Here is a 57,671-nt window from a genome sequence, read left to right as displayed (position 1 = left end):
CTTCCTACACAGCAACTGCCCGCTCTCGTCATCGACGAAAGCGGGCAGTTTCGCTTTAGCTAAGATTAACTTTGCGACCCGTCTTGGCACTTTCCACGGCCCCGAACACCATCGCCATACTGCGTATATTATCCAGACTGTCGGTCTCCGCCGGACGCCCTGCCTCCAAGGCAGCGAACATTTCGTCCAGACACCCCTCATGCTCCAGTCGGCCATCCCAGTCAGGCGCCAGCGTATGTGATACCGTGTTCGCGGTAAAGCCTGGCTTCCCTGACGTATCCACCAGCTCCGCCACCGCATCCGTTCTTCCATCCCATCTCGCTGTGCCCTTACTCCCGATGACACGCCAGTCCGCATCCCAGGCCGTACCGAAGCCTTCGGCGCTCCAGGAACCGCGATAGGTGAACACCGATCCGTCGCTCATCTCGAAGATACATACCGCCGAAGCGTCGCCCTTGTACCACGAGCCCGGCATATTATGCTCATGGCAGTATACAGATACGGCATCTGCTCCCGTAATGAAACGGGCCTGATCAAAGGTATGAATCGCCATATCGATAATGAGCGGACTGGCCATCTCATCCCTGAAGCCCCCGAAATGCGCCCCGATGAAAAAGTCGGTATGTACCGCCCCCAGCTGCCCCAGCCCACCTTCCGCTACCAGCTTGTTCAGCGCACGGATGCGTGGATTATAACGCCGATTTTGCATGACGCTGTAGCGTTTGCCGGTCCGATTGGACACCTCCGTAATCTCCCGCGCATCGGCCAACGACTCGGCCATTGGCTTCTCACCGAACACGTTGCATCCAGCTTCCAGAGCCGTCGTGACAATCGCCTTATGACTAGCTGGAATTGTCACGTCAAACACCAGATCAGCCTTCGTTTCGTTCAAAGCAGCCGTGAGATCCGTGAAGACCGGTACATTCAGCTCTTTACGCTCTGCCAGCTTGAGAGCGGATGCTTCATACAAATCGACCAGGCCAACAATCTCGGCCCCTTCACGTGCTTTTGCGTAGTCCACCCACCGGTTGGCCATGCCACCGCAGCCAGCAACCACAATACGATGCTTTGTCATTCCTATCTCTCCTTCGTAAAGTAGGCCTCAGAGTTTTCTACAGGAAAACTGTCTTCGGAAGCCTAAGCTCAGTCTTTGGTTGGGTTCGGTATAAAGTTGCCGCCCCGGCAGTTTTTCAGATAGTTCAGGCCATGCACTTGACCCGTCATCTCCCACTCGTCACGGTACACGGGATCGTGGAAGCCTTCGATATCGATGGAGCCGTTGTAGCCACCCTGACGCAGGATGCTAATAATGTCGGTCCAGTTCGTATCGCCGAAGCCCGGCGTCCGATGCCAGACAAATTGTTTTGGGCCATGGATGCCATATTCCCGAACGATATCCCAAGCGATGGTTGCGTCCTTGCCATGCACGTTGAAGATCTTCGGCAGCCATTTGCGGAGCTGCGGGATCGGGTCAATCAGGCTGACCATCTGGTGACAAGGCTCCCACTGCAGACCGATGTTGTCCATGGGCACCGCATTGAACATCATCTCCCAGGCCGTCGGATTGTGCGCAATGTTCCACTCGCCGCTTTTCCAGGTGCCGTGCATGTCGCAGTTCTCAAAAGCCAGCTTGACCCCGCGCGACTCGGCACGCTTGGCTAGCTCCCCGAACACTTCCGTGTAACGGGTCATCGATTCGTCGATGGAACCCGGCATCCGGCCCGTGAAACCGGCTACAAGATTCGTCCCGAAGTCTTCCGCATGATCGATCAGGCGCTCCCAGCTGGCCAGCGTGTCCGCATTGTTGTCGGCACCCGTAAGCGGGTTACCGAAAATGCCGACATGCGAGATGATCACATCATTCGCCTCCGTAATCTCTCTCACCCGCTTGGCAAGCTCCGAGAGATCGGTCTTCCCTGTCGTCTGCCAGAAGGTCAAGCCAAACGATTCAAATCCATGCGGGATAATCTGCGGCAAAATCCGGGGTGCGTCCGCCCCGCCCACCAGTGTGCCGATCCTTATCTGTTCCATTTCTAGAACCTCCATCCGTTGTTTTGGTCCCCTTTATACTACTCCAACCCTGCTATCGCAGCTAGAAACAATTCTATTGAATATACATACGATTTTACGCATCCCTCTGGAATGCAACCGTTACCTTGCGATATAATAGGACCATTCATGCGAAAATTGTACGGGACTCGCCACTCTATCGAGGAAGGAGTCGATCTGCTTGACCGACCGCTCATTGCGGGAACAAACGATGTTCCCTGATAAGACGTTTCCGATGAATGTCTTCTTCACAACGCGCATCCCGCCGCACTGGCACGACCATATCGAATGGCTGTATGTCAAAAGCGGACGCATCCAGCTTCAGCTCGACGGTGCTCACTCCGAGCTGCATGAGGGGGAGCTGGCGATCGTCCATTCCCGGCAGCTGCACGCGGCCCAGGCGCTTGAGCCAGACACGCAGATGGTCTGTATCGTTTTTAACGAGGTGCTCGTACGGAGCGGCGGACTGGACAGTACAGAGATGGACTATTTTACCCCCTACTTCAACCATCGGATGGAGCTGCCTCAGCTGCTGAAGCAGGACAATCCGTTCACGGCTCCCGTCAGTCAGGCATTCGGGGCGCTCGTCACCGAGTTCAAATCCAAGCCTCCCGGCTTCGAACTGTTCGTCAAGGCAGAGCTCTACCGGATCTTCGGCTTGATGTTCCGATACTCCCGGCAGCAGGAAGCACCCGGCGCGCACCGGCCTCATGTGGACCACCCGTTCACCGAGCTGCTGCTCCATATTCGCCAGCACTATCATGAACCGATGACTGTCGCGGATGCCGCTTCTCGCGTCAGCCTTAGTCCCAACCATTTCTGCAAACGATTCAAACAGCTGACTGGCACCTCGCTCATTGATTACATGCACCTGCTGCGAATCAACGAAGCCCATCGGCTGCTGCTGGAGAGCGACGACCCGGTCGCCACAGTGGCAGAGCGTGTCGGTTACAGCAACCTCACGTATTTCGGCCGCATGTTCAAGCGTCTAAAGCGGTGTACACCAAGCGCCGTCCGCAAAGCCTGAGTCCGTTTCCTGCGGGAAGCGCGGCTCAGTTTTTTTGATATATACCTAAATGTGGGAAAGGAGTGAAACCTTAGCGGGTATAGGCACGTCTACAAGGACAGTGCTGCTCGCAGCCTATCTAGAAGGAGGTTGAGTGCCATGCGTAAGCTAGCTGTGTGTCTGTTGGCCGTCCCGCTCTTGCTGGGAGGCGCGTCTGAGGCTGGTCAGGTGAGTCTGCCGGAGCAGAGTGTGAGTGAATACCAATCATCATTTTATGGCGGAGTGGAAGTGTTCCCGTTCGAGGAAGGTGTAGCCTTGGCCGATCTAATCGTTGAGGTTGAGATCATCGAGAAGCAAGATGACGGACTCTCTCATCCCACGCCAAAAAGTATTTTCGAAGCACATATCGTAAGCACCCAAAAGCAGGATCACGGGTTGGAGTCGGACGTCATTCATGTGATGCAGCAAGGAAACGATCGCATGTTGTTTAATGATAATCCCTTGTTCGAGCAAGGGGATCGGTATATTTTGTTTCTGAAAAAAGCCGTCGGCCCATCATCCGAGCATTATCCCAACCTCTATTGGATTCAGGGGGAAGAGAGCAATATGTACAAGGACTTGGGCAACGAGACGGTTGAGAAAATGGGCTTCGTAGACGTCAGTATGTCCGAGCTCCAGCCCGCGCCAGGAGAAAGGGCTGCGACGACGCAAATCCTGGATAAGCAGAGGTTTATCGAACGGATTCAGCTAATATCCGGCGACGCCCCTGTGGATTTCGCCTCCGATTTGACTGGTGTAACGGAGCAAATGCCCATCAAATGCGGTGAACCCGTTCAAGATCCGCTTCCCGACCATTAATCTCGCGTTATCTGGCGGATTATCGTGGAGTCTCGGTAACCCTACGGATGAAGCAAAGCGAGCCAGCAATAAACACGAATTTTCGAGTATATTTCGCGAGAATCACAACTTTTGGACAAATATATATGAAATATCGTGTTTATTTACGAAAATCTGCCGATTTCCGCCAAATATATGCGATTTTTCGTGTTTGTCTCCATGCTCCCATATTCACTGAGCGTTAAGTTGTCACCAACTATCGATGCCCCGAGTGCGCCCCCTCTTCTGACCAAGTCACCGGCCCATCCTGCTGCTTTTTGGAAGTAATTGGGCGAAGGGGCTAGTCAGCTGCTGCATCCAACTGCCTTTTGGTAGTTATTTCGCCCCGTGGCTCGCCTTCGACTACATCCAACTGCCTTTTGGCTGTTATTACACACCGAGGTGGGCCTGACAAGCTCTTTCACCTGCCTTTCGGCAGTTATTCCTACGCATGTGGTGTGACTGTAAGAGTTGACTCTACTAGGGTGCAGGGGTTGGCTCTACCGGGTGCTTCGGGTGCTTGGGAGTGAGTCAGGTTACATGGTTCCGCCACATCGCACAGCAAAAGAAGCCTGCCGGGCCCCTTGCCCCGACAGGCTTCTCTCATGTCTCTATATGAGTTACTTCCGCTTGAAATGCCACATGTGGCCCTGGTAGTCTCCGGTCAGGCGCGGTACTTGCAGGCCAGCGTACATCAGATGGTCCCCGCCGTACACGGCTGCCTCCGCTTCCTCACCCGCCAGCGCGTAATCCGCCTCCGGCAGCAGCCCCTTGAGGCGCAGCCACGCAAACGGCGCATTCGGCTGGGCCAGCACGCGGAAGTAGAACACGGCCGCTTCTGATTTGTCCTCGGAGACGAACATCCAGGCTGCCTCGTTGCCCTCGAACGGGCTGCGCAGACGGTAGAAATCACCGAATTGCGCGAGCGGACGGAAAGCCTTGTACTGCTCTACCTGCTGCTTGACGAGCGTACGCTCTTCTTCCGTGAACTTCGTCAGATCCAGCTCGTAGCCGAAATTGCCGGACATCGCCACCAGGCCGCGCATTTCCAGCGAGGTCATCCGGTGTACCTGATGGTTCGGCACAGCCGAGACGTGCGCCCCCATCGAGCTGATCGGATATACGAGCGATGTACCATATTGAATGTGCAGACGGCTGATCGCGTCCGTGTTGTCGCTCGTCCAGGTTTGCGGCATGTAGTAGAGCATACCCGGGTCGAAGCGTCCGCCGCCGCCCGAGCAGCTCTCGAACAGGATGTGCGGGAACTCCGACGTCAGCTGCTCCAGCACACTGTACAGTCCCAGCATATAGCGATGCGCCGTCTCGCGTTGACGTTCTGCTGGCAGTGCTGCCGAGCCAATCTCCGTCATATTGCGGTTCATGTCCCACTTGACGTAAGTGATCGGCGCGCTGCGCAGAATATCCGCCACCATCGTGCGGATGGCCTCGCATACCTCTGGACGCGAGAAGTCCAGGATCAGCTGCTGGCGTCCCTCGGTTCTGCGACGGTCCGGCACATGCAGGCACCAGTCGGGATTTTTGCGGTACAGATCGCTATCCGGCGACACCATCTCCGGCTCGAACCAGAGGCCGAACTGCATGTCCAGGTTGCGCACCCGCTGCGCGAGATCATCCAGGCCGCCCGGCAGCTTGGCGCGGTCTACGACCCAGTCACCCAGCGAGCTGTTATCCTTGTCGCGCTTGCCAAACCAGCCGTCATCGAGCACGAACAACTCAATGCCCAGCTCACTGCCCGCCTTGGCGATCTGCTCGATCTTGTCGGCGTTGAAGTTGAAATACGTCGCTTCCCAGTTGTTGACCAGGATCGGACGGCTCTTGTCGCGGAACTCGCCCCGGCACAGCCGTGTCCGGTACAGCCGGTGATACGTGCGCGACATGCCGCCCAGTCCCTCGGCCGAATAGACCAGCACAGCCTCCGGCGTCTGGAAGGACTCGCCCGGCTCCAGCAGCCAGCTGAAGTCAAACGGATTAATCCCCATCGTCACCCGGGTTGTCCCGTATTGCTCCACCTCAACCTGTGCGGTGAAGTTGCCGCTGTACACCAAACTGAAGCCATACACATCGCCATGATCCTCATCGGCACCATTCTGCAGCAATGCCACAAACGGATTGTGGTTGTGACTGCTGGAGCCACGGCTGCTGCCGATGCTCTGCAAGCCTGGTGCGAGCTGCCGTCGTTGCATATGACGCTCGTTGGCCCAGGCACCTGCCAGATGCACCATTTCATAATCGGAGGTACGGAAGTCCACGCCAGCGCTGAGCGCTGTCAGCAGCTTCAGGTTGCCGCCGCCTTCATTGGCAAAACGAACCGAGCGGGCAATCACATCCAGCTGTTCGAAGATCGTATAGATCAGTGTAATGGACAAGCCCGCTTGCTCATCCACTAGATCCAGCTCCAACGTTGTGGCTTCGCCGTCCTGCTCGACATACGTAGCAGGGAGTTCTTCCAGCTGCGGTTTGCCAGCATAGATGCGATGCGTGCGATAGACAGCTTCGGTAATCGTCGAACCGTTTGGCAGCTGTACCTGATACGCTGGATGACGGAAATCGCCCGTGCCATAGACCGGATACTCTAGCGGCAAGGCATCAAACGAGACCGTGCGGTCCTCCGCGAATGGGTTCGGGGAGAAGGAGCTACGCTCTTGATAAGGAATCAGGGTTGCCAGTTGGCCATCCTTGACCTTGCGTCCCCAGTAAACGTGAGCAGGGACACCCGTTTTGACAAGCTGCAGCACATAGCTGATCCGTTCGTTGGACAGATGAAAGACTCGCGATTCTTTATCGAAATGGATAGGCATAAAAACCTCCTACGAAATGTGAATAGTATAATCGGTTCATACGTCTTCATTATAGCGATTCTGATGGGCGGGGGCACATGGCGAAAAGCGGCGGATATATGGACAAATGTAGTTTTTCTTATGCAAAAAACGAGCACTGCACACGAGACGACACTCCTGTGGTAAAGTATTATACAGGAACAAGAATTGAATTCAAAAAAGGAGCTGAAAGACAGCCATGACAGTCGAAGTAGTGAAATGGGGCATCTTCGGTCCAGGCAACATTTCCAAGAAATTTGCCACGGATCTGAAGTTCGCCGAAGGGGCAGAACTACTGGCGGTAGGCGGCAGAAGCGCAGACAAAGCTGAAGCCTTCGCCCAGGAATTTAACATCCCGCGCGCCTACGGAAGCCTTGAGGAGCTGGCCCAGGATTCGGACGTTCAGATCGTGTATGTCGGCACCTTGCATCCTGTACATAAAGATAATGCACTTATCCTGTTGCGTGCCGGCAAAGCGGTCATCTGCGAGAAGCCATTTACGATGAACGAAGCCGAAGCCGCCGAGCTGATCCAGGTCGCCAAAGAAAACAATGTCTTCCTGATGGAAGCCATGTGGACCCGCTTCCTGCCCCCAATCGTCAAGGTTAGAGAATGGCTGGCGAGTGAGAAGATTGGCGAGGTTCGGATGCTGAAGGCTGATTTCGGCTTCAACATTGGCTGGCAGCCCGAGAGCCGCTTGCTGGATCCCAATAAAGGCGGCGGTGCTTTGCTCGATGCTGGCATCTACCCGGTTTCCTTTGCATCGATGATTTTTGGCACACAGCCAAAATCGATTCAAAGCGTAGCTAACATTGGCAAGACAGGGGTTGATGAGCAGTTCTCCCTGCTCTTCGAGTATGAAGGCGGACGGTCCGCTGTCCTGAACAGCGCGGTGCAATTGGGGATGGTGAATGACGCCTATATTTACGGTACGAAAGGTTATATCCATATCCCGAACTTCCTGTTCGGCAAGTCAGCATCACTGCATGTGAGCGGACAAGATCCCGAGCACTTTAACGACGGTCGTGAGATGCAAGGCTATAATTTCGAGGCGGAGGCAGCCATGCAGGCCATTCGCGCTGGCAAGCTGGAGTCGGACATCATGCCGCTAGCGGAGACGCAAGCCATCATGGGAACGCTGGACGCCATTCGCGCCCAATGGGGACTACGTTACGAGGCCGATCAGGCTTAAGAACAGCATGAGGGCTGAAGGGGCCATCCCCTTCGCCCTCTTTTGCTGTGCCTATTCTACCCGATCAAAGCGAGGTGACTTTACATTGGATTACATCAAACGCGGCATTACCGGCTTCGCAGATCCAGGGCAACGGCTTACGCCGCTGCATGCCAATTCTTTCTTGAGCTTCGTACACGGCACAGATCCTGGACAGCTCGTGCTCACATGGGAGGATATCGATCTGACCGGCAAAAACTACTATTGGTTTCTGGTCCGTTATGGCGAGGAGGAATGGAGCTTTTTTCTGAATGCCTATTACCCGATCGCAGCCATTCGCCGGGAATCGCCAAAGAGCCATTTCGGTTACTTGACGCAAGCCGAGCTGGACTCGCTCTACCGGGACCCGAACGCCCTCGGTTATACATTGCTCAGTCATGAAATGCTGGAGGAGCACCTGACGCAGGAAGTTATGAGCCGGCTGGACGCTGCCGAGCTGAAGCAAGCGCGTTACTGGCAGCCGAGATCCGTAGAGGATCTGGTGTTCAATAATTGGGACTAACCGCGGCAGCTAGTCACTTCTTGGCACGGTTGGACGAATGGCGAGACCCGCCAGTCCGAAGAGGCCAAAGCTCAGAAAGGCGACCGCATAGGAAGTGGCCTCAATGAGTACACCAGCGGCCATGCTCCCCCCGAACTGGCCTACCCCAAGCATCAGAAAAGCTAGGCTAATACCGAAGGCGGCATGCCGGGGAAAGCATCTCGTCCCCCATACAATAAATATACCCGTCAAGAATATATAAGCAATCCCGAACAAAATAGCAGACAACATAAGAACCGGCAGCCCGGACAATGTGATTCCACAGATGGATAGCATCAGAATCCCTACACCCCAGCGATATGCTGCCCCTTGGCCGAAACGTTCCACCACCACACCCGCAAAGCCACCCAAAATGCCGGACACGCCCATTAGCAGCCACAGGAAAGCGGCGCTGTCGCCCGTAAGTCCGTGCCAGGCTTGCCACATGCTGCGGGCAAAGGTCCAGTAGACGGCCGAAGCCGCCCCCACCGCAAATGCGGCCCCCATTAATCTGCCGCCCGTGCGCCACAATCGGCTCGGCACCCCGGGAGCTGACCGGTTTTCTTGTGCCCGTGCTTGAGGAAGAAGTCTCCACTGCATGAGAATTGCTAAGGCTGCAAGCACCGCAAATCCCAAGTAGGCGAAGCGCCATTCTGCACTAAAGAAGTACGCAATGGGTCCCAGCACAACCAGTCCCCAACTAGTCCCGCTATTGATCCAGGCATTGCCCCGGCCGTGTTGTTCGGGCTGTAGGCCAGAATGGACCACCTCCCCATAAGCGGGAGAGGCCCAGCCTGAGCTCAAGCCTGTCAGTGCGAGCCCGACGGCCAGACTCAACCCATGACCTGCTGTGCCAATCAGCAGCAAACCCAGTAGTACACAAACACCCGCAAGCTGCAGCGTCCCCCGGCCGCCGCCCCACCGCACAAGAGATGAAGCCGTAAGGAGGGCTAGACAATAGCCCGCATAGGCCATTGAAGCTATCGATCCGCTACTCGCTTCGGAGAGCCTCAACGCGGCGCTAATCTCGGGCATAAACAATCCATAGCTGAACCTTCCCAGCGCATAGGTGATGGCAATAAAGACCGTGCCGGTCAGTACAATACGTTTCATAACAGCACTCCCATCTAGATAGAACGATCATTATACTACCAATTAAAAAAAAGCCGGGCCGCTGGGAGGAGCCCCGGTTGTCCGTTTGTTCAATTATGCAAACATTTGCTCAGCGATCATCTCCAACTGCTCGCTAGCTTGCCCGGCACCCGACGTCTCTGCCAAGGCAGTCGCTCCCTCCATCAACAGGGTAGCCTGCAATGCCTGATTAAACGTAATGTCTGCGTGCAAGTTATGAATCCACTCCTGCAGCGTATGCTTGTGCTTATCCACCAGTTGAACAATTGGATGCTCCGCGTCACCGTTATACTCTTCCTTTGCCCGCAGGAACAGGCACCCCCGCTGCTCGTGCCGTTGTAGCCACAGCCCATGCGCATGGCAGAGTTTCTTCAGCATACTTCCTGTTTCGCCGGCCCCTCCGAGGTGCCGATGCAAGTGATCCAGGTACCTGCTTTCCCGCTGCTGAAGAACTTCGATAATCAACTCCTCCTTGGAGGCGAAGTGATTGTACAACGTCATTGTGGCAATACCCGACTCCGTTACAATCCGCTTGATGCCAATTGCGTGGAAACCATTCTGGTAAAACAAATGCTCAGCGGTCCTGATTAAGTCGGCTCGTTTTTGACTCATTGGTCCTCCACCTTAGATAGAATGTTCGCTCTAGATAGCATATCAGAAGTGGAGCACCATTGCCACTCTCGTTGGGCAGATGGCTTAACGCATATGCATACCGCCGTTGACATCCAGGGTAGCGCCCGTAATATACCTTGCTCCTTCACTGGCAAGAAACAGGGCCGCTGCCGCGATATCCCGGGGATTGCCCAGACCAAGCGGAACGGAAGACGATAGCGCCTCTATTTTCTGATTCCCCAGGGTGCTACGCAGCAGCTCCGTCTCGATGATACCCGGCGCAATGGCATTCACTGTGATGCCGTAAGGAGCGGCTGTCCGGGCCAATGTTTTGGTGAAGGCGAGCTGTCCGGCCTTGCTGGAGGCGTAGTGGACGTGACCATACAGCGCGCCCTGCTGCGCCACGACCGAAGCAATCTGGATAATCCGGCCCGAGCGCTGCTCTTGCATCATTGGCATGGCGTGCTTGCAGCAGAGAAACGTGCCCGTCAGATTGACAGCCAGCACCTCCTCCCAGCTCTGCATCGTGATTTCGCTTAGGGCCTCCGCACGGCTGATGCCTGCGTTATTGATCAAGACATCTAGGCGACCAAACACAGATGCAGTGCGGGCGAACAGGTCCGCCACTTCCTCCTCCTTGCTCACGTCTGCCCTTATCCCCTCGCAAGCCGCCCCTTTTGCCCGCAGCTCAGAGACTAACGCCTCCAGCACCTCCGGCGGATCCACGCTGTTCACGATGAGCTTAGCACCTCGCTCGGCGAAGGCCTCCGCCATTGCCTTTCCTAGCCCTTGCGAAGCACCGGTAACCATCACTACCTTGCCGTGATACTCCTTCACCTGTAGTCCTCCTGTCACATATACGCTAAAAATAGGGTTTGCTCTGCGGTGGACGAATGGCGGTCAGTTCTCCATTGTAATGCCGTAAATCATGCGCAGCATAAGGAAATCTCAGCGCTGCGTCTTCATCCAGTTCAATGCCCAATCCCGGCGCATCAGGAATGTGCATCAGGCCCCCGGAGAACAACAGCCGCTCGTCGGTCAGCTCGCCGCGCCAAGGCACATCGGTAGCCATAATCTCAAGAATATGAAAGTTCGGTGTACATGCGGCGAGCTGCAGCGTCGCTGCATTGGCAACTGGCCCGCTAGGATTATGGGGTGCAAACGGCAGGTGATACGCTTCGGCCATCGCGGCGATCTTACGAGTCTCGCTGATGCCGCCCGCGTGGCTCACATCTGGCTGGACATAATCGACGGCCCGCTTCTCCAGCAGCTCGCGAAATCCGAAGCGCGTGTAGATGCGCTCCCCGCCGGCAATCGCTACCGGCGATTGCCGGCGCACCTCGGCCAGGGCATCGGCATTGTCCGGCGGAATCGGCTCCTCGAACCATGTTGGCTTGAAGCAGGCAATCTCCCGAGCTATGGTCAGCGCCGTCGGCACGTTGAAGCGGCCGTGACCTTCAATATACAGATCGATGCCATCGCCGACTGCGGTGCGAACCGCTTCGATACAGCGCAGCGCATGCTTCAGCTCAGCTCTGCCAATCGTCATATAGGCGCTCCCGAAAGGGTCCCATTTCAGTCCGGAGAACCCACGCTCTACCGCCTCCTGCGCTTTTTCAGCGAACACTTCGGGCTGATTGGCCCCGGCGAACCAACCGTTTGCGTACACCTCGACGCTCTCTCTCACCTTTCCACCCATCAGACGATAGACAGGCACGCCAAGCGCCTTGCCGCAGATGTCCCACATCGCCATTTCCACGCCGCTCAGTGCAGACATCAGAACCGCCCCTCCACGCCAGTATGCGTCTCTATAGATCGCGCTGTAGTGTGCCTCAATTTCCCGGGGATCCCTGCCCACCAGGTACCGGCGCAGGTCCTCCAGCGCGCCGACCACTGCCTGCTCCTTGTACTCCAGCGTCGCCTCCCCTACACCCTCGATGCCTTCATCCGTGTACAGCTTCACGAAGACGAAGTTGGTCCGGAAGCCGTCCACGACAAAGGTGCGCATATCCGTAATCTTCATTATTATCCCCTCCTATCTAGCTGACGCAAAATGTTGCTGGTGATTCAAGCTCCCGTGTATCCTCGTTGACGCATCTCCGCTGCGACCGCCGTGCCGCTTAGCTCCACCAACGGCAGTCCCTGTAACGCTGCCCAGGCTGAAGCAATGTCGGTTGCCTCCCCCATGGCGACGGAATTGCCGGTCACCCGGTACGAAGCATGCGCATAAAAATCGCCGCTAATGCAGCGTCCCGCCATGGCCAGATTGTCCACCGCTGTGGCAATCAGCGCCCGGTACGGGATCTGGTAGGGCTGGGCCACAAGGCCGTCACGACCGGCTCCTTCGCCTTCATGCGCAGTCACATCGTGGATATCGACGGGAAGCGTTACCGTGAATAGACCATCAGGAAACTGCGCGCCTTGCACTACATCATCGACCGTAAGCTGGTAATGCCCCTCCAGTCTTCTGCCCTCGCGCAGTCCAATGTGCGAGGCTGTCGCAACAATGCGGGCATTCTGCCATTCTTCGTGGGTACGCAACGCCGCCACCGCTTCGAACAGTTCTCGCCTCGCATGCACCGTGGCATCTGTGATCTGCCTTGCTGAATCGCATTGCACACCATACTCATGATTAATCATCAGGCATACCAGGTCGGGGTGCGGAAGCGCGAACAGACTGGGCAATCGGTAGCTGGGCTCCCGCCCCACACTACGCAGCAGATCATAGAATGCCTGCTTCTCCTCGCTTCGGAACCAACTGAGCGGCAGCTTCGGCCCGCCGCTGACCAAGGCATATAATGTCGCTGGCTGCGTCTTGCCTGTGACCGGATGGCCACGCTCGTGGCTGCAGCCCGCATAAGCGCCCACATCGCCATTGCCTGTACAGTCGATGAAGACCCGACCTGTTACCGCGCGGCGGCCGCCGGGTCCTTCAGTCAGCACCGCAGTCACATGTGAGCCTTCACGGAGGACGCCGCAGAGCTGCGTATGGAGTAGCAGCTCCACGCCAGCTTCCACACACATGGCCTCCAGCACCAGCTTCATAACCTCGGCATCATACGTGAAATCACGGCTGCCGTCATATTCGCTGTCCGAAGCAGGATGGGGCTGCAGCCGATAGCCGTCCAAGAACTGCAGCCGCTCCTGCAGCTCTGCGAGCAGGCCCCCTTTGCCGCCGTTGTCCATAATGAACGACAGTAAGCCCGAGGTCCATACACCGCCCAGCGCCCCCGCCTTTTCCACAAGCAGCACGCGCGCACCGAGTCTGCCCGCGGCCACCGCTGCAGCAAATCCCGCCGGACCGCCGCCGCAAACGACGACATCATAGTCGCCGTCCACGGTGGTGATGCGGCCGGGCTCTTGCAGGCTCAATTGTCCATACATCCTCTGGACCTGGTCCTTGGCCTTGGCCTTGGTCTTGCTCTTGGCCTCTGCCTGCTCCTGTTTCACTGGATTTCCCCCTCCCTTGCTGCGGCGCAGGCGTCGCTTATTCCGCCTCTTCTTCCGCACTGACAACCTCCGATTCCACCCGGGATATCTCGATCCGTGTTACCAGATCATGTGCCTCGGCCCGATCCATATACAACCGCAGCTGATTCACCTCTCGATACTCCCCGTGCTGATCGCGCTGTGAGCCAATCAGATCCGGTCCGCAGAAGTCCGACACGGGGGTATAATTTTCAGGAATGACCGCGATCTCGATATTACCCTCGCGAATGATCCAGCGGTCGCCGCGCCTGGAGACCAATCCATACGTGTTCAAGCGGAAGCTGGAGGCCGTCGGCCGGACATAGCGCACCGTATCCCGGATGCGGTAGACATACGACGAATCCGAATGAATCGAGCGTGTGCAACGCTCGAATACATTCGGCTCCCAGGCCGCAGTCGTATCGGTGCAGTACTCGAACATCCCATCTTGCAGTTTGGCTTGCAGCACTTTACCCCCGATAGAGTCTTCTGCTGGCTGGTCATATTGCATGCGCCCCTCTGCCTCCGGCTGGAGCAGGTTGTGCGAGCGGCTCTTGCGCATCTCCGACCCGTAGGCGTTGTTATAGGTAAGAATGCCCCGGTCAATGAGGATTGGTGTCCCTCCCACCTCCAGGATGAAGGCCCCCCGATCTCCATGGGAGTGGGCAAAATAGACGGGCCCGCTCGTCACATGCAGATGAATCCGCCCCAAATCAGGCGTCGTGCGCCACAGCGAGGTCTGTCCGGTATGCTCCAACGTCAGCAGGCCGTCGGGAACGACAGGGCCCGACTGGGCTTGTCGTTCAGGTGCCATCAGACAAAAAAACACGCGGTTCATGCCAAGTGATGCGACATCCAGTTGGGTATAAGCCCGCTGCCATGCCGGGTCCTCGCTCAGCCCGGCAAACATGCTCACAGGAAACGGATTGATGCCGAGCGCCCCGCTCCCGCTGTGTGGTGAATCATTGACCGGCAACATCCGCAGACCGGGACCTTGGTCGCTGAGCATCGTCAGCCCATAGGCGGCCAGCGAGCGAATCGTGGCTCCAGCATACTCCGTCAGCGTCTTGCCGCGGTAGCGGGCCAGCAGTTGCAGCGTCGGGAACAGGCACTGACAAATTGCCGTCCAGTAGACCGGTCCCTCCAGAATGCCGCCATCCGGCTGCACGCAGCTTGCAACCATCTCCTCCAGATCCCGCTCGGCCTGGACAATTGCCGACTCATAGCGCGGATAACGACGGACCAGCACGAGCAGCGCCGCTACCCGTCCCCAGTTAAACATGAAGCCCTGATTGTTATCGTAAATGTAGTCCATGGTACGGAAGTCCGCCTCCATGCGCGGCAGCCCCTTCATAATAATGGCGTCCATAATAATATTGCGCCCGTGCCAGGTCAGTAGGGACCCCGCCCAATCCAGAACAGTCGCACAAGCCCGACTCACCGTATACTCGGTGAACGAGCGGTGATGCCAGGTCACACCTGGCATCACACCCATAATACTCTCGCACCAATATGTGCTGTGAGCCGCGCTGAGAGCCATCCGGCAGGCCATCCGCAGCAGATCCTCTCGGCCGTCAATCAGACCAGCGAAGGCAACCGTCTCCATCTGCCTCGCAAGATCCGCGCGGGTATAATCCCGTTCACGCTGGAAGCGCCGATCGGGGAATGGAAAGTAGACCCCGATCTCGCGCTCCGGCTGGCTGAGCAGCAGTTGCTCCGCCTCGCTGCGAATCTCTGCCATTACACTGCAGAACGGCTCTTGCGCCAGCTTGTGCCGCAGTGCCTCCAGCTCGGCAGCATCCGTGTAGAGTCCCGCTTCGGGCGCCAAGTCGGACGACGCCCGGAAGCAGCCCTCCCAAGCGGCATTGTACGGACTCTCCATCGCTTCCAGCTCGGCTTGCCGATCCGCATTGGCCAGCCCAAACCAGTAGAGATGCGCGCTCAGCGGCGTCTCGCTATCCTTGCGGAAGCGCAGCCGAATCCGGCTTAACCGGGTACCGCTCAACGATCCGTCATATTCACCGGTTGCCCCGTTGCCCTGCGACTGCAGGATAAGCCGTTCCTCGCCGTCAATGACGCCGTGAATTTCCAGCTCGATCTCGCGGGGGACAGCGGCAAAGATGCGGAAAACATCGTAGCTGCCGATATTCACCTCGCAGTCGCGCTCCAGCTCGGCCGCATACGTGCCTTCAGACTGCTGCTCAATCTCCACCCGGACCCCGTTCCAGGTGTCATGCACCTTGGCAATCGCGCCCAGACCGTACGTGATGCGGTAAGGCGTGAGCCGTGAAAGCTTCTGATGACCGGGGTAGGAGTCTCCTGTATCCCAGAAGGGCTCCAGTATCGTCTCAGCTGCATTAATCGGTACGTTAATCATACGAATCCCCTTTCTGCCTAATCGATGTTCCGTATATTTCAGATTGCCTTCAAAAAGAAAGCCTACAGTCACGGATCGATCTTACGATCGCTGTTGTCCCCAGATTTCTTGATTGTTAACCGCTCTAGCGGTTGAAATCCGGGGACAAAGGCGAACGCTTCGCTTCTCCAGATTCGATTCCGTGCCTATCCGGCCTTTTTTTAAAGTCTGATATTTGTCGTTCGCGCTTCTATTCCGTAATCAACAGGCCGGACAATTCGGCCCGGTTCATATTGCCCTGGCTGCCGCTCTGGAGGCCAATGCCCGCCAGTACATCATCGCCCATAGGTACGGTAATCGTCGCGATTTCTATCCAGTCGCCAAGCCCGTTCTTGTAATAGCCGGTGTATTGATCACCATTCTTGGTCAGTCTTACCTGGACCGGCTGACCGGGCTCACCGCCGCTCACACGCGTTGAAGCGGGATACGCCTGGTTGCGATACGACATAATGACATCCCCATTAAGCCGGTACCGCACGAAGACGTTATGGCTGGAGGCCGCATCCTCCGCCCGGATCATTACTCCTGCCGCCGCATGGATGGCGATTTCTCCCGAGGCCTCGATAGCGGGCGGGTTCTGCAGCACGTGAACTGTTGCCTCTACTGTCAGCTCCTCCGCCTCCGTCAGTTCCCTGTGCAGGAAGGCCATGCTGTCCTCCGTGCCCCAGGCATCGAAGCCGCTGGTGGCCATATGGATGCGCCCTGCCGCTTCATAGGCATAGCCTGCGCTCGGATTCAATCCACTGCGGTTGTAGTTGCTCAAGGTATAGCCCGCCGGGATCTGTGCCCCCGCTGGCTGGACGGCCACGTCGACACGACCGGAGCGGACCTGACCCTCGAGATCGGCGGTGACGACGATGCTGCCTATGCCCTCACCAGTAGCCAGCACTTGCCCCTGACTTAGCTCCAGCACGTCCTCCCCATCGACGGTAAACGTGATATTCGCCTCGCTCGCATCCATTTCCTCACCTGCCGAATCCAGCAAGGTATAGGAGACCGCGACAGTCTCTCCTACTTCGTAAACAGCCTGGTCCAGCGTGACCTCCACCCCCGCAAGTACCTCGGACTGAACGATGAAGTCCACAGATACGCTGAGCGCGGGATGTCCGGGTGAAGCAGCCGTGAGCGTGTAGGTGCCCGGCGATGTCACGGTGACCGTCTGGCCGTCAATGACGACGCTGGAATCGCTCGCACTCAGCACGGCATCATCCAAGCGTACCAGATGGCCGAACTCGGATTCGGCCAGCACAAGAGGCACGAAGGACTCCTGCACCCGGTAAACCGGCCGCACCTCATGCAACTGCAAAGTCTCGAGCTCGTCATCAACAATAATTTCGTATCCTGCCGCTAGCGTGACGCCGCCGCGGCTGTAGGACACCGTAATCTCTGCCGTCCCCCGGGCCAGCGCGGTCACTTCACCAGCCGCATCCACCACGGCCACTTGGGGATTGCTGCTGATGTACGTGACTGAGGCGTCCTGCACATCCCACCGGTACCCGCTGGCGGTGCGCACAGTCACCTCCAACTGCCTGCTGTCGCCAATCGGCAGCGCAGCCCAGGCCCGCTTGCTGTCGTCGCCTGCGGCTGAGAGGTAGAGTCGCTCCACCGGTTCGGAGGCATCGGCGAAGGCATAATCCGTCTGCAGCCCGATCTCGCCTTGCGGAATATCCTGGAATCCCGTCGCATACACCGGCGAAGCGTATCGCAGACGGTAGTCGTCCCCGGACGCGTTGGCGAAGAGCGGCTCCCCGGTCAGCGAGTGCGCATCATAGTTACGGTTGTCGTACGTCTTCCACTCCTCCAGCGTCTGCGCCGGACCGTTGCCACGCAGCAGATAACGGCCGTCGCCGCTGTTCATGAAGTTGCGGTCTACGGAAGTGACCGTCTGGTCCGTCCATTTCGAGAAGGTATAGACGTACCCGTTGAACCCGCTCATCAGATTGCGCTCCGCCACCAGGCCTGTCGAGCGGCGGTCGGTTGTGTTCATGTCATTGACACTGACTACGGACTTGCTGTAATTGGCATCGAGGAAGACGTTGTTCGTGAGTATCGCATCCTTCGAAGCGTTATCATGGAATGCGGCAGCCTGCACGCCGTCCCCCGTGAGCTGGTTGCTGTAGGCGATATTACTGTCCAGGATCTGGTCATTGGAATTCTCGTCGAGGTACAACGGAAACCAGTACGAATGGCTGCGATTCAGCGTAATCTGCGGCAGGTTGACATGGTGCACACTGTTGCGACGAATCGTATTGCGCACGCCCGCACCCCACATGCCGATCGCGTTCGTATCCATGGAGTCCTGCACCACCTCGGAGACGTCGTTGTATTCCACCGTATTGTAGCGGGCCACCTTGAAATCGTTGACATTGTTCTCCGTGACCAGAATGCCGTCCAAGGTCCGTCCGATCAGCGACGGATCGGGTGCTCCCATAATATGAATCCCGTTGCGCGGCGAATGTCGGATTCGGTTGTGCGAAACCAGTGAATAGGAGGCATGGGCTACTCGAATGGCGGCGGCATTGCCGTTCATCTCTCCCACATGGTGTAAATATGAATTGGTGACGACATTGCCATACGTTTCGTTCTCGCTCGTATTCTGGCGGCCGGCAATGTATACGCCATAGAAGCCGGTCTGATAGATCAGATTGTTGTCCACTACGTTCTGTCTGGCATGCTCCTTGATATGAATGCCAATATTGCCGCTGTTGAACAGCTCGGACTTATGCACTGTAATATTGTGGGCATTGGCAATGGACACCAGATCCCGCCCCAGGTCAGTGCCGTGCAGGACCAGTCCCTCCAGTACAATGTTGCGAGCGGGTGCCTCGGGCGTGCCATCAATGACGATCAGGTCGTGATCCGCCGGTATTAGTACCTCGTTTTCGTCCAGATCTCCGTAGGGCATGTAGAAGAGCTCATCGGTCGCCCGATTGACATAATACTCGCCCGGCGCATTCAGGAATTCCGGGGCGTTGTACATATAATAACGCGAGCCTGTGCCCAGCTCATACGTCGCGGAGCGGACCAGCGCAACCAGACGCTCGGTATAGTCGACTGAGACAACTGCAGAGCGGAAGGTGGAATAGTTGATATAGCCACCTGGCCCGCCCGGCCAGGCCAACACCTGCAGCTCCTCGGGCTTCGCCACCTGCGGGATGTCACCCGGCTCGAAGATGAATGCGCTGCGCGGGCTGGCTTCGGACTTGACCATGCGGAGATATCCGGTGTCGGGATGTCTGGCGATGGACGCGCGCGTACCGCTCTCATAGAGGGTCTGCGGATGGCTGCCTGCCGGCAGCGGCGCCTTGTAGATGCCACCTCCATGAGGCAGCCAGCCGCTGGCAACTGTCCCGCCCTCGACGACCGCGCGCTCCCCGGGATAAGACATGTAGGTCATCGTGTAGGGGGCCTGGGGAGAATCTGCATCCGTCAGCACAAAGCTCTCCGACAGCCGATAGGTGCCTCCCCGCAGTATGACCCGGATATCGCCTGTCGCCTCAGCGGCAATCAGTATCCGGGCCGCCGCCCGGGCTTCTTCCAAGGCAGCAAACGGCGCATTCTCGCTGCCGTCTCCGCCCGGCGCTGCAGCAGCATCCACATAGATGTCCGCGGATGGCAGAGGTACGGTATCGAGCAGTGCCTCGGCCTCGGACCAGAGCATGCCTAGCGCATCCCCAGAGGGAATCACATCGGCGTAGGCCAGTATCGCCAGCCCGCTCGCCGCATCCCATATCGCTTCCTTGTCCAGGATAAGCGCGGCGGCGTCCAGACTGACATACAGCGTCCCCGCCGTCACAACCGCAGGAACATCAACTGGCATCGGCACCCCGCCCACGAGGACCTCGGCGGCACCTGCCGTCACCAGGACATCCACCCCATGCCTGGAGATGCGCTGGGTCTTCGTAGCTTCGTCGTATCCGGTGTCGGCCCGCAAGCCTGCGGCGACCGCGCCGATCGGCAGCATGAAGACGCCGTTCGCCACATATGGCGAATGCTCGGCTTCAGTTTTGAAATTTCCCGCAATCAGGGTTGGATCGTCCGCACGCAACAGCACGCTTCGCAGCAGGTAGCTGCTGAGCGGCACCGTCGCAACCGGGATACGCGCCTCACCCTTGTACACGAAGACATTGTCTACATAGAATTCCGGATCGGTTGCCGTATGTGCCGTGAAACGAATCTGTGAGAGGGAGACGGCATCCGTGCCATTGAAGAACGGCACGTCTTCCAGGAACGGTACATCATTGAGCCACAGCGAGAAACGATCGGTCACGGTACTGGCCTGGATCCTGATGTTGTGCCACTCATTCGGAGCCATGGGTGTCGTCTTGCGGACATTGGTGCCGGTGTCGGGATTGAAGTAAGGCACAGACAAACGGTTGCCAATAACGGAGGTCAGGACGCCTTGTTGATTACCGTTGATGAACAAGTCCGGTACCTTAATCTGGGTAGCGGACGCCGCGTAATTGACCTCGACCTCTAGCGTAAGGGTGCCCTCGTAGGCATTCAGACTGTGCGAGAGATGCCGGCTGGCGGAACCCGCCGGAATATGCATCATGTAGTCCCCCGGCTCTGCTCCCGGACGCTGCACCCGGGTGAAGGTCGGATGCACCGTCCAGCCTGCAGGCTCATCATTGAAGTCCTCTTGCAGCACAACTTCAAGCTCCGGCAGCTCCTGCGGCGTATCTTCCTGCGCCGTCCCTGCTGCCGGAAACGCGCTCCAGATCAAAGCCAAGATTAGCACCCATGCCATGTTCTTCCTCATCTATTCCTGCCTCCCACTTACCAAATTGGTCTTCGTGTCTCAAGGCTCGTCATCATACCCCACGATAGGACCTGTATAAGGGGTACTGGCAAACGACGGCTGTGCAGCGAGCCACGCATGCCAGTCATCGGGTGTCTTACCTTGATCAGTGCCCGCCAGCAGAGTCAGTTCGCGCTGTGCGAGCCGACTCAGCACATAACGGGCATCCCCTGCATAATCGGCCAGCCGGGCCGCTCCCGCTCTGACGCCGCATCGGGCAGCGGCTCGCGCGATACAAAGCTCCAGATAAGAGCAAAAGAAGGGCGGCACGTCGCCGTGCTTCTCCGGAGCCAGATATCCCGACAAGGTTCCGTCTGCTAGCAGCTTGGCGATTCCCGGGGAAAGCCGTTCGTCCGCCAGCCGCTCTGCGGCATGGCACAACGTCAACAGCCGCGCATAATGCGGCACGCGGTGAGCGTCTCTGCGTCCTTTGCCATACGCATTCTGCTTATGATAGGCTACCGGGCCACCCGGGCCTGCTGCGTCCAATACAAGCGCCAGCGTCGGCACGTACCGGGTATTCCCGGACTTGCCCAGCAGAGCAATACACTGATTGATCTGCCGGTTGCGCATCTTGTCTTCATCCGCCGACACCGCGCTCACCCGATCCAGCTCGCCACCGCGTACGAATCGCTCCAGCAGCTCGGCCAGCTCGCCCAGCGCTGTCTCGTCCCCGAACCAGGCCCGCACCAGACGGAGCCGTTCATCCGAGGGCGCGTTCAGGCCACCCTCCTCGTCCAGCGTCGCACGGGTGGCCTCCTCAAGACCGGGAGCCATCAGCAGACGCATCGTCTTCACTTCTTCGGCCCCCGCGCCGACCACAGGCTCCTCCGGAGCGGCAAGCGCCCAGTCCGGCAAGATTTCCCGCTCAATAAGCTGCTGCTGAAGCGCGGTCACGTCAATGCTCCTGACATCCGTCCCCGAACGCAGTGCCATCGAAGCAGCCAATCCGACCGCGTAACCGGCATGCCGAAGATCCGCGTTCATCCGGCCGATGCAGGCGGCATCCCGCGTACTGGAGAAGGATTTGCCCGTCACCAGCACGCCGTCGTAGCCTCTGGGGATGTAGCAGCGGTAAGGAATGCGAGCCTTCAGCTTGTAATGTGACTCATACAGCCCCAGATGTACAAAATAGGCGGAGCCTCTCCCGTGAAAATCAACCGGCGTCTGCGTAACGCCGACACAATCCTCAGGCACCGTCTCCTGCACGATATCCCGCATCGTCAGCCGTGCCTCCCCGACAATGCGTCGCGACTCGCGGACAGTCAGCATCGGCGAGAAGCGATAGTCACTGTTGTGGCGGTGACCAAGATAGAGGCCCCGCAGCAGCTCGGAGTACTTGTCGTTGTAGATCATATCGAGATCCGTGAAATAGCGGTAATCCATCACATTTCTCGTTTTCCAGTGGTCCTCGCCCCACAGGCTGGCCGTCTGGGTCGTGCCATCCCGGGGATCGCCATACTCATAAGCACACCCCGCCAGATAAGCGACATCAGCATCGCCCGTGGCATCAATCGTGACGGGCGCATCGATTGCAAACAGACCGTAGTCATCGACGGCAAGCACGCCCCTGACCCGCTTGCCCTCCGTCAGCGTACCGCAAACCAGCGTGCCCGTGTGGATACAGGGCATCTCCGGCTCCAGGGCCAGATGCTGCAAGATAATGGACGACGCGACATCGGTCGTCATCCGCTTGCCCGTCACCTCCGCTGCGATGTCGGCAATCGCGCGGTCGCGGCGGCGGTTCATGCCGCCCTGGTAGCCGTTCCAGTAGCCGCTAACCAGACCGACTACGCTAGTGCCGCCAAGCTCGCTGTTGGCTTCCAGCACAACTGGCGAGACCTCCATCTCCCGCAAAGCGGCCGCCGCCATCGTGCCGGCCGTGCCGGTGCCCGCAACAATCGCTGGGGCGGCAATCCGCTGCCGAACCTGCGCATCATCAAACGCAACGGCTATCAAATCGACGTCCAGCCTGGAGTCGTCATACGCCGAGAATTGGCAATCTGACACGGGCAGATAGGTGTGACCCGCCGCAAAGCCCGCCACAGGCCGCGCGCCGGTCGGCAGCTCCGATAGAATCTGCTGGGCCAACACCTTTGCCTGTTTCTCCAGCGCCGCCAGGTCAGAGGTCGAGAGCGCTGGATGTGTGGGAGCCCAGAGACGATACAGTCCGTTCGGCGTCTCTGGCCCCTCTGTCTCCTTGCGCTCCTCTGGCTGTTCCGCCCCCGCTTGCTGTCCCAGCAATTCAGCCCCTTCCTCATCAACACCGCCGATCCAGGCCTCCCACGGCAGATAGCTGAGCCGTGACGAGGCAAATGCCTCGACATGCTCCCTCAGCCAGCAGGCGAGCCGATAGGCCCGGCGCTTGGCTTCGCTCTCCAGGATAGCCCGGGCATTGCGTCTGCCTTCGCCAAGGGCTGATACAAAAGCGAACTCCACCTGCAGCGTCCGGCTCTTGACGCTCTCGCGGCACAACACTTCATCGCCCAGCAGCTCCAGCTCCCCGGGCACCCGCTGCCGGGACTCGAAGAAGTAGTCGATATTGTCCATTTCCATGACATAACGAACCAGTGCTGGTCCGGCAACCGGCTGGGCGAAACCAAGCAGTCGAGCGGCGACGCCATGACCCGTCGTATCAACCACTGCCCGGGCCTTCAACAGCTGCAAGCCATACTTGTTGCCGATCAGCACGCCCGCTGTGCCCTCCTCTCCAACCGCCAGGGCGGCAGCAGCGGAGAAGAACAGCGGGACCTGGCCCGCATCCAGCTGCTCTTGCAGGAGCTGCTTGCGCAGACCTCCACCAAGCACAGGGATCGTTGCATCCGAAGAGCCGTTGCGCAGCCAGGTCCGGTCGGTCGCTACGATCTCATGCCCCAGTGTGCCGCGACGCTCGACGATGGCAGCCCGGAGGCCGAGCTCCGCCGCTTGCCTTGCCATCGCGCACCCCGCCAGCCCGCCTCCCAATACGACAATATCGATATCAGCCATCAGATTTGTTTATTCCTTTCTCGGCCAGGAAGGCATCTACTTGCTCCTGCAGCAGTTCCTTCACCCGGTTGCCACCGGCGCGCTCGATGCGGTCCACCTTCTCTGCTCTAATCTCATCCAGCGGGCGCGTGGAATACTCCGTCAGCAGATATTCCTGGTTGATTGCGCTAATCTGAGCGAGCTCGGTACGCACACTCTCCAGGTCTGGCTGGAAACCGACCAGCAAATGGATGGTCGCCGTCTCGTGCAGCTCAAGTACGTAGTCGTTCCAGCCTTCTTCATCGAACTGCGTCTCATAAGCATTGAAGGTGTTGCCTACTACCCATTTCGGCAGGGAATACGGATGCTGGGCGGTATCCTGTGTTTCGCCAAAATCCGTCAGCTCGATGCGGTTCTCGCTCACCACGGTGTAATGCTCTCCTTCAATACCGTTCACCAGCAGCCGGTACAGCTCCTTGCCTTCCTCCGACTGGATCAGACTCAGCAGCTGCATCGCCCGGTCCGGATGTTTGGACTGCCTGGCGATTGCCGTGTTCGTCGCGCTATTGAGCCGTGAGATTTGAAACTCCTTTTGCATAGCCACCACTTCAACCGGAAAACCTCTCTTCCCACTCTCCCGAAGGCTCTGTCCCTCGAAATTTTCATGAAAATAGGCAATGTAGCCGTCCGGCTTGCCTTCGTCCTGTCTGCGGTTCGTATTGCTCAGGATATCCTCCCGGACATAGCCCTTCTGGAACCACTCTCTTGCAACCTGCTGCTGCAGGATGCGCTCCGGCAGCTCATCAGCCAGACTAACTGTATAGGTCTTGTCGTCAAACGGGATGACATACGGATTTGCCAGAATGATTCCCTTGTTATGGTCCGTCCAGATGGCGTCACTCACGCCCTTTTGGATCCGGCCTGCCTGCTTGAGCTTCTCGAAATACTCACTTAACACGTCATACGAGGCCTGGTCAAGCGGCGTCGCTTCCCTTGCGAAGAAGATTTCCTCCGCCTTTTCTTTATCCAAAAACTCATCCGCCAGCTCCTTGGGCGTGCGCATTCCCAGCCGCAAATCCGTCATCTGCTGGTAGTTGGGCACGGCATAGATATCGCCATCGAAGGTCACCAGGTCGAACACCCACTGCGGAATCGTCTCCAGCAGCTCCGGCGCATGCTCATTGATCAGCTCGTTCAGCGGCAGATAGGCACCCTTGCTGACCTCATCGGCGAGCGGCATTACATAACCGTGCCAAGCCAAATCGACACGCTCCTGCGAAGCAGACATCAGCTGCCATCTCTCCCTATATTCGCTGAAGGGTACAATCTCGAACTCCACCGTCGTATTCGGCAAGTACGCCTGTAGACGTTCGTTGAATTCTGCCCATACGCGGTCCGAGTCCTGTTGCTTGCCGGGGCCCCCGAGCATCCATTTCAGCGTAACCGGATCGGCCTCAGCCACTTGACCGCCAGGTGTGGCGTTCGGTCCCTCTCCCGTATTCGGCAGATTAACCGAATCATTCGAGCAACCGCTTACAATCACAGCCGCTACCAGTGTCGCCAAGCCCATGCCTCTTCTTCTATTCCATGCCATCCGACTCATCCCCCGTTTTCCCCACGCTGTGGTTCATTTTTTTGGAAGCGCTTCTGTCTTTATTGTATCGGTTCCCTTTTCTGCGGATCAATTCTAATTCCTGAAGATTCCTTCCACTTTCTCGACTTCCGGTCACTTCTGATGGTGTAGATTCCCTACTTTGGCGGACAAGCTCTACTAATCACCCCTCGATAAAAGGAAGCCGGACATACACATCGGTCCCCCGCCCGCTCTCACTCTTCACCGTTATGCCCGCCGCTTCACCGAATAACAGCTTGATGCGCTGGTTGACATTGCGCAGGCCGATGTGGTCGCTCTCCAGGGTGTACTCCCGTTTGAGCCGTGAATTCAGCTCCTCCAGCTCACCGGCAGGAATACCGGCGCCGTCATCTCGGATAATAAAAGTCAGCCAGTCCCGCTCGCGCTCGCAAGATACGCTAACCTTGCCCGGCCTGCGTGTTGGCCGAATCCCGTGCTCAATCGCGTTCTCGATCAACGGCTGCAGGATGATCTGTACGACCTTGCACTCATGCAACGAAGAATCGACCTCTATCTCGAAGGCGAGCCTCTCCGCAAATCGAATTTCCATGATCTCGATATAACGGCGCGCATGTTCCAGCTCCTGCGCAACCGTAATGAGGTGACTGTCGCTGCGCATGCTTGCCTTCATCAGAGCCGACAGCGACTGCACCATGCGGGATATTTCGTTGCGTCCGCCCGTCAGCTCCATCGCCATCCATTGCATGCTGTCTAGCGTATTACTCAGCAAATGGGGATTGATCTGCGCTTGTAGGGCTGCCGTCTGCGCCTTGCCGAGAAGTTCGATTCGGTGCTGCAGCTCCTTCTCCGCCGCCTGCCTGGACTTGGCCGTCGACAAGATGCCATCGGCAATATAATGCAACTCGTCCTCATTCAATCGCTCTCTGGACTTGCTTGGCCTTCTCTGCCGCCGCTCCTCCCATGCCTCGGGGTTGTCGATCAGGGTCAACAGACGTTTGAGCGGGCCGTAAGTGCGCAGCGAGATAAGGATGACTGCCAGCAGGACTGCGACTGCACTCCCCGCCAGCACCATACTGTAGAATCGGTTCATCGTCTGGACTTGCTCCTCGACATGCACCATAGGCAGAATGGATACATACCGCCAGGGCATCGTTGATGAGGGGATAACGGAGACCACATAGCGATCCTTCTCATGCCGTACGATGCGCGATTCCGCTTGCATGACGACAGCGGTCCCCGAGAGCGCCGGCACCTGCCCCGCGTCGGCGAACAACTGTCCCGTATCTTGGCTGTAGATGATCTCCCCCGTGTTGCTGATGATATAGATCAGTTCTCCGTCAGCACGCTCCGTCTGGTTCAGCAGCATGCCAAGGCGTTGGATGTCCAGATTAATGATGACGGCCCCCGCCATGTAGCGGTCAATGGATGCGGCCGGTCGCACCACGGAGAGCAGGTACGGGTAACGGTCAAATTTTTTGCGAGTCATCGTCCACGACCGGTCATTGGCCTGCCGGGCATATTCACCCAGCCAGTTATTATCCCGGAAGGACGCAGCGGCGGTATTGTTGTTGTTGGAGATGATGAACTGATTGACCTCTGAGTATAGATGTATGGAATCGATATAATCGTGTACATGGATAAACGAAGAGATGCTGCGCCCCAGATTGATAACGCCTGTCTGGAAATTGCGCATATAGTCGGGGAATTTCATAAATGCCTGGGCGTCAGGAAGCAGCGCCAGCTTGGTGGCCATCCGATCGGTCTGCGCCATCACGCTGTCGGATACCTCGCTGATTCGGGAGAGCGAGTTCAGATGAACAGCGCTGATCTCGTCCTCCAGGATGGCCCGGCTATGCTGGTTCATGATGAGCCAGATGCCGGTGAATGGGATGGCGATGACAATGAAGATGACCAGCAGATTACGCACGAACAGACTATTCAGCTTGTAGGTCCGTACGACCTGCCAGATGCTCCGATTCTTGCTCTGCAAGCGACTCATTCGCTCTCCTCGAACATCCGGCTGAAGGCCATGGGGGTATAGCCCGTTTCCTGCTTGAATACCTTGGTGAAATATTTGCTATTGCGATAGCCCGTCATTTCGCTGACCTCATACGATTTGTAGCGGCCGCTTTGAAGAAGCTCCTTTGCCTTGGCCATCCTTACCTTGGTCACATATTCCGTGAAATTGATTCCCATCTCCTGCTTGAAGAGTCGGCTGAAATAGACCGGGTTCAGATACACCTGATCTGCCATTTCCTCCAAATTGACGTCCTCTGCATAATGGGCTTGGATGTACGCTTTTACTTTGGCAAACAGCTTCTCATGCGTTTTCTCTCTGCCAGAGGACATATGCGCCAGGATGAGATCGAAGACCCGCTGACACCACCGTCTGATCTGTTCATGCGATTTTTGCCGCAGCAGCTCCGAATAATCCAGTTGACCTCCGGTTAACCCGCCAACCCGGCCACCCCAGTCGGCAATATGGCTTGAAATCATCGCGAACAGATCGATCATCAGTCGCTGTACGATGATAATCGGCAGCTGCTCCATCTCCTGGAACAGCCGATCGGCAAGACTGGCCACTTGGTCCGTATTGCCATCGTACAGATTGGACACCAAGAGCTTGTACTGTTGGACCAGGCGCTCGTACTCTCCTGGCTTCAGTACGGCTTCCCGGCAGGCTCCCTCCGACAGCTCCCAATCCAACTGAACCGGGACAATGGTCTGCGCCGCTTCCATAAGATTGGCATATCGAGCCTCCAACTGCCAGATCACCTTCAACCCATACAGCTGCGCCACGGCCAGCGCCAGCGCGGCCAGTTCCGACTCTAGTGACTGCTCCGAATCTGAACGTTCCGTTGCCTCGCCTACCGCAATCAGTCGCGTCTCGCGGCCATACCGGAGCAGGATGCCGAATGCCAGTTGCAGTTCAAGAAGCTCAGCCTGGATATAATGGATAGCGCTATCATTCTGTCGATCGCTTACTCCGGCAGCCTCTCCAGCCTCGCGACTCAGGATCAGTCGGTAGACGGCTGTCCGCTGACTCTTGATAGTGACTGGCAACTGCAGCAGCTCCAGCCTGGATTGAATCGTTTCCGGCCGGTTGCGGAGCGCGCCCAGCAGGAGATCGGTAAACAATTGTTCACGCAGCATCGGCAGGACCTCGGCAAACCGGCGTTCCTCCCGGGCCAGCCGCTGCCGCTCTTCCCGCTCTGCATCCAGCTGACGGACGAGCTCGCTCATCACATCGTCGATTTCATCGAGGTCAATCGGCTTCACCAAATAGTGGAATACATTGTATTGGATCGCCTGCTTGGCGTAGTCAAAATCTTTGAGCCCACTCAGGATGACGACCTTCACCTGCGGGTGATGCCGAGCCACATGCTTGGCCAGCTGCAGTCCCGTTACATCCGCCATGTCGATATCCGTGAGGATTACATCGACCTCATGCTCTTGCAGGTACGCTATCACCTCACGTCCATCCTCGAAGCTCGCTTGCACTTGCAGCTTATAATCCTGCCAAGGTACGGATCGCGTAAGCCCTTTCAATATGATTGGCTCATCGTCACATAACAGCAAATTGTACATCATCCTCATCTCCCCATTGAGAAACCGAACTTTTGAATACGCTATTGCATAGTTATGCTTCTATTATAGCGCATGTCCGTCCGATCAGCCCTTAACGCTACCGATCGTTAATCCCCGGGCAAAATACTTCTGAAAAAAAGGAAAAATGACGAGCAGCGGACCGGCCGCCACGATGGCAAGCGCAAACCGTACCGTCTCCGTCGGTACGGTGAATACGCCAAAATCAATTCCCGTGGGTGCCTCGCTTGCCATCTGCCGAATAAACTCCGCTTCCAGCAAGATGCGCTGGAGCAAATACTGAAGCGTATACAAGCTCTCGCTGCGGATGTAGATGAGGGCAGTGAACCACTCGTTCCAGCGGGCAAGTACCCCCAGCAAACCCAGGGTCGCCAGCACCGGCTTGGAGAGCGGCAGAATCATCTGGAAGTAGATGCGCCATTCGCTGGCACCATCCATCTTGGCCGATTCAATGATGGCATAGGGCAGCCCCTGGAAGAAGGTACGGAAGATGATGATGTGGAACGCGTTGGCCAGCGAGGGCAGTATATAGACCCACACTGTGTCTCCCAGATTCAAGTATTGCGTAATGAGAATATATGAGGGGATCAATCCGCCACCGAACAGCATGGTGAAAAAGATATAAAACGTAATCGGGCCACGCCAGCGAAACGATTGACGGGAGAGCGGGTACGCGCACAGCGACATGATAAACACACTGGCAATCGTCCCGAAGGCGGCTTGAAAGGTCGTGACGAGGTACGAGTCGATAATCTGTTCCGGGTTCTGGAACACGACGCGGTAGGCGGTGAAATCAAGCGGGAAGGGAAACAGACTGTACCCGCCGCGGAGCACCTCTTCTTCATTGGTCAACGAAATGGCGATGATCAGCAAAAACGGAATTAGAAAACACAGACTGAACAGGATAAAAAAGGCGTGTACCCAGAAGACGGGGTTGCGCAGAGACAGACTTCTTTTGGTCATACAGCTTCACTCCTTGAATGGAATCCTCTTGCTAGAACAGGGCATTCTCCGGCCGCAGCTTGCGGACGATGCTGTTCACGATCAGGATCAGCACCAAACCTACAAAGGACTGGAACAGACCGACGGCAGCCGTCATGCCCAGATTGCCTTGACGAAGCCCGCGGAACACGTACGTATCGATAATATCCGTCGATGGGTAGAGCATGCCCACATCTCGGGGAATCTGGTAGAACAAGCCGAAGTCTCCTCGGAACACATCACCGATCGCCAAGATCGTCAAGATGGTGATGACGGGAAGCAACGAGGGGAGCGAGATTGCCTTGGTCTGCTGCCAGCGGTTCGCGCCATCGATCTTGGCCGCCTCGTACAGCTCGCTGTCAATGCCCATCAAGGCCGCATAATAGATGATGCAGCTGAGTCCGATCGTCTTCCACACATTCACCGCCGTCAGAATATAGGGCCAATAGGCAGGATTCGCGTACCAGTCGACTCTATCAGCGCCGAAGAACGACAACACCTGATTCAACACCCCGAGACTGGGATTAAACAGCGTGTACGTAATGTAGCCTACCAGCACCCAGGAGAGGAATGTTGGGAAAATCATGGTCGTCTGATAGTACTTCAGCGCAAATCGATTCTTAATTTCATAGAGCAGCAACGCCACTGTCACCGCTGCCGAGGTGCCGATCCCAATGAACAGGACGCTGTAACCGACCGTATTGCGGGTGATTCGCCAAGCATCGTTGGAGAGGAAGAAAAATTCGAAGTTCTTAAACCCAATCCACTCACTGCCGAAGATCCCCAAGTGATACTTGAAATCCTTGAATGCCATGATGATGCCGAACATCGGGAGATAGTGGAAAATCAAAAAATAGAGGAGTGCCGGCAGCGTGAGCGTCAGCAGTACCAAGTTGTCCCTCAAAAACTGCCGTTTTGTTCTACTTCGCTTGGCCTTGCTAGACACTATCGGCCTTGTCGTCTCTTGTGTTTGCACATGGATTCTCTCCTTGCTGTTGATTCGTTATCTCAATTGTAAGTGTTTACATCTGTGATTTCAGTTCCAAATAATGAAGGTCGGGGGAGGTTGGTTTACAAGTTGAGGGGGTGAACATTCCACTTTCTTTACTTCGGGGCGAATTTATCTAGGAGTCCTCCTGAATAACTAACCGTCCTACGTCGAGAAGGAGGGCGGCCCTTGTGGCCGTTACGCAAGTTGTCGCAAAAAAAGCACCCTCCGAATGAAGGGTGCCGGTATTGCTAGCAGAGCGTATTGCTGTGGTTCCGGTTGTTTTATGCTAACACCTTAAATTTACCATAGCCACTGTCCGCACACCTTGCCGGCGACGGATGGGCCAGATAATCTTCCATGCCCCCGTACTGCAGGTAAACAGTGTACAAGGCCGCTTGTCATCTGTCCCTGTGGATCCCCGGGGCAACCAATTAAAACGACACCTTGTCATCTTTAGCAATCGATAAGAATTGCGTCCTGTAAGAACGTGATAGGATAGTAGGCAGAAAGGAGAGATCACATGACTTCCAATCAAAGTTTGCCTGCTCCCCCAAGACCCGGAATAGTTCTGTTCTTGCTATGTGCTGCTTTTTTTATGGTTGTTACAGATTCGACATCGACCTTCACTGCACTCCCTTCCATTGAAGCAGATCTTGATTTCAGAGCAGGAGCTGTGCAATGGGTCATTACCGCTTACTCGCTAACCTTCGGGGGGCTACTGCTGCTGGGTGGCAGGCTGTCTGATTTGGTTGGCCGCAGACGGATGTTTTTAACCGGGGTGTGCTTGTTCGTATCCGCATCCTTCCTGTGCGGGTTTGCTTGGTCTTACCAGATCCTGATTGCGGCCAGAGCAATGCAAGGTATCGCCGGAGCTCTTATGACACCGGCTGCCCTCTCCATTCTCATGACGACCTTTCCGGAAGGCCCCGCCCGCAACAGAGCACTGGGGGTATGGGGGTCGCTCGGGGGAATCGGAGCCACCGCCGGCTTGTTGATCAGTGGCCCCGTGACGGAATGGTTGGGATGGGAATGGATCTTTTTTATTAACGTTCCAATTGGCGTTGTTGTTTTTGCCATGAGCGTCTTCAGTATCGGTCAGCAACAGCAAGCGACGGTCAAGCGAGTATTCGACCTCGCTGGAGCCCTTACGGTTACAATCGCTTTGTTTGTTCTCGTCTATACCATTTATGCCATTCCCTCAGTAGGATGGACAAGCTTAAAAAGTATTGGATTATTAGCTGTATCTTGCCTCCTCTTCACCCTTTTCCTTCTCATTCAATCCCGTTCCCGGGACCCGCTGATTCCCCTTCGTATCTTTCGATCTCGTACTTTAATCGGTGGCAACCTTGTCGGCATGGCTAGCATCATGTCCGTCGATGGTATGCTATATACGTTCACTCTCTTTGCTCAGCGAGAGCTTGGTTATACAGCCGTCCGATTTGGTCTGACCATGACCCTGATGACGGTCGTATCCGTTGCCGGCGTCTATGCCGGCCAGTACCTGACAACCAGGTTGGGATTTCGCAAGGTGGCTGGAGGCGGAACCAGCCTAATCGCTGGAGGCGCATTATTGTTGTCTTATGCTGCATCTGGCCAACCAATTGATATTGTTATTTATACTGGTCTTATCCTCTTCGGTTTAGGTATGGGATTAGCATTTGTCGCAGCTCAGATTGCAGCTCTGACAGGTGTTGCTGACCGGGACGCCGGTCTGGCCTCAGGGATTGAAGAAACGTCTACCTCTATCGGAAGTGCACTGAGCGTAGCGATTGTTGCGGCTATTACGGTGGCATCGCTTGGTCGAATCGGCGAGGCTGCTCCCGATTCCGTCACCACGATTGGTTTGTATCAACCGGCGTTTATGACGGTCGCCATCTTCGCTATGCTTGGCTTGCTTGCAGCAGTCATACTACTAGGACAGCCACGCAAAGAACCGGCATTGGATGTACTATAACAGGCTTGACCCATGGAAAAAAGAAGCATGAAGAGGTGCAGTTCTGCACCTCTTTCCATACGTTTTTGAACATGTTCAAGTCTAGCTTTTACAAGTTCATGTGACCCAGGGTCCGATAGATCAAAACTGCCGCTTCAGCACGGGAGGCTGCGGCTAGCGGCATGAGCTGTCCCTGTGGATCGCCCTGCACCAGCCCTGCCTTAACGAGCGCAGCAATATCCAATGCGGCATAGTTTGCAACAGTTCCACTGTCGACAAACTCGCGCAGCACGCCAAGCCCTTCCGTGAGCTCCAGCCCGCCGTAGCCTGCAGCACGTAGCGCTCTGGCGAGCATGACCATCATGTCTTGACGGCTGATGGCGTCATGCGGACGGAATCTGTTATCCGCGCCGCCCCGAACAATGCCGTGGATGCGGGCCTGTTCCAGCTCTTCATAATAGTATGATTCCGTATCTGCATCGATGAATGGCTCGCTATTGTAGCTGTCCGCTGTTTCACTGGTTCGAGCGTCGTCTCCTGTGTTGAGATCCAGTGCCCGGACAAGCAGCAGCGCAAAGTCTGCCCTGCTAATCGAGCGGGTCGGATCGAAGCGGTCGGCGGATACCCCCCGGACTATTCCAGTCTCCGACAATTGGCGGATCGCCTCATATGCCCAGTATCCAGCAGACACATCCTGGAATTGAACTTCCTCCTCCACAGATTCACCTGTTGCGACGTAGATGATAAACTTGCTGCTATGCGATACGGCAAAGCTGATCTGCCCCTCGCTTGCGTCGTAGATGCTTTCCAGCAGAACCGGCTCCACGCCTGACAGTCCAGTTAACTGATAGACTGCCGGTTGAGCGTCTTCCGCCAATTCTCCAGCAGTATAGCTCAGCTTAATGGCGATTGGAGAGGCCAATTCATCCCCCATCAGCTCTCCGTCGATATCGATTTGCAGCTCCCAAGCCTGAGTAATTGTGCCTTCAGGCAGTCCTGCCTCAGCAATCTCTGGAACATCTGCGCTTGCTGTTACGGTAATTTGAATTCGACTGGCATCTGAATACTTCTGCTCACCAATGAGCGTGGATGGGGCAATCATGGTGGCCCCTGGCACGGACAGTTCTACGATTAGATTCTCGCTTCCGACCTGGCGAAGCACTTGTGCCGGCAAGTCGAAACTGTAGACGGTCCCTTCCTGTTCTTCCCCGGAGTAACCGCCGTTGGCCTCCAGAACCACCACGCGCTTTCCATTCACACCCGGCTTTGCCAAACCGGCCGCAGCGTTTAATTCATAATCGGTTATATGGAAAGTAACCACACCATCTGCTGAAACTTCCCTTGTTGGATTGATTCGTACACTACCGTCATTCTGGATTGAGACAGTGGACGGCACTGGTGGTGCAACCGGCGGAATATAGCCGCCGCCCGGCGGGTTGCCCGGTGTTCCCGGCTCCTCCGTCTGCGGAGCGAGGAAGCGCAGGAAGTCGCCCCAGATGATATCTCCGTTCGCGTCACGCTCATAGGCCACTACAGACTCCAGACTGGCGAAGTTGGCCTCCGTCAGCTGTACGCCCTCGCTGTTCGCTGATATGGTTCCATTGAACAGATAATTGTCTGGTGAAGCCAGACGGGCCGGATAAGCATCTCGTACCTGATGATTCAGTTGGAAGGAAACAAAGCGCTCCAGTGTAAAATCCGTGTCGATTCCCGGGTAGGTTGTGAAGCTCAGGTTGCCTCCCGCGTTATCAAAAGCAATGTTGTCCCTGGCAATAACCCCGGGATTACTATTGCTGGTGAAGCCGTAGGCCCCATTGCCGAAGGCCATACTGTTGCGGATGACATGCGGCACATGGATGCCCTCGCCGCCCAGCTTGAAGCCATTTTGGTCTCCAGCCCCAATCGTACCATCGGTGAGGAACCCATTGTTGAAAGCGATGCTGTTCTCGATCAGAACCGGACCGATGGCCCCGGTGCCGGCCTTCGTATAGAGATCCCAGCCATCATCGATGTTGTTGTGGGCAATACAACCCCGGAACACGTTACCGACGCCAGAGGTCAGCTTAGCCGCGAAGCCATCGGCGTTGTTATCGGACGGATCGCGGTTGTCAAATGCCGTACTGTTCAGAATCAGATTGTGAGACGGCCAGTTGGCCGGGTCATTCTCCGACGTGTCCGTCCGGCTGATCTGCAGCCCCGTGTCCCCATTTTCGTAAAAACGGCTGTTCTCGACGATATTGTGGCTGCCGCCGACAGTGAAGCCCTTCGTATTGCCAGCCGACCGGGCAAAATCGAGACCCTGGATGTGCCAGTAGTCACCGCTGAGCACCACGCCTTCCGAGCGACGGTCAAAATCGATGACAGGCCTTGTTCCCGGAGCAGCTATCATCACTTTCATCTCATCCGGGCGGCCGTCGTTATACTTGGCAATCTGTAGACTAGAGCTGCGGACATATTGTCCGTCGTGGACCACGATTCGCTGACCGGGCATGACGTAGGCAACAGCCGTGTCCAGGTCCAGAGGCCACTCCAAGCTGCCATCGCCGTCTGGTGATCCAACCGTAGTCACTTGCAGGTCTGCTCCCTCTTGATAGCTCCTCATCGCAACCGTCACGTTCCGGACAATCCGGTCATAGTCGGTCAACCGCTGCGTATCGTCCGGCAGGAAGCTGAGGCTGAAGCTGGTTCCGCTCTGCTCTGTGAGTGTAGCCGGAATGACTAGCCGCTCGCCTGCTGTCATCTCCAGATCCTCTGCAATCACCACCAGTCCCTGCTTGACGGTAACTACGCCATCCGCATTGGATCGCAGAATAAGGCGATAATCACTCTCGGAGGACTGGAGCCGCGAGAGAACCTCCAGTTCAGGAGTAACTGGCTCCGGCTCCGGCAACACCTGCGGCGCGTCAGTTGCCGCTGCCGTCACCTTCAGATCGATATTGCTCACCCGGATCGTGGCCAGCCGGGCCACGTAGAAGCCGACGTACATTGTGTCACTGTCCTGGACCTTCAAAATATCCGGCTCGAATACGATTTCTTCGCTCCCGTTATTCAAACGGCCCATAAACCCGCTGTTTGTCTTGGAGAGCGTAAGACGGTAAGGCTCAGCAGGATGGGTATTGCTTGGCCCTGGACGTGACTGATCCAGCATAATTGCCTTGATTCCCTGGCTGCCCGCTCCGTCAGGCGACTCGACACCTGTGCGGACGAACAGCTGCGTGCCGTTATCCAGACGTGTCCCGCCGCTGTAGCCGCCAATAGCAGCGATATTTGAAGCAAAGACACTGCTGGTATTCGGTGCGCCGATGACATCTCTTGCCATGATGCCGAAGGATTCCTGACCATCATGCGGCGTCTTCGCATAGGCCGCTACATGAATGTCGGCAGAGAGGGTGAAGTTGTCTTGCTCTGCATCCAGCTCCGTGTAGTAAAAGGAGATGCCGTCATGGTCACCCGTCACTTTGCCGCCGCCCTCCAGCGCAATCAGCTCGATCTCTCCATTGTCGAGTAGATTCACGCGGTTGTTCGCAGATGAGGTCGACTGGCCAAACCGAATCACTTCCCATTCATGCCTGGCCGATGCGCGGATTGTGATTGGCAGCTCAATCGAAGCCAATTCCTCATCTGCTGCTTCGATGGCGACCCTGTAGGTCCCCGGCTGAGAGCGATCCACCGCAGATGTATCTGTCTTGTAGTCGATATAGAGCTCCAGGTCCCCGTTATCATACCGCTTTGACACCTCCAGCCCGGTTGGATCGAAGACTTCGCCCACCAGATACGTCGTTTGCGGGTACGCGGTAATGACGAGACCCTCCAGTTCCCTCGTCTTGACGGTAACCGGAAGCTGTGCAGTCAAGCCTTTATAGGTAAAGACGATCTCCCGCTCACCCGGGCTATCTGTGGACAGGGAAGACACCTCATATTCGCCCGGTGTCAGCCGTACCCGGTTCTCATCACTATAGATCGCGTAGAGCACCAGACCTTCTAACTGCAGCTCATCCCCGAGATAATAAATGGTCTTCAGGGGAGCCTGCCGGATCTCCAGTTGGGCGAGAGTGGCCGCCCGCACTGTGACCGGGAACGACACGCTAACCGACGGCGCATCAAGCGCAGTGAGGGTAACCATCGACTCACCTGGGTCCGAGAGTACATAAGATGCCCCTTCGGATACCGGCTCTCCGTTCACCGAGACGGTATAAGCATCGCTGGCCAATTCCTCTACCCGGTATCCATCATCATATACGGCCTCCAGTATGAGCCCTTGAAGATCCAGCCCGTCACCAGGGTAATAGACAGTCCGTGCCGGGTAATACTTGATCCGCAGCTCATTTAACTCCAGCGCCGTAACACGGAGTTCAACTGCTGCGGTAGCACCTTTATAATGAATCATCAGCGTCTGCGTTCCGGCCTGGCTGCTGTCGAAGCCGGTGACGATATAGTCACCTGGCTCCAGCTGCTGCTCAAGCCCCTCATCGAATAATGCCCGGACTTGCAAACCATCCAAACGGAGCGGTTCACCGATTCGGTAGTCCGTCTTCATTGCTGTACTATCGGTCTCCAGCGCTGTAATGAGACGGTCATCCACCTCCAGTGTGTAATCACTAACGGTGATCTCCGCATCCCTGGCGACATAGAAACCGCCATAAATTGGGCCCTGGAGCGCACCGTCCAGCGTAATGACCTGAGTATCCTCCCCTACCCTAAGTTCGACCGTGTCGCCAAATTTGCGGATTCCGAACGTATACTCCTGCCCGCCGCTCGGCAGAGCCGCCCCGTCAAAGGCGGGTAGCTTAGTTTGTGTGCCCTGCTGTTTATAGAAGCTCTTCATGACGGTATCCAGCACACCAACCGCCGCGTAGCTCGTCGTCTGCGTCGACGAATTGCCGTGCTCGCCCACGCTCTCCCGCAGCATCAGGCCAAACGATTTCTGGTTTGGGGTGCTGATCGCGCTATTCTGATTGAAGCTGTGCACCGTAATCTTTGCCTTCAGCTCGGCACTGCTCCCCGCAGGGATCGGCTGGTACAGAAACGACAGCCCTTCATCGCCAGAGGCTACTTTGCCACCTGTGGCTGACATGACGATTGACCCATCCTCCTGGGGCGCAGGCCGGGGATTCCGCTCGCTGCTTGTGTTGCCGCCAAATGCGCTGAACAGCCAGTCGCCAAGTCCTGAATCCGTTACAGCATCTACCTGTATTTCGTTGACAGCACCCTGAGCTTCCTCAGCCGGGTCGCTCGGTTGCTCTTGAGCTGCAGCCAACGGAACTGAGGACAAGAAAACCAGAACAGCTAATGTCAGGACAAGCATTGCGTTCCACCTCGGTAATTGTCTCAATGCATCCATCACCCTCTCTATGTAATTGCAAGCGTTTTCATATTAGTCCACTCTGCCTGTAACCACAATAATCATTAGCTCATATTTCAGTGGTGCAAGGGATTGAACAGCTATGAGACCCATCAAAACTGAGCCAATGATCACCCGGGTTTCGCCGGATGCCCCACTCTATATAGAAAAGCTATGCGTTGCGCATAATCATTGCTTCACATTCCATCACGTGTTAGATGGGAAAAAGATGTATTTTTGGATACCTGATCAAGTGATTATTGGTGTTATCCCCTACCCATGCTACGATCGCAGTGTGAAAGGGGGAATGCCGATGAGGTGTCAGTGCAGCCGTTCACCATGATTCACACCAAAGGAGGCTAATACCGAAAGCGCTATCATTCTAATCTATCCTTCGAGCACCACCCAAACTGAACAGAAAAGGATGTGTATTCATGCGTAAAAGCTTGTCCTTTCTCCTGATCGTTGCTCTGGTGTCCTCACTGATGGCTGTGGTTCCTGCTGCAGCTGCTCCGTCTTTTGATCCAGCTAAAAGTTATGTGCTCCTCAATAAGAACAGCGGCAAAGCGCTCGATGTCTACGAATGGGCGGTTCACGATGATGCCCCGCTGGTGCAATGGGCACGCAATGATCTCGAGGTGCAACAATGGAAGATCGAAGCCATCGGCGACGGATATTATCATCTCATCAGTCAGCATAGCGGCAAGCTCCCCTACATTCTCGATAAATCTAAAGCCGAGGGCGCCGAGGTCGTCCAGATGCGTGAACGAAAAAGTCAGGCCCACGCCTGGAAGATTGAGGCCCGCAGCGGCGGTGTGTTCAGTCTGATCAACAAGAACAGTAATAAAGCGCTGGAAATTCCGAGCGGATCCCAAGCTGATGGCACCCAAGCGGTTCAACGATCGTATACCGGCGTTGCGCATCAGCAATGGGAAATCATTGAGGTCGGCCAACCGGGCGGAGGCAATCCTGGCGGCGGGGATCCGGGTGGTGGAGACCCTGGCGGTGAAGAGCCCGGCGGCGGGGATCCCGGCAACGGAGAGGGTGAAGAACCAGGCAGCGGGGATCCCAATGCTCCGGACTTCAGTATGCAAGGGTTCGCCACACTCGGTGGCGGCACGACCGGTGGTGAAGGCGGCACAAGCGTAACTGTCAGCACAGGCAACCAGCTCTTGCAGGCTCTGTCGAGCAAACCAGCGGGCACGCCATTGAAAATCTATGTCGACGGCACGATTACGCCTTCTAACACGAGCGCCAACAAAATTGATATTAAAGACATTTCGGATGTATCCATCCTCGGTGTCGGTACCCGTGGCGTATTCCATGGCATCGGCCTGAAAATCTGGCGGGCGGACAACATCATCATCCGCAATGTTACCGTTCGGGAAGTCAACATCGGTGACAAGGATGCCATCAGTATTGAAGGACCCTCGAGCAATATCTGGATTGACCACAATGAGCTGTATCACAGCCTGGATGTGCACAAGGATTATTATGACGGGCTGTTCGATGTGAAGCGGGATGCCTATAATATTACCTTCTCTTGGAACTATGTGCATGATGCCTGGAAGTCGATGCTGATGGGCTCCTCCGACAGCGACAATGCCCAGCGCAACATCACGTTTCACCACAACTGGTTCAGCAATTTGAACTCCCGCGTCCCGAGCTTCCGTTATGGCGAGGGCCATCTGTACAACAACTATTTTGACCATATTCTGGAGACTGGCATCAACTCCCGAATGGGCGCCAAGCTGCGCGTGGAGAATAACGTCTTCGAGAATTCCACTAACCCGCTCGGCTACTGGTACAGTAATCAAACCGGCTTCTGGCATGTCGCGAACAACCAGTACATCAACAGTACAGGCAGCATGCCAACAACCTCAACCGTCAGCTATACGCCGCCTTACAGCTATAGCCTCGACCACCCGGATCATGTGAAGCAGCTCGTCACGCAATATGCGGGGGTTGGCAAGATTAATCCTTAGAAAAAGAAAGCCTACAGTCACGGATCGATCTTCCGATCGCTGTTGTCCCCAGATTTCTTTGATTTTTACCCCTGTAGGGGTGAAATCCGGGGGCAGCGGATGCTTTCGTTGACCAGATTCGATTCCGTACCTCTCCGGCCGTTTTGAGGGCAGCCTATAACTTTCCGCACCTGTTCATTAGCAGCGTGCGGATTTCCTTTTTCAAGCTGAAAACAAAAAAACGGCACCCTCCACATGGAGAATGCCGTTGCTTGCGTTCGATTAGAGATTGATGACGATGCGCGATGTGCCTGCGGCAGCGCTCAGCTTGAGGCCTTCTGCGCTCTCTGACGACTCGGCGCCGTCCACGGAGGCAACGCCTGCGATGTTGCGCAGGACGACGTTCCATGGCTGGGTTGCGCCTTCGACTGTCACAATGATCTGCGAGCCATTACGCTCCGCCTTCGCAGTCAGCTGCAGTTCTGCCTTCGTGCTGTACACCTGCTCGGTTGCAGATGCGCCGTCAGCCAGCTCGAACAAGTGCAGGGACACGCCATCAGCGTAGTCGTAATCAGGACGTTGGTCGTTGGCACCAACAGCGATTAGGCTGTTCGGACGTGCCAGGAACGGCAGTGTCAGGTAACCATGGTTCTCCTTCACCCAGCGTCCGCCCTCAACCACATCGCCAGTGATGAAGTTGGTCCAGCGGCCTTCCGGTACGTAGTACTGCACGTCTCCGTCTTCACGGAAGACTGGCGCCACGAGCAGACGCTCGCCCAGCATGTACTGACGGTCCAACTGATGAGCCGTTGGATCCTCTGGGAACTCCAGCACCATGGCCCGCATCATCGGTACGCCTACTGTGGAGGACTCGATGGCGCTGGCGAAAAGGTGCGGCATCAGGCTGCTTTTGAGCTTGGTGAAGCTGCGGAGTACGTCAACCGCTTCTTCGCCGAACAACCAAGGCACCCGGTACGACTGGTTGCCGTGCAGGCGGCTATGAGAGGACAGCATACCAAAGGCAACCCAACGCTTGTAGATATCCGGTGGTGCCGTGTGCTCGAAGCCACTGATGTCATGGCTCCAGAAGCCGAAGCCGGACAGGCCGAGCGACAAGCCGCCGCGCAGCGACTCTGCCATGGAGTCGTAGTTGGCCGAGCAGTCGCCGCCCCAGTGTACTGGGAACTGCTGACCGCCAGCGGTCGCAGAACGCGCGAAGAGCATCGCTTCGTTTTTGCCAAGCTTCTCTTCCAGTACTTCGAATACTGCTTTGTTGTACAGCTGCGTATAGTAGTTATGCATTTTCTGTGGATCGGAACCATCATGGTACACGACATTGGTCGGTATACGCTCGCCGAAATCCGTTTTGAAGCTGTCCACGCCCATGTCGACGAGACGGCGCAGGTGGTTCTTGTACCATTCGGTTGCTTCCGGGTTGGTGAAGTCGACCAGACCCATGCCCGCTTGCCACAGATCCCACTGCCATACATCGCCTTCCGGTGTCTTCACGAGATAGCCATTGTCCATGCCCTCTTGGAAGAGCGGCGATTTTTGCCCGATGTAGGAGTTGATCCAGACGCAGATCTTGAGGCCGCGGTCCTTCAGACGCTGCAGCATGCCTTGTGGATCAGGGAAGACAGCCGGATCCCATTCGAAATCACACCACTGGTACTCGCGCATCCAGAAGCAGTCGAAATGGAACACATGCAATGGCAAGTCACGCTCAGCCATGCCGTCGATAAAGCTGTTGACGGTCTCTTCATCATAGTTGGTTGTGAACGATGTCGTCAGCCACAGACCGAACGACCATGCTGGCGGCAGACCTGGTTTACCCGTAAGTGCGGTGTAGTTCGCCAGGACTTCCTTCGGCGTCGCGCCACCGATGATGTAATATTCCAGCCCCTCGCCGGGGACGCTAAATTGAACCTTGGAGACAACCTCGGAGCCGATCTCGAAGCTGACTTTTTCCGGATGATTGACGAACACGCCATAGCCATTGCTGGACAGATAGAACGGTACGTTCTTATAGGCTTGCTCACTGCTCGTGCCGCCGTCTTCATTCCAGATGTCGACGACTTGGCCGTTCTTCACAAATGGTGTGAAGCGCTCACCGAGACCGTAGATGCTCTCACCTACGCCCAGACCGAGCTGCTCACGGAAATACACTTCCTTGTCAGCCGTCTTGATATGGCCTGCGCCACGATTGCCTGTGCGGGTAAGCGGCTTGCCTTGGTAGGAGAACTCAGCCCCCCATGCGCCTGTACCAACGCGAACGCTCAGATCGCCACTGGTCAGAACGGCATGCTCCTCTTCCTGCACGATAGATACTTTATGGTTCGCATCCTGGGCCAGTTGGAACTCGGGACCCCGCTTGCGCTTGCCTGCATGATGCGTATATTTGACCTTGATGACATTCGGAATTGGGGAGCTGAACTCTGCATTCAGCAGTGCCGCATTAAGTGTATCGCCCTTGCGTACTACGTTTTTGGTTGCTACATGAAGAGAGAGCTTGTCCTCACTGACGATGGTGTCGCGTACTTCAACGGGATGTTGAATGGAAACGCCTTCACGCATTTGCCAATAACCGTCTGAAAATTTCACTTCGTATCCCTCCGTTTCGTATAGTACAATTATATTGAACTTCGATAGCAAAAAACTTGATGTATTTTGCTTTTTTATATCACTATTTTGACCTTCGAATAAATACGCATACGAAAGGAGGTCCCCATCAGTGAACAAGGAGCAGTTGAAGGAAAAACGTCTGCATGGCGATCCCCTCTACCCTGCCAATCTCTATGATTATGCGCCTATCGGCTCGGAGCCACTCATGGAGCTGCACTGGCATACCGAGCTGGAGCTGCTGCTGGTCACCTCGGGCTCGGCGGTATTCCGGGTCGGGGTCCAGAGCTACGAGGTGCAAGCAGGCGAAGCCCTGTTCATCAACAGCGGCGAGCTGCATGAGGCGCTGGAGGGTCGCGACTGCGCGTTTCGCGCACTCGTGTTCCACCCCGATCTGATTCGAAGCGCTGCGGATGATACCCTGCAGGTACAGTACCTCGACCCGCTGCTGCAGGGCCGTCATCTGGCGCCAGTTCATCTCACGAACAAGGAGCCGGCGCACCGAACACTGCTGGAGCTGCTCCAGCAGTTGCTCCGACTGCACGCGGAACGTCCGCCAGTGTATGAACTGACAGCCAAAGGTTTGCTGCTGCTCGTGCTGGCCGACCTGGTGCGTCTAAGTGAACCCGCCGCTGACCGCACCCGGGTCGCCGCTGATCAGTACAAGGTGGAGCGGCTCAAGAAGGCGATCGGCTATATCCAGTCCCATTACAGCGAAGCCGTGCGCCTGCGGGACATGGCGGGTTCCGTCTCGATGAGCGAGGCGTACTTCTGCCGCTTCTTCAAGGACATGACAGGCCGCAATCCTGTCGACTATCTGAATCAATACCGGATGCAGCAAGCCGCCCGTCTCATTCGCAGCACAGACAACAAAATGACCGACATCGCCATGGACGTCGGCTTCAATCACGTGAGCTATTTCATCGGCGTGTTCAAGCAGCACTACGGCTGCACTCCCTCCGCTTACCGCAAGGCGGCAGGGGAAGTGGAGCAGAACGGTTTTTCACTGCTCTAACGTTCGCCAGGCGTCTCATGAGGCGTTTTTTGGTGAAAACTTACCATGGTAACGCTTTGTCAGATGGCAGGAGCGAGTCAACGGGGTCGTCCGCCTCGCCTTCATGCCACCGTTCCCCCCACGCTGCTCTCCCCAAGTCTTGATAGCAAGTATGGCATCACGCCCCTGCTGTCTGATTTGGCCACTAAGGTTTTTACACAAACGTTACCGCAGGTGGTCGACAACTCGTTCTTCTTGTACACCCTCAAAACTAGCAAATAGACCGCTACCTTTGGTGAACTGCGCTCCAATTGGTTAGACATCTAACGTTGGAGGCAGCAGTTCAGGTTGAGGGCGGTCTATTTCCTTTTGGTTTTCCAAGGGAACGAACTTCGTAAGCGTTAGGGTGTCATTCGTCTGCCCACTCTTATTCTAACGGCCACCACAGCAGCTATTTCGTCCTAAAATGGGAGTTTGAAGTTGTAACGGCCATATAAGCAGCTATTCTACGTAAGTACGCCGCTTTCCCAACGTTTTTATGGAAATAACTGCGCCTGTGGCCGTTAGAAAGTGATAGCTCCCAAAAAAGTCGAAATAAGCGTCAATATGGCCGTTACGCACCATAGTGCAGAACACGTCAGTGTGAGAGCATTCCAGGGCGGAGCACGAAAGTGAGCGCACCCTAGTGCAGAACAATCCAGCCAGCCAAGCAACTTGGGCTCTTGCCCCTCCTTGTTTGCGCCAGTCAAGCCCACTTGGGCTACTGCTCCTCCTTGCTTGCGCAAGCCAAGCAACTTGGGCTCTTGCTCCTCCTTGCTTACGTAAGCCAAGCAACCGAGCTCTTGCCCTGCTTCTCTAACTCCTTACCAGGAGTAAGCTCGCGGGCCTTCGGCACCCGGTCCAGGGAAGATTTCGTCCAGGCGATCCAGCGTCTGCTGGTCGAATTCGATATCAACCACGCGCAGCGAGGACTCGAATTGCTCCAGCGTACGCGGGCCGATAATCGGCGCCGTCATGGCCGGGTTAACTAGCGTCCAGGCCAGCGCCACATTGGCTTCGTGCTCGCCCATCTCCTTGCACACCTTCTCGAACTGCTCCAGCTGGCTCCGGTAGCGCTTGACGCCGTCGGGGTTGTTTGCGCGCCGCGAGCCTTCGACCGGCTTGAGCGCGTTGCCGCTCAGCAGACCGCCGTCGAGCGGACTCCAGGCAATGACGCCGATGCCGTGCTCCTCCGAAGCTGGCAGAACCTCCAGCTCCGGCAGACGACACAGCAGACTGTATTTGTGCTGCTCGGAGACCAGACCTTGCATTCCCCGTGCTTTTGCTTCGTATTGTGCCTTGACCAGGTCGCGAGCGCCAAAGTTACTGGACCCTATGTAGCCGACCTTGCCCTGGTTGATTGCCACTTGATACGCACCCCACAGCTCATCCCAGCCTACCACGCGATCATTATGATGCATCTGGTACAGCTCGATATGATCCGTCTGCAGCCGTTTCAGCGACGCATCGAGATGACGGCGCAGCTTGTAAGCGGACAGACCACTGCCACTGTTAGGGCCGTCTGCCTCATCCTTCATATCGCCATAGAACTTGGTAGCCAGCACGACCTTCTCTCGCCGTCCGCCGCCCTGGGCGAACCAGCGCCCGATGATCTCCTCGGTCAAGCCAGGGTTCTCGCGTCCATACACATTGGCGGTATCAAAAAAATTGACCCCCGCGTCAATCGCCGCATCCATGATGCGAAAAGCTTCCTTCTCGTCCGTCTCCACGCCAAAATTCATCGTTCCCAAACAGAGCTTGCTTACCTTCAGTCCGCTTTTGCCCAAATACGTGAACTTCATGAATTGTTACCTCCCAGACGATTTTGTTGAAGCGCAACATGCATTGCCCGGCCAGCCTGCCAGCTAACCTCTGTCCTATTACCCTTGGGGCATGATCTGCAATCGCTACCCTGCCATCTTAAGCGCGGTTCTGGAATCTGCCCCGGTAAACCCCAGGCGGACAGCCAAGATGCTTGCGGAACAACCGGATAAAATAATTGCCGTTAGGCTGCCCCACCTGCTCGCCAATTTCTTGAATCGACAACCCGGTCGTGACCAGCAGCGTCCGCGCCCGCTCAATCTGCAGCCGGTGCAGATACTGCAGCGGACTCATGCCGGTGTACTGCCGCAAGCAGCGGGAGATGTAATCGAAGTGATAGTGCAGCTCGCTCTCCATCTGCCTGGAGTCAAACGGCTGAGCCATATGATCCCGCAAATATTGCACCGCACATTCCGACAGATAGAACGAACGCGAGGACAACTCCGCCATGACCACCCGCTGCAGCCGCTCGAACAACTCCGCCCCGGCAATATGCCAGCGGAGTGCGTTTTGCAGACTGAGGGTGCTTCCCAACTCAACGATTTGATCCAGCAGCGGCACGAGCAGTCCCGGGTCGACCGTAGCGGTTTTGGGCAGGAACATGGATTGGTCCGAAGGCGCGACATCCTCGTCCGTCCCCCGCCGCAGCGGGCTGGACCACGGGATGTCATCCCCGCGCTGGGCCTTGGGCGAATGGGGATGGGCAAAATGCACCCAATACAGCTCAGTCGGCACATCAGTTACCTGGTGTCCCCAATGCGTTCTACCGGCTTCCAGCAGGAGCAGCTGACCATCCTCCAATACATATGCCTGATCTTCTTCTGTCATGTACAATGCACCTTGTTTCACATAGATCAGATCATAAACGTCAAATGTCCTCCGAAAATGCTGGGTGCCCGGTGCCCATATTCCGTGCCCAGCCGTAATCAGCTGCGGCAGCGGCGGGATGCGCAGCTCCAAACAATCCATAGCTCTCCCTCCTCCAGTGCGCTTAGCGCTTCCTTATTAGCATTCGCCGCCCTTCTCTGGTTTCCTGCTCCCCGTTTAGTCGGGATTGTGCTTAAGCATGTAGAGATTGTTTCTGTTCGAATGGTGGGGCAATCGCTTACATTAGAGGTATCCTTCAAGACCAGAAAGGTGGTTCATTCATGCGTTTTCGTCAAGTTCATCTCGATTTCCATACGTCTGAGCGTATTCCCGGCATCGGCTCCCGCTTCGAGAAGGAGCAGTTCCAACAGATGCTGCAGCTCGGCCATGTCGACTCCATTACCATCTTCTCCAAGTGCCATCATGGCTGGGCCTATCACCCGTCCGAAGCCAATACCATTCATCCCGAGCTGTCCTTCGACCTGCTCGGTGAGATGATCGACTCTGCCCATGCCATTGGCGTCAAGACGCCGGTCTATCTGTCCGCCGGCCTGGATGAGAAGCTGGCCGTCCAGCATCCAGAATGGATGACCCGTAATAAGGAAGGAAAGACCTCTTGGGCCGAGCATTTTCTGGTTCCCGGCTACCATGAGTTCTGCATGAACACGCCCTATCTCGACATTCTGGTTGCTCAGATTGAAGAAGTGGTACAACGCTATGATGCCGACGGGATCTTCCTGGACATTGTGGGGGTTCGCAATTGTTATTGCCATAGCTGTCTGGCCACGGTACGGGAGCAAGGCGGCGACCCGCTTAATCCCGCCGACATGCAGCCAATCTGGGAGAACACGTATAAGACGTATGCCGAGCGAACCAATGCGGCGGTACACAAGCATAAGCCGGGTCTGCCCGTCTTCCATAATAACGGACATGTCCGTCGCGGCCGCCGGGATCTGGCACATATCAACACGCACCTGGAGCTGGAATCCCTGCCGACCGGCGGCTGGGGGTATGACCACTTCCCGCAATCTGCGCGTTACGTGCAGCCGCTGGGGATGGATTTTCTCGGCATGACCGGCAAGTTCCATACGAGCTGGGGCGAGTTCGGTGGCTACAAGCATCCCAACGCCCTGCGTTACGAAGCTGCCCTCAGTCTGGCCAATGGGGCGCGCTGCTCGATCGGTGACCAGTTGCATCCCGAAGGTCTCATGGATGAGGCCACCTATACGCTGATCGGGGCCGCCTACTCCGAAGTCGAGACCAAGGAAGCCTGGTGCCGTGATGTCACTGGCTTGGCGGATGTCGGCATCCTCAGTGTCGAATCCTTGCAGGAGAGCGGCCAACAGGAAGAACGCACAGGCGCTTCCGATACCGGAGCGGTGCGGATGATGCTCGAAGGCAAGCTGCTCTTCGATGTCCTGGATCTCGAGGCAGACTTTTCCCGCTACCGTGTGCTGATTCTGCCCGACCGTATCTCTATCGATGCAGAGCTGAGACGCAAACTCGATGATTACACCCGCGGGGGCGGCAAGCTGCTCGTCACAGGCAAATCGGGCCTGGATCGGAGCAGCTCTGCTACTCACGGTACAGGCGCCAACGATGCGCACAGTAAAACTGCCTGTGACACAGCCCATTCGCTGCTCGCCGAACTGGGAGCCATTCATCTGGGGCCATCTCCGTATCAGCCGAGCTACGTCCAGATCGATTTCCCCATCGCAGGCTTGCCTGCTGCTGCGCACGTCATGTATGCGCCTGCTCAACAGATCGAGCTGGCCGAAGGCGGCCAAGCGATCGCCATGCTCGTCGAACCTTACTTCAATCGCGCGGTTGCTCATTTCTGCTCGCACCAGCACACGCCTCCGCGGCCGAAGCCTGAGGGACCAGGCATGACGGAGGGCTCGTCCGGCATTTATATCGCCTGGGACGTCTTCCAGGATTACGCCGAGAATGGTAGCCTCGTTCTGCGAGAACTCGTACTGCATGCGCTGGATCGTCTGCTGCCGGAACGCCAGCTCCGCACGAATCTCCCGGCACAGGGTGTCGTTACGCTTCAGCAGCAGCCCGGCGAGAATCGCTTGGTGCAGCATTTGCTCTATGGGTCCCCGGTGAAACGAGGCAATGGCATTGAGATTATCGAGGATCTGCCAACGCTGCGAGATATTCAGGTCGAGATTCGTACGGATAAGACAGTAAAGGAAGTCTACCTCGCCCCTTCCGGCGATCCGCTCACGTTTGAACACCAGAATGGTATTGTCACCTATACCGTGCCAGAGTTCAGCTGTCATCAGATGGTTGTGCTGCAATACTAATCTTCCTTAATTCCTCCCACCCGCCGTGCAGCCCTGGCTGCACAGCGGGCTTTTTGCATGCCAACCTTGCATAAAAACGACCCAACTTTGGAAACCTTCAACATAATTAGTCATTCATTCATCCAGGGGGGATCTGACGCCATGTCGACCATGATTGAATATATCCCCGACTGGAGTACCTGGGGCATGGCTGGTATCGCACTACTGGTCCCCATCCTTGGTCATTTGCTGTATCAAAAAGTGTATCATTTTATCGGCACAGGCACGCATCTACATGACGCTGCACCTACCACACCATCCGAACCTTCCTCAGAAGCGGGAAACACCTTCAGCGGAAATTATGATAAGGATCTCTGTTACATCCAGGATAAACTCGGCGCGAACAGCGATGTGTGCTTTCGCGAATTTACACTCCATCAATTAGGTGTCCGGGGTACGCTGCTGTACGTGGACGGCATGCAAAATGACCGTCTGCTTCAATTAAAGATCATGACGTTTCTGATGTACGAAGCAACGGCTGAGAAACTGGCATCCCCCTCGACCGACGAAGCCGGCCTCCCCTTCCTTCAGCTTCAGGAAGCCTCGAATCTCGATGGATTTAACCACGCCATCCTTTTTGGTCACTTCGGACTGCTCATTGAGGGGATGCCTATCGGCCTGCTGATAGAGCAGCCTGACGCACGCAACCGGCCCATCCTGGAGCCCTTGTCAGAGGCGCTCCTGCGGGGCCCCCGCGTCGGCTTTACCGAGATTCTGAGCGAGAACACCTCCATGCTCCGCAGGCAAGGGATGAGTGATCAGCTGGAAATCACAAGCTACCGGGTCGGCACACGGATGCAGCGGGACCTGGTACTGGCTTATATGAAGGATCTCGTCAATCCCGACCTGCTGAAGGAGGTCCAAACCCGTATCGAACGCATGGACATGGACTTTTTCGCAGAATCAGGATACGTGGAGCAGTTAATTGAAGACAACTATCTCAGTCCGTTCCAGCAGGTTCAGAATACCGAGCGCCCTGACCGGGTGATCAATGCCCTCATGGAAGGCCGGGTTGCCATCCTGCTGGACGGTACCCCTTTTGCGCTTATTGTGCCTGCCACCTTCAGCATGCTCCTGCAATCGCCGGAGGATTATTATGAGCGGTGGCTGCCCAGCTCGTTGCTGCGGATCATGCGGTTCGGCGCTGCCTTTCTGGCCCTGATGGCGCCCGCCCTCTACATCTCCTTCATTTCGTTTCACCCGGGCCTGATTCCCACCGAGCTGGCGATCTCTATCATCGAGACCCGGCAGGGGGTGCCGTTTCCATCCCTGATCGAGGTGCTGATTCTGGAGGTAGCCATCGAAATTCTGCGGGAAGCCGGCATCCGGCTGCCCAAACCGATCGGCCCTGCGATGGGTATCGTTGGCGGTCTGATCATCGGAGATGCTGCCGTGCAAGCAGGAATCGTCAGTCCGTTCCTGGTCATCGTCGTGGCAGTCACAGCCATCTCCTCCTTCTCCATCCCTACCTACAGCGCCGGCATCACGCTGCGGATGCTCCGTTTTATCGGGATGGTATTTGCAGCCGTATTGGGCATCTTTGGCACCATTCTCTTCTTCCTGCTGCTGTGCAGCCATCTGAGCAAGCTCAAGAGCTTCGGCGTGCCGTACCTGACTCCTATTACCCCATTCCGGATGCGGGACTGGAAGGATCTGTTCTTCCGGGCTCCACTCTCGCTCATGAAGCGACGGCCAGCCATGATGAAGACTCAGCAGAACAAACGGAAATCGTAAGGAGAGGGTTGCCCTGTGTTCACTCGTACGGACGATAAGATTACTACCTCGCAAGCGGTCGTATTCCTGACCAATACGGTTCTCGGGGCCGGTATCCTCACGATGCCGCGCAGTATAACAAAAGCGATGCAGACGCCGGATGCCTGGATTGCCATTCTACTTGGCGGCCTCCTGATTATGCCTGTCATTCTGATCATGGTTAAGCTCTGTCAGCAATTCCCCGGGCAGACGATATTTCAATTCTCCGGGCGTATTATCGGCCACATTCCGGCCAAGCTCGTATGCCTGCTGCTCATTTTCTATTTCCTTGTCATCGGCGGCTTCGAAATCCGCGTGCTGGCTGAGGTAACCTTGTTCTTCCTGCTGGAGAGCACGCCGATGTGGGCCATCGTGCTTCCGTTCATCTGGGCCGGCACCTATCTGGTCTCGGGCGGCATCAATGCGATTGCACGGGTATACCAGGTTGTGTTTCCCATTACGATATTTGTTCTGCTCCTCTCCTATGGGGTCAGTCTGCGGCTGTTCGATATTAACCATCTGCGTCCCGTATTGGGCGAAGGCTTCCTGCCCATATTCGCCGGTTTGAAATCCTCCATTCTGATCTATGCCGGATGCGAGGTCGTGCTGACGATCGTGGCCTTCATGCAGCATCCCGGGCAGGCCGTCAAAGCGATGCTGGGCGGGATCGCCATCCCGTTCGGGCTCTACTTGCTGACGGCGATTGTTGTGATCGGCGGGTTGTCCATCGATACAGTCATTACCAGCACCTGGCCGACACTCGATCTGATTCGCAGCTTTGAGGTAACCGGTTTTTTTGTCGAACGGCTCGAGTTCCCGCTTATGGTTATCTGGCTGATGCAGATGTTCTGTAATTTTTGCAGCTTCTTCTACCAGGCTTCGCTGGGCATCTCCCAGCTCTTCAAACTATCGATACAGCCAGTTATATTCGCACTGGTTCCGGTCATCTTCCTCTCTGCCATGGCGGCCAAAAGCATACAGGATATATTCGCCGTCGGGGACGCCATCGGCATGATGTCCATCGGCTTGTTCCTGCTCGTCACCGTACCGCTGCTGCTGATCTGGCTGCTGCGCAAGAAGGGAGATCAGATTCATGGCTAGATGCATCCGGATGCTTCTGCTGAGCTGTCTGATGACGCTGCTGCTGACCAGCTGCTGGAGCAGCCAGGAGATCGAGAACCTGGCTTTGTACAGCGGCTTGGCATTGGATGTGGGAGAACCCGCCCCCATTGAAAAAGAGTTCGAGGCCAAGGGGGCCACTTATCCGAAGCAAAATAAAGTGATGGCGACCGTTCAGATTGTTCCAGTGAAAACGATCGGCACCAACTCTCAAAAGCAGCAGGATCAGAAAAAGCCGTATATCAACATTTCAGGCAGCGGCGACTCTATACTGGAGATCTTCCGGCAATTCTCCATTCGTCTGGACCAGCCTATTATCGGTCACCACTTGAAAGTCATTGTTGTCTCTGCCGAGCTCCTCAAGCAACAGCCGATCGGGAATGTGATGGATTTTCTGCTGCGGGATAATGATATTCGCCCCAGTACCATGGTATTCGTCAGTCAAGGCTCGGCCAAAGCCACCATGGAGTCGAACATTGCCAGCGAAGTGCCGTCCTTTCATATTATGGGCATGCTGCGCAACCGCTCGCGCACGAGCAAAGTGCTGAAGCCTGTCACGCTGTCCCGGCTCGATTCCCTGATCTATTCGGAACGGAGCTTCATGCTGCAAAATCTGGTGACTGGCGGAGAGGAAGTCGAGTTATCCGGCGCAGGCATTATTAAGGGATCCAGCGGCAAATGGATCGGTACCCTGAATCAGACGGATACACAATGCCTCGCCTGGATTCGAAACGAAGGAACAGCAGGGACGATCAAGGTGAATGAGGGGAATAACAACGTCATTACCTATGAATTGGAGGATATGAAAAGCAAAGTAACGCCTAAGGTGGACGGTGATGACATCTCTTTTCACGTGGAGCTCTCAACGGAAGGGCGAATTATCGAGGTCTGGAATGACCAGGCGCCGTCCTCTTCGCATCTGAATGAAGAGGAGGTCAGCCAGCTCATTAAAAAACAGTTGAAGGACATGACGGAGGAATCGATTCGCAAGCTGCAAAAAAAATACCAAACCGATGTCGCAGGCTTCGGCAACCGGCTGGCGATTAAGTATCCCTCGGTGTGGCGCAAAGTGAAGGACCGCTGGGATGAGGTGTTCAGCGACTCGGAGGTCACCTTCAGCTACGAACTCCAGATTACGGATTTTGGCTCCTTTATCGAGGATTAACTGGGTGCCGTGTCCCGCCTCACGACTGTAACGGGATGCGGTACTCCGAATGCTCTTCAATAATATGCTCGCCGCTCGCATAGACCCAGCGGAAAATGAATTGATGTCCTGTATAGCCAGTTCGTGCACGGATGTCCGGGATAATGGCGCTGTCCAGGTTCTCGAGAATGGTCCGTTCCAACACCTCGATCCGCTCACGGTTGCGCTGACTCATATCCTCGGCAGCTTCGTCCGTCTCTGTCTGCAGCCGGAAATATTGGTAGGCAATCTCGTCATCCGTCAGATGAGGCTCCAGCGGATGCCCGGATCCCCGGAATACCTCTCTTGCCGTATCCACCCAGTCCTTGTATAAATGAACGATTACTTCATGTGGCGTGCTCATACCTGTCACCTCTCCGGTTTATGTGCTCGGCCCGCGCCTCCAATGACGCAAGACCTGTTCCAGCCATCATACCATATTCTATTGGACGGTCCCAATCCATGTGATGACCCTCCTTGCTTCTTCGGGCCTGGACCTCGCGATGCGCCGTGCGCTGTCTTCCCCGTCATTCGATCTGGAGGTCTCCTAGGTTTGGATGCAAAAAAGGCGATCCCACATCCTGGTCAGGACGCCTGGGATCCGCCTCTTTTTCTCGTTATATGGCGCTAAATGAAGTTCTCATCGATTGTCGTAATGCTTACCACGTCACCCATGGCGGCGAGCCTGGCCCCGACTGACCCAGCATTTCCAGGACCGGGATGGTGTACGCGAACAAGATCAATACAACAACGAGGACGATCCAGATCCACCATTTCTCCAGCAGCTTCGGCGTCGGCTCCGCCTGATCCGAGACCTCGCCGATCGGATAGGGTGTATCCCCTTTTGGCATACGCATCATCGCAAAAATGTTGTACACCATCAGGATGACCGCGACGAACAGAATCGTGCCGCCGATTGCCATCGCCACATGGTACGGCATCCATAGCACGGCGTCGGGATGATCATTGTACGTCGTATAGGCCGTCCGCCGCGGCGAGCCGAACAGACCCGCGGTATGCATGGAACCCGACATGAAGAACATGCCAACCAGCCAGATCACGGTCTGAATGATGCCGAGCCGGTTCATCGCCGGTGTCAGCACCCGATTGGTGATGACGGGAATGAGCCAATAGGTGATGCCGAAGAAGGTGAGTGCTACACTGGTAGCCACCGTCAAGTGGAAGTGTCCGGTTACCCACAACGTATTGTGAATGACACCGTTCATCTGATGACTGGCATTGATGAGGCCGCCCGCGCCTGCCGGGATGAAGATCAGCATGCCCATGAACGGGGCGAAGAAACGGACGTCCTTCCAGGGCAAGTATTTCAACCAGCCGAACAGCCCTTTGGCGCCCTTCTCCCTGCCGCTGATCTCAAAGGTTGCAAACAAGGAGAATGCGGTCATGAGCGACGGAATCACCACCATGAAGGTCAGCACGACCTGGATGTATTTCCAGAGCGGTGAGATGCCGGGCTCCATCAGCTGATGGTGAAAACCAACCGGGATCGAGAACAGCAGCAGCAGGATAAACGAGAGACGCGCGAGGGCGTCGCTGAATATTTTGCCGCCGATAATCTTCGGAATGACCACGTACCAGCAAATATAAGCCGGCAGCAGCCAGAAATACACGAGCGGATGACCGAAGTACCAGAACAGGGTGCGGCTGATCATAACATTAATCGTATCTACCCAGCCGAGCGACCATGGGATAAACTGCAGGATGACCGTCGCCGCCACGCCGATTGTCGCGATCAGCCACATCAGCATAGTCACAATCGACATGAAGGCAAACAGCGGCGACAGCTGGCCCTGATGCTTGCGACGCCAGTAGCGATATTGGTAGATCATGCCGAAGCCGCTGCTCCAGCTGCCGACAACGAGCAGGACCAGCGCAATATAGAACAGGACGGATGCCTGCATCGGCGCATAAAACGTGTAGAGCACCGTCGCTTTATTGAGCAGGATCATGATGGTTCCCAGCACGGTGCCCGATGCCATCAGGACGAAGCCGAACCAGGCGAAGCGCCGGGTCGCTGGCAGCAGCTTGCCGCCCAGTGTATTGGCAATTCCCGAGTACAGAAACCCGATGATGAAAAAGGTCGTAAATACGAGCGCCATCAAGACACCGTGTGCAGTGAGCAGCTGATAGTAGCCGATACCAGCAGGCAGCTCGACCATGCCACCGCGCACCAGGCCTTGCAATAGGCCGGCTACGCCGCCCAGCAGCAGGGCCGCGAAGGCGAATATAATGTGACTCAGGACAATGGCCGCATCTTTGGGCGGATACGGCATGTGAAGACCAGCTTTTTGGGTCAGGGTATCCGCAGGCTTAGCCGGCGTGCCGGTAGATTCGGCCGATAGATCGGCGTATTCGGCTGGGGTACCGGCTGACTTGGCCGATAGATCGGCATGTTCGGCTGGGGTACCGGCTGACTTGGCCGCTGTGTGCCCCTCTGCTGCGTGCGCAAGTGCTCCTTGATGTGGATCACCAGTTGTCTCGGAGGGGCCAGTGGGTTCGCCGCCTCTTCCAGCGCTGCCTGACCTGTCAGCCACCTCGCGCGGCAAGGATTGTTTTGGATTTGTCATGGTTGGTCCCTCCTTTCTTATGACACAATAATGGTGGTTGCCATATATTCATGGCCGATGCCGCAATACTCGTTGCACAGAATCAGGTATTCCCCCGGCTCCGTAAAGGTGTGGCTCAGGTAGTTGACCTCGCCGGGGACGACCATCATGTTCACATTGGTGCCCGGGATTTGAAAGCCGTGGACCACGTCGCTGCTCGTAATCTGGAAATGAACGGTGGACCCCACCGGAATCTCCATTTTGTCCGGCGAGAAACCGAAGGCATACCCCACCATGTAGGCGTTGTACTCTTTGTCTCCGACTTGCTCCAGTCTGGGATTGTCAAATGGCGGCGTCTCGTCCACCTTCTCCGGATCAATCGCGCCGGTATGATGCGCATGGTCATGGTGTGAGCCGGGAGGCTGCATCCCCATAGCGAAAGCCCCAACGCCGACGACCACCAGAAACACGCCGAGCATCGCAATGCCGACGACGATCCATATTTTTTCTAATCGATGAATATGCATCCCTCTACCCCCTCGCTATGAATAACACGAACACGCCAAGCCATGTAACGACGATAAATAAGGCCAGCAGCAGGACGGAGGCAAATGTCCCTTTCAGCGTCGGCTCCTTGTCCTTGTACTTGCCTTCCTTTCCAAGCGGTTTAGTCATTATGAGCCCTCCCTATCTCTTTGCGTTCCTTCTCCATTGTAAGGTGGGCTGCCTGGTTGCTCAGTGACTGCTATCACATCGCACCCGTGCCGTTTGTTAACGTTGTGTTACATACAGAGCGTTGCGGCTGTTTGGCTGTAGTGAGGGAGTGATTTTTGTTGCGATGGGGTAGTCACCACAGCGTCTAACCATCCTGCCAGCTAAGCTCTGCTTATCTCCCCCACCACGCGAACAACACGTCTCAACAACAATAGTCCGCCCACGCATTATAGATTTCTCATGACGGGATGCCCCCGCTCCCCGTGCTCAGTTCGTGCATTGGGGTCCGGCAGCGGGAGCGCAGGCGTGTGTTTGTAATGACTAACCATTAGCCACCACTAGCTTCACGTGCTCCGTTCGTGCGTGGGGGTCCGGCAGCGGGAGCGCAGGCGTGTGATTCCCTGGTTGCCAAGTGTTCCAAGCCGCTTTATAATAGAAGAATACGAACGCGGCGAAGCACGCCCCGTCCTCCCTGTCAGGGGGGATTGGGGCGTTTTTTGTCGTCTGGGAGGCGATGGAATGGGATTTGAGGCAGCCTATCAAGCGTGGCTACAGAAGCATATTCGGAGTTGTACTGGCGAGCGTCGGAATCGGTTAGAGCGGGGCCATGGGCATGGGGAGCGGATGTTTTTGATGAGAATCTGGTACGCGCTGGTAGGTAACTTTGATTTTTTGCATCCGGAGTATGAAGTACGAGACTGGCGAGGTAACCCATATTACTTGGATTTGGTGTGGATCTGCGGAACATTGAAGCTCGTCATCGAAATTAAGGGCTATGGCCCCCATGTCCAGAGAACCGATCGCATCCGCTACCGCCGCGAGCTCAATCGGGAGATCTACCTTCAAGTTATGGGCTACCGCATCATCGCCGTTCCCTATGATGAGCTGGAGGAGAATCCCGAGATGATCCTGGGCTTCTTCCGGGCCTTACTGTCCCCACTCATGACACTGGCCGACAAGAAAGAAGACTACACCCTCATCGAGCGCGAAATCCTCCGGCTCGCTGCACGCTGGGACGGCCCCCTTCGGCCGATTGATGTGGTGAACGAAGCAAAAGTATGCCGACGAACCGCAGTTAAGTATCTGAAGCTTCTTTGTGATAAAGGCCGCTTACAACCACACTTAAGCGCGGGAGAGGCAATAAGAGTTTGTTCGTATGGTTATATCCCTTCACTACATCAAGAATGGTAGCTTTAGTTGGACCTGGCTAGTTGGGACTTCTCTACTGTGTGGCGCATTTCAAGTAACATTGTGCACTTAATTCAGCGGGTGATCACCATATGCCGCATTTCAAGTAACATTGTGCACCTAATCCAGCGCGTGA

Annotated in this window: 35 protein-coding genes and 2 pseudogenes; 13 read left to right on the top strand and 24 right to left on the bottom strand. The window is 56.2% G+C overall.

Annotated elements, in window-relative coordinates; genetic code table 11:
- Window positions 1-55 precede the first annotated feature (55 nt).
- Together F556_RS0124460 and F556_RS0124455 are read right to left on the bottom strand one after the other, a co-directional pair.
- Window positions 56-1,075, bottom strand: a complete 1,020-nt coding sequence (locus tag F556_RS0124460) for a Gfo/Idh/MocA family protein (protein ID WP_020619638.1) — start codon at window positions 1,073-1,075, stop codon at window positions 56-58.
- 68 nt (window positions 1,076-1,143) lie between these two features.
- A complete protein-coding gene (locus tag F556_RS0124455; protein WP_020619637.1) occupies window positions 1,144-2,031 on the bottom strand; it encodes a sugar phosphate isomerase/epimerase family protein in 888 nt (295 codons plus the stop codon).
- Window positions 2,032-2,245: 214 nt separating this feature from the next.
- On the opposite strand from F556_RS0124455, the gene F556_RS36610 reads away from it, so the two are divergent.
- Both F556_RS36610 and F556_RS0124445 read left to right on the top strand, forming a co-directional pair.
- A complete protein-coding gene (locus F556_RS36610) occupies window positions 2,246-3,076 on the top strand; it encodes an AraC family transcriptional regulator (protein WP_157272928.1) in 831 nt (276 codons plus the stop codon).
- A gap of 138 nt (window positions 3,077-3,214) precedes the next feature.
- Window positions 3,215-3,913: a hypothetical protein gene (locus F556_RS0124445; protein WP_020619635.1), complete on the top strand. Its 699-nt coding sequence runs from the start codon at window positions 3,215-3,217 to the stop codon at window positions 3,911-3,913.
- 638 nt (window positions 3,914-4,551) lie between these two features.
- Here the strand turns inward: F556_RS0124445 and F556_RS0124440 are convergent.
- Window positions 4,552-6,750 carry an alpha-galactosidase gene (locus tag F556_RS0124440; RefSeq protein ID WP_020619634.1) on the bottom strand — a complete coding sequence of 733 codons (2,199 nt, stop codon included), beginning with the start codon at window positions 6,748-6,750 and terminating at the stop codon, window positions 4,552-4,554.
- A gap of 217 nt (window positions 6,751-6,967) precedes the next feature.
- On the opposite strand from F556_RS0124440, the gene F556_RS0124435 reads away from it, so the two are divergent.
- Together F556_RS0124435 and F556_RS0124430 are read left to right on the top strand one after the other, a co-directional pair.
- Window positions 6,968-7,960, top strand: coding sequence for a Gfo/Idh/MocA family protein (locus F556_RS0124435; RefSeq protein WP_020619633.1), 993 nt, complete (start codon window positions 6,968-6,970; stop codon window positions 7,958-7,960).
- Window positions 7,961-8,045: 85 nt separating this feature from the next.
- Complete coding sequence (locus F556_RS0124430) at window positions 8,046-8,501, top strand: hypothetical protein (protein WP_020619632.1); 456 nt, start codon at window positions 8,046-8,048, stop codon at window positions 8,499-8,501.
- A 9-nt stretch (window positions 8,502-8,510) separates the two neighbouring features.
- Here the strand turns inward: F556_RS0124430 and F556_RS0124425 are convergent, their stop codons facing one another.
- From F556_RS0124425 to F556_RS0124365, 13 genes are all read right to left on the bottom strand, one after another.
- Window positions 8,511-9,632, bottom strand: coding sequence for an MFS transporter (locus F556_RS0124425; RefSeq protein WP_020619631.1), 1,122 nt, complete (start codon window positions 9,630-9,632; stop codon window positions 8,511-8,513).
- Window positions 9,633-9,725: 93 nt separating this feature from the next.
- On the bottom strand, window positions 9,726-10,262 hold the full coding sequence (locus F556_RS0124420) for a TetR/AcrR family transcriptional regulator (RefSeq protein ID WP_020619630.1): 537 nt from the start codon (window positions 10,260-10,262) through the stop codon (window positions 9,726-9,728).
- A gap of 84 nt (window positions 10,263-10,346) precedes the next feature.
- Window positions 10,347-11,099, bottom strand: a complete 753-nt coding sequence (locus F556_RS0124415; protein ID WP_020619629.1) for an SDR family NAD(P)-dependent oxidoreductase — start codon at window positions 11,097-11,099, stop codon at window positions 10,347-10,349.
- A 25-nt stretch (window positions 11,100-11,124) separates the two neighbouring features.
- On the bottom strand, window positions 11,125-12,285 hold the full coding sequence (gene dgoD, locus F556_RS0124410) for a galactonate dehydratase (protein WP_020619628.1): 1,161 nt from the start codon (window positions 12,283-12,285) through the stop codon (window positions 11,125-11,127).
- 44 nt (window positions 12,286-12,329) lie between these two features.
- A complete protein-coding gene (locus F556_RS35085; protein ID WP_020619627.1) occupies window positions 12,330-13,712 on the bottom strand; it encodes an FAD-dependent oxidoreductase in 1,383 nt (460 codons plus the stop codon).
- A 37-nt stretch (window positions 13,713-13,749) separates the two neighbouring features.
- A complete protein-coding gene (locus F556_RS0124400) occupies window positions 13,750-16,107 on the bottom strand; it encodes a heparinase II/III domain-containing protein (RefSeq protein WP_020619626.1) in 2,358 nt (785 codons plus the stop codon).
- A 229-nt stretch (window positions 16,108-16,336) separates the two neighbouring features.
- Entirely contained in the window at window positions 16,337-20,908 is a 4,572-nt protein-coding gene (locus F556_RS35080; protein WP_020619625.1) for a stalk domain-containing protein, read from the bottom strand.
- A 39-nt stretch (window positions 20,909-20,947) separates the two neighbouring features.
- Complete coding sequence (locus F556_RS0124390) at window positions 20,948-23,935, bottom strand: FAD-dependent oxidoreductase (RefSeq protein ID WP_020619624.1); 2,988 nt, start codon at window positions 23,933-23,935, stop codon at window positions 20,948-20,950.
- Complete coding sequence (locus F556_RS0124385; RefSeq protein WP_169447638.1) at window positions 23,928-25,508, bottom strand: DUF3502 domain-containing protein; 1,581 nt, start codon at window positions 25,506-25,508, stop codon at window positions 23,928-23,930. Before F556_RS0124385 ends, F556_RS0124390 begins: the two co-directional genes overlap by 8 nt.
- A 181-nt stretch (window positions 25,509-25,689) precedes the next feature.
- Window positions 25,690-27,507, bottom strand: a complete 1,818-nt coding sequence (locus tag F556_RS0124380) for a sensor histidine kinase (RefSeq protein WP_020619622.1) — start codon at window positions 27,505-27,507, stop codon at window positions 25,690-25,692.
- Entirely contained in the window at window positions 27,504-29,099 is a 1,596-nt protein-coding gene (locus F556_RS0124375; RefSeq protein WP_169447637.1) for a response regulator, read from the bottom strand. The genes F556_RS0124380 and F556_RS0124375 overlap by 4 nt, the downstream gene beginning before the upstream one ends.
- An 81-nt stretch (window positions 29,100-29,180) precedes the next feature.
- On the bottom strand, window positions 29,181-30,077 hold the full coding sequence (locus F556_RS0124370) for a carbohydrate ABC transporter permease (protein ID WP_020619620.1): 897 nt from the start codon (window positions 30,075-30,077) through the stop codon (window positions 29,181-29,183).
- A gap of 31 nt (window positions 30,078-30,108) precedes the next feature.
- Window positions 30,109-30,987, bottom strand: coding sequence for an ABC transporter permease (locus F556_RS0124365; RefSeq protein WP_020619619.1), 879 nt, complete (start codon window positions 30,985-30,987; stop codon window positions 30,109-30,111).
- A gap of 619 nt (window positions 30,988-31,606) precedes the next feature.
- Between F556_RS0124365 and F556_RS0124360 the strand changes: the two genes are divergently transcribed.
- Complete coding sequence (locus tag F556_RS0124360) at window positions 31,607-33,040, top strand: MFS transporter (RefSeq protein WP_020619618.1); 1,434 nt, start codon at window positions 31,607-31,609, stop codon at window positions 33,038-33,040.
- An 88-nt stretch (window positions 33,041-33,128) separates the two neighbouring features.
- Here the strand turns inward: F556_RS0124360 and F556_RS35075 are convergent, their stop codons facing one another.
- Window positions 33,129-38,324, bottom strand: a complete 5,196-nt coding sequence (locus F556_RS35075; RefSeq protein WP_020619617.1) for a bacterial Ig-like domain-containing protein — start codon at window positions 38,322-38,324, stop codon at window positions 33,129-33,131.
- 470 nt (window positions 38,325-38,794) lie between these two features.
- Here F556_RS35075 and F556_RS38890 point away from each other — a divergent pair.
- Window positions 38,795-39,298 (top strand): annotated as a pseudogene (locus F556_RS38890) (RICIN domain-containing protein); the annotation flags it as partial.
- 132 nt (window positions 39,299-39,430) lie between these two features.
- Window positions 39,431-40,345, top strand: a pseudogene (locus F556_RS38885) (pectate lyase family protein); the annotation flags it as partial.
- A gap of 261 nt (window positions 40,346-40,606) precedes the next feature.
- On the opposite strand, the gene yicI reads toward F556_RS38885, so the two are convergent.
- Complete coding sequence (yicI, locus tag F556_RS0124345; protein ID WP_020619616.1) at window positions 40,607-42,925, bottom strand: alpha-xylosidase; 2,319 nt, start codon at window positions 42,923-42,925, stop codon at window positions 40,607-40,609.
- A gap of 130 nt (window positions 42,926-43,055) precedes the next feature.
- On the opposite strand from yicI, the gene F556_RS0124340 reads away from it, so the two are divergent.
- Entirely contained in the window at window positions 43,056-43,958 is a 903-nt protein-coding gene (locus tag F556_RS0124340; protein ID WP_020619615.1) for a helix-turn-helix transcriptional regulator, read from the top strand.
- A gap of 842 nt (window positions 43,959-44,800) precedes the next feature.
- Here the strand turns inward: F556_RS0124340 and F556_RS0124330 are convergent.
- Window positions 44,801-45,778 carry an aldo/keto reductase gene (locus F556_RS0124330; RefSeq protein ID WP_020619613.1) on the bottom strand — a complete coding sequence of 326 codons (978 nt, stop codon included), beginning with the start codon at window positions 45,776-45,778 and terminating at the stop codon, window positions 44,801-44,803.
- Between the two features lie 118 nt (window positions 45,779-45,896).
- Window positions 45,897-46,766 (bottom strand): helix-turn-helix transcriptional regulator, encoded by an 870-nt coding sequence (locus F556_RS0124325; RefSeq protein WP_020619612.1) that lies wholly within the window; start codon window positions 46,764-46,766, stop codon window positions 45,897-45,899.
- Window positions 46,767-46,945: 179 nt separating this feature from the next.
- Here F556_RS0124325 and F556_RS0124320 point away from each other — a divergent pair, with 179 nt between their 5' ends.
- The 4 genes from F556_RS0124320 to F556_RS0124305 all read left to right on the top strand — a co-directional run bounded on the left by F556_RS0124320 (window position 46,946) and on the right by F556_RS0124305 (window position 53,048).
- Window positions 46,946-48,973: a beta-galactosidase trimerization domain-containing protein gene (locus tag F556_RS0124320; protein WP_020619611.1), complete on the top strand. Its 2,028-nt coding sequence runs from the start codon at window positions 46,946-46,948 to the stop codon at window positions 48,971-48,973.
- 141 nt (window positions 48,974-49,114) lie between these two features.
- A complete protein-coding gene (locus F556_RS0124315; protein ID WP_020619610.1) occupies window positions 49,115-50,746 on the top strand; it encodes a spore germination protein in 1,632 nt (543 codons plus the stop codon).
- 15 nt (window positions 50,747-50,761) lie between these two features.
- Complete coding sequence (locus F556_RS0124310) at window positions 50,762-51,865, top strand: GerAB/ArcD/ProY family transporter (protein ID WP_020619609.1); 1,104 nt, start codon at window positions 50,762-50,764, stop codon at window positions 51,863-51,865.
- Window positions 51,858-53,048, top strand: a complete 1,191-nt coding sequence (locus F556_RS0124305) for a Ger(x)C family spore germination protein (protein WP_020619608.1) — start codon at window positions 51,858-51,860, stop codon at window positions 53,046-53,048. Before F556_RS0124310 ends, F556_RS0124305 begins: the two co-directional genes overlap by 8 nt.
- Window positions 53,049-53,067: 19 nt before the next feature.
- Here F556_RS0124305 and F556_RS0124300 read toward each other — a convergent pair whose 3' ends face one another.
- From F556_RS0124300 to F556_RS35060, 4 genes are all read right to left on the bottom strand, one after another.
- A complete protein-coding gene (locus tag F556_RS0124300; RefSeq protein WP_020619607.1) occupies window positions 53,068-53,430 on the bottom strand; it encodes a hypothetical protein in 363 nt (120 codons plus the stop codon).
- A 295-nt stretch (window positions 53,431-53,725) separates the two neighbouring features.
- Window positions 53,726-55,360 carry a b(o/a)3-type cytochrome-c oxidase subunit 1 gene (locus F556_RS0124290; RefSeq protein WP_157272931.1) on the bottom strand — a complete coding sequence of 545 codons (1,635 nt, stop codon included), beginning with the start codon at window positions 55,358-55,360 and terminating at the stop codon, window positions 53,726-53,728.
- A 311-nt stretch (window positions 55,361-55,671) separates the two neighbouring features.
- Complete coding sequence (locus F556_RS0124285) at window positions 55,672-56,160, bottom strand: cytochrome c oxidase subunit II (protein WP_020619604.1); 489 nt, start codon at window positions 56,158-56,160, stop codon at window positions 55,672-55,674.
- Window positions 56,161-56,164: 4 nt separating this feature from the next.
- A complete protein-coding gene (locus F556_RS35060) occupies window positions 56,165-56,308 on the bottom strand; it encodes a cytochrome c oxidase subunit 2A (protein WP_020619603.1) in 144 nt (47 codons plus the stop codon).
- Between the two features lie 558 nt (window positions 56,309-56,866).
- Between F556_RS35060 and F556_RS0124275 the strand changes: the two genes are divergently transcribed.
- Window positions 56,867-57,538, top strand: coding sequence for a hypothetical protein (locus F556_RS0124275; protein WP_020619602.1), 672 nt, complete (start codon window positions 56,867-56,869; stop codon window positions 57,536-57,538).
- Window positions 57,539-57,671 lie beyond the last annotated feature (133 nt).

Origin of the sequence: Paenibacillus daejeonensis DSM 15491 (assembly GCF_000378385.1) — a bacterium.
Taxonomy (GTDB): domain Bacteria; phylum Bacillota; class Bacilli; order Paenibacillales; family Paenibacillaceae; genus Paenibacillus_D; species Paenibacillus_D daejeonensis.
This window is presented reverse-complemented; position numbering and strand designations above follow the sequence as displayed.

Coding starts and splice junctions, on each gene's coding strand:
- F556_RS0124305 (WP_020619608.1), top strand. CDS start 51,858: ATGGCTAGATGCATCCGGATGCTTCTGCTGAGCTGTCTGATGACGCTG.
- F556_RS0124390 (WP_020619624.1), bottom strand. CDS start 23,935: ATGGCTGATATCGATATTGTCGTATTGGGAGGCGGGCTGGCGGGGTGC.
- F556_RS0124400 (WP_020619626.1), bottom strand. CDS start 16,107: ATGATTAACGTACCGATTAATGCAGCTGAGACGATACTGGAGCCCTTC.
- F556_RS0124380 (WP_020619622.1), bottom strand. CDS start 27,507: ATGAGTCGCTTGCAGAGCAAGAATCGGAGCATCTGGCAGGTCGTACGG.
- F556_RS0124425 (WP_020619631.1), bottom strand. CDS start 9,632: ATGAAACGTATTGTACTGACCGGCACGGTCTTTATTGCCATCACCTAT.
- F556_RS0124455 (WP_020619637.1), bottom strand. CDS start 2,031: ATGGAACAGATAAGGATCGGCACACTGGTGGGCGGGGCGGACGCACCC.
- F556_RS0124275 (WP_020619602.1), top strand. CDS start 56,867: ATGGGATTTGAGGCAGCCTATCAAGCGTGGCTACAGAAGCATATTCGG.
- F556_RS0124330 (WP_020619613.1), bottom strand. CDS start 45,778: ATGAAGTTCACGTATTTGGGCAAAAGCGGACTGAAGGTAAGCAAGCTC.
- F556_RS0124460 (WP_020619638.1), bottom strand. CDS start 1,075: ATGACAAAGCATCGTATTGTGGTTGCTGGCTGCGGTGGCATGGCCAAC.
- F556_RS0124375 (WP_169447637.1), bottom strand. CDS start 29,099: ATGATGTACAATTTGCTGTTATGTGACGATGAGCCAATCATATTGAAA.
- F556_RS0124445 (WP_020619635.1), top strand. CDS start 3,215: ATGCGTAAGCTAGCTGTGTGTCTGTTGGCCGTCCCGCTCTTGCTGGGA.
- dgoD (WP_020619628.1), bottom strand. CDS start 12,285: ATGAAGATTACGGATATGCGCACCTTTGTCGTGGACGGCTTCCGGACC.
- F556_RS35060 (WP_020619603.1), bottom strand. CDS start 56,308: ATGACTAAACCGCTTGGAAAGGAAGGCAAGTACAAGGACAAGGAGCCG.
- F556_RS35075 (WP_020619617.1), bottom strand. CDS start 38,324: ATGCTTGTCCTGACATTAGCTGTTCTGGTTTTCTTGTCCTCAGTTCCG.
- F556_RS0124360 (WP_020619618.1), top strand. CDS start 31,607: ATGACTTCCAATCAAAGTTTGCCTGCTCCCCCAAGACCCGGAATAGTT.
- F556_RS0124385 (WP_169447638.1), bottom strand. CDS start 25,508: ATGGCATGGAATAGAAGAAGAGGCATGGGCTTGGCGACACTGGTAGCG.
- F556_RS0124320 (WP_020619611.1), top strand. CDS start 46,946: ATGCGTTTTCGTCAAGTTCATCTCGATTTCCATACGTCTGAGCGTATT.
- F556_RS0124285 (WP_020619604.1), bottom strand. CDS start 56,160: ATGCATATTCATCGATTAGAAAAAATATGGATCGTCGTCGGCATTGCG.
- F556_RS0124435 (WP_020619633.1), top strand. CDS start 6,968: ATGACAGTCGAAGTAGTGAAATGGGGCATCTTCGGTCCAGGCAACATT.
- F556_RS0124315 (WP_020619610.1), top strand. CDS start 49,115: ATGTCGACCATGATTGAATATATCCCCGACTGGAGTACCTGGGGCATG.
- F556_RS0124370 (WP_020619620.1), bottom strand. CDS start 30,077: ATGACCAAAAGAAGTCTGTCTCTGCGCAACCCCGTCTTCTGGGTACAC.
- F556_RS0124420 (WP_020619630.1), bottom strand. CDS start 10,262: ATGAGTCAAAAACGAGCCGACTTAATCAGGACCGCTGAGCATTTGTTT.
- F556_RS0124290 (WP_157272931.1), bottom strand. CDS start 55,360: ATGCCGTATCCGCCCAAAGATGCGGCCATTGTCCTGAGTCACATTATA.
- F556_RS0124325 (WP_020619612.1), bottom strand. CDS start 46,766: ATGGATTGTTTGGAGCTGCGCATCCCGCCGCTGCCGCAGCTGATTACG.
- F556_RS0124300 (WP_020619607.1), bottom strand. CDS start 53,430: ATGAGCACGCCACATGAAGTAATCGTTCATTTATACAAGGACTGGGTG.
- F556_RS0124440 (WP_020619634.1), bottom strand. CDS start 6,750: ATGCCTATCCATTTCGATAAAGAATCGCGAGTCTTTCATCTGTCCAAC.
- F556_RS35080 (WP_020619625.1), bottom strand. CDS start 20,908: ATGAGGAAGAACATGGCATGGGTGCTAATCTTGGCTTTGATCTGGAGC.